The 57,671-nt window shown below is 59.8% G+C and carries 35 protein-coding genes and 1 tRNA gene (2 of these 36 cut by a window edge); 14 read left to right on the forward strand and 22 right to left on the reverse strand.

Annotation, left to right across the window (positions count from 1 at the left end; all coding sequences use genetic code 11):
• Positions 1-745, forward strand: partial view of a peptide chain release factor N(5)-glutamine methyltransferase gene (gene prmC, locus M2447_RS06935; protein WP_277557956.1) — the 3' portion only. It extends 125 nt beyond the left edge of the window; the window shows 745 of its 870 coding nt (coding positions 126-870); its start codon lies off the left edge, out of view; it ends in the stop codon at positions 743-745.
• 15 nt (positions 746-760) lie between these two features.
• Here prmC and M2447_RS06940 read toward each other — a convergent pair whose 3' ends face one another.
• The 3 genes from M2447_RS06940 to M2447_RS06950 all read right to left on the reverse strand — a co-directional run bounded on the left by M2447_RS06940 (position 761) and on the right by M2447_RS06950 (position 5,316).
• Positions 761-3,658, reverse strand: a complete 2,898-nt coding sequence (locus M2447_RS06940) for an AsmA-like C-terminal region-containing protein (protein WP_277557957.1) — start codon at positions 3,656-3,658, stop codon at positions 761-763.
• 220 nt (positions 3,659-3,878) lie between these two features.
• Complete coding sequence (locus M2447_RS06945) at positions 3,879-4,790, reverse strand: helix-turn-helix domain-containing protein (RefSeq protein ID WP_277510328.1); 912 nt, start codon at positions 4,788-4,790, stop codon at positions 3,879-3,881.
• 220 nt (positions 4,791-5,010) lie between these two features.
• A complete protein-coding gene (locus M2447_RS06950; RefSeq protein WP_277510329.1) occupies positions 5,011-5,316 on the reverse strand; it encodes an RNA-binding protein in 306 nt (101 codons plus the stop codon).
• Positions 5,317-5,653: 337 nt separating this feature from the next.
• Between M2447_RS06950 and lysS the strand changes: the two genes are divergently transcribed.
• The 4 genes from lysS (at position 5,654) to M2447_RS06970 (ending at position 10,214) form a co-directional block, all read left to right on the forward strand.
• A complete protein-coding gene (gene lysS / locus M2447_RS06955) occupies positions 5,654-7,162 on the forward strand; it encodes a lysine--tRNA ligase (RefSeq protein WP_277557958.1) in 1,509 nt (502 codons plus the stop codon).
• Positions 7,163-7,289: 127 nt separating this feature from the next.
• A complete protein-coding gene (locus tag M2447_RS06960) occupies positions 7,290-8,522 on the forward strand; it encodes an ABC transporter permease (RefSeq protein ID WP_277557959.1) in 1,233 nt (410 codons plus the stop codon).
• Positions 8,515-9,189, forward strand: a complete 675-nt coding sequence (locus tag M2447_RS06965) for an ABC transporter ATP-binding protein (protein ID WP_277510332.1) — start codon at positions 8,515-8,517, stop codon at positions 9,187-9,189. Before M2447_RS06960 ends, M2447_RS06965 begins: the two co-directional genes overlap by 8 nt.
• Positions 9,190-9,206: 17 nt before the next feature.
• The gene (locus M2447_RS06970) at positions 9,207-10,214 is read left to right on the forward strand and encodes a Gfo/Idh/MocA family oxidoreductase (RefSeq protein WP_277557960.1); all 1,008 of its coding nucleotides are present in this window, start codon (positions 9,207-9,209) and stop codon (positions 10,212-10,214) included.
• A gap of 223 nt (positions 10,215-10,437) precedes the next feature.
• Here the strand turns inward: M2447_RS06970 and M2447_RS06975 are convergent, their stop codons facing one another.
• A complete protein-coding gene (locus M2447_RS06975; protein ID WP_277557961.1) occupies positions 10,438-13,779 on the reverse strand; it encodes a S41 family peptidase in 3,342 nt (1,113 codons plus the stop codon).
• A 566-nt stretch (positions 13,780-14,345) separates the two neighbouring features.
• Here M2447_RS06975 and M2447_RS06980 point away from each other — a divergent pair.
• From M2447_RS06980 to purD, 3 genes are all read left to right on the forward strand, one after another.
• Positions 14,346-16,670 (forward strand): hypothetical protein, encoded by a 2,325-nt coding sequence (locus M2447_RS06980; RefSeq protein ID WP_277557962.1) that lies wholly within the window; start codon positions 14,346-14,348, stop codon positions 16,668-16,670.
• 128 nt (positions 16,671-16,798) lie between these two features.
• A complete protein-coding gene (locus M2447_RS06985) occupies positions 16,799-18,736 on the forward strand; it encodes an LOG family protein (protein ID WP_277557963.1) in 1,938 nt (645 codons plus the stop codon).
• Between the two features lie 88 nt (positions 18,737-18,824).
• The gene (gene purD / locus M2447_RS06990; protein ID WP_277557964.1) at positions 18,825-20,126 is read left to right on the forward strand and encodes a phosphoribosylamine--glycine ligase; all 1,302 of its coding nucleotides are present in this window, start codon (positions 18,825-18,827) and stop codon (positions 20,124-20,126) included.
• An 87-nt stretch (positions 20,127-20,213) separates the two neighbouring features.
• On the opposite strand, the gene M2447_RS06995 is transcribed toward purD, so the two are convergent.
• The 7 genes from M2447_RS06995 to M2447_RS07025 all read right to left on the reverse strand — a co-directional run bounded on the left by M2447_RS06995 (position 20,214) and on the right by M2447_RS07025 (position 27,922).
• Positions 20,214-20,648 (reverse strand): nuclear transport factor 2 family protein, encoded by a 435-nt coding sequence (locus tag M2447_RS06995; protein ID WP_277557965.1) that lies wholly within the window; start codon positions 20,646-20,648, stop codon positions 20,214-20,216.
• Between the two features lie 38 nt (positions 20,649-20,686).
• Entirely contained in the window at positions 20,687-21,667 is a 981-nt protein-coding gene (locus tag M2447_RS07000) for a hypothetical protein (RefSeq protein ID WP_277557966.1), read from the reverse strand.
• Positions 21,668-21,847: 180 nt separating this feature from the next.
• Positions 21,848-22,591 carry a GDSL-type esterase/lipase family protein gene (locus tag M2447_RS07005; protein ID WP_277557967.1) on the reverse strand — a complete coding sequence of 248 codons (744 nt, stop codon included), beginning with the start codon at positions 22,589-22,591 and terminating at the stop codon, positions 21,848-21,850.
• 72 nt (positions 22,592-22,663) lie between these two features.
• Positions 22,664-23,977: a heterodisulfide reductase-related iron-sulfur binding cluster gene (locus M2447_RS07010; RefSeq protein ID WP_277557968.1), complete on the reverse strand. Its 1,314-nt coding sequence runs from the start codon at positions 23,975-23,977 to the stop codon at positions 22,664-22,666.
• Between the two features lie 65 nt (positions 23,978-24,042).
• Positions 24,043-25,443 (reverse strand): FAD-linked oxidase C-terminal domain-containing protein, encoded by a 1,401-nt coding sequence (locus M2447_RS07015; protein ID WP_277557969.1) that lies wholly within the window; start codon positions 25,441-25,443, stop codon positions 24,043-24,045.
• A 132-nt stretch (positions 25,444-25,575) separates the two neighbouring features.
• Positions 25,576-27,390, reverse strand: coding sequence for an ATP-binding protein (locus tag M2447_RS07020; protein WP_277557970.1), 1,815 nt, complete (start codon positions 27,388-27,390; stop codon positions 25,576-25,578).
• A gap of 115 nt (positions 27,391-27,505) precedes the next feature.
• Positions 27,506-27,922, reverse strand: coding sequence for a DUF3788 family protein (locus M2447_RS07025; RefSeq protein ID WP_277557971.1), 417 nt, complete (start codon positions 27,920-27,922; stop codon positions 27,506-27,508).
• Positions 27,923-28,047: 125 nt separating this feature from the next.
• Between M2447_RS07025 and M2447_RS07030 the strand changes: the two genes are divergently transcribed.
• Together M2447_RS07030 and M2447_RS07035 are read left to right on the forward strand one after the other, a co-directional pair.
• A complete protein-coding gene (locus M2447_RS07030; protein WP_277557972.1) occupies positions 28,048-29,076 on the forward strand; it encodes a haloacid dehalogenase-like hydrolase in 1,029 nt (342 codons plus the stop codon).
• A 24-nt stretch (positions 29,077-29,100) separates the two neighbouring features.
• Entirely contained in the window at positions 29,101-29,862 is a 762-nt protein-coding gene (locus M2447_RS07035) for an exodeoxyribonuclease III (protein WP_277557973.1), read from the forward strand.
• A 122-nt stretch (positions 29,863-29,984) separates the two neighbouring features.
• On the opposite strand, the gene M2447_RS07040 is transcribed toward M2447_RS07035, so the two are convergent.
• Both M2447_RS07040 and argB read right to left on the reverse strand, forming a co-directional pair.
• Positions 29,985-31,187: an aspartate aminotransferase family protein gene (locus M2447_RS07040; RefSeq protein ID WP_277557974.1), complete on the reverse strand. Its 1,203-nt coding sequence runs from the start codon at positions 31,185-31,187 to the stop codon at positions 29,985-29,987.
• A 50-nt stretch (positions 31,188-31,237) separates the two neighbouring features.
• Positions 31,238-32,119 (reverse strand): acetylglutamate kinase, encoded by an 882-nt coding sequence (gene argB, locus M2447_RS07045; RefSeq protein ID WP_277557975.1) that lies wholly within the window; start codon positions 32,117-32,119, stop codon positions 31,238-31,240.
• A 416-nt stretch (positions 32,120-32,535) separates the two neighbouring features.
• Here argB and M2447_RS07050 point away from each other — a divergent pair, with 416 nt between their 5' ends.
• Positions 32,536-33,159 (forward strand): hypothetical protein, encoded by a 624-nt coding sequence (locus M2447_RS07050; RefSeq protein WP_277557976.1) that lies wholly within the window; start codon positions 32,536-32,538, stop codon positions 33,157-33,159.
• 42 nt (positions 33,160-33,201) lie between these two features.
• Here the strand turns inward: M2447_RS07050 and M2447_RS07055 are convergent, their stop codons facing one another.
• Complete coding sequence (locus M2447_RS07055; RefSeq protein WP_277557977.1) at positions 33,202-34,929, reverse strand: PAS domain-containing hybrid sensor histidine kinase/response regulator; 1,728 nt, start codon at positions 34,927-34,929, stop codon at positions 33,202-33,204.
• Positions 34,926-37,049 carry an ATP-binding protein gene (locus M2447_RS07060; RefSeq protein ID WP_277557978.1) on the reverse strand — a complete coding sequence of 708 codons (2,124 nt, stop codon included), beginning with the start codon at positions 37,047-37,049 and terminating at the stop codon, positions 34,926-34,928. Before M2447_RS07060 ends, M2447_RS07055 begins: the two co-directional genes overlap by 4 nt.
• 34 nt (positions 37,050-37,083) lie before the next feature.
• Here M2447_RS07060 and M2447_RS07065 point away from each other — a divergent pair, with 34 nt between their 5' ends.
• Complete coding sequence (locus M2447_RS07065) at positions 37,084-37,368, forward strand: hypothetical protein (protein WP_277511078.1); 285 nt, start codon at positions 37,084-37,086, stop codon at positions 37,366-37,368.
• 5 nt (positions 37,369-37,373) lie between these two features.
• On the opposite strand, the gene M2447_RS07070 is transcribed toward M2447_RS07065, so the two are convergent.
• Positions 37,374-37,448, reverse strand: a tRNA-Met gene (locus M2447_RS07070).
• Positions 37,449-37,560: 112 nt separating this feature from the next.
• A complete protein-coding gene (locus tag M2447_RS07075; protein ID WP_277557979.1) occupies positions 37,561-50,991 on the reverse strand; it encodes an autotransporter-associated beta strand repeat-containing protein in 13,431 nt (4,476 codons plus the stop codon).
• Between the two features lie 1,002 nt (positions 50,992-51,993).
• Between M2447_RS07075 and M2447_RS07080 the strand changes: the two genes are divergently transcribed.
• Together M2447_RS07080 and M2447_RS07085 are read left to right on the forward strand one after the other, a co-directional pair.
• On the forward strand, positions 51,994-52,761 hold the full coding sequence (locus M2447_RS07080) for a TlyA family RNA methyltransferase (protein WP_277557980.1): 768 nt from the start codon (positions 51,994-51,996) through the stop codon (positions 52,759-52,761).
• Positions 52,762-52,804: 43 nt separating this feature from the next.
• A complete protein-coding gene (locus M2447_RS07085) occupies positions 52,805-53,524 on the forward strand; it encodes a hypothetical protein (protein ID WP_277511074.1) in 720 nt (239 codons plus the stop codon).
• Positions 53,525-53,581: 57 nt separating this feature from the next.
• On the opposite strand, the gene M2447_RS07090 is transcribed toward M2447_RS07085, so the two are convergent.
• The 5 genes from M2447_RS07090 to pyrH all read right to left on the reverse strand — a co-directional run.
• Positions 53,582-53,983 (reverse strand): thioesterase family protein, encoded by a 402-nt coding sequence (locus M2447_RS07090; RefSeq protein WP_277557981.1) that lies wholly within the window; start codon positions 53,981-53,983, stop codon positions 53,582-53,584.
• Positions 53,984-54,011: 28 nt separating this feature from the next.
• Positions 54,012-55,274, reverse strand: a complete 1,263-nt coding sequence (locus M2447_RS07095) for a glycosyltransferase family 4 protein (RefSeq protein ID WP_277557982.1) — start codon at positions 55,272-55,274, stop codon at positions 54,012-54,014.
• A 169-nt stretch (positions 55,275-55,443) separates the two neighbouring features.
• A complete protein-coding gene (gene frr / locus M2447_RS07100) occupies positions 55,444-56,001 on the reverse strand; it encodes a ribosome recycling factor (RefSeq protein WP_277510456.1) in 558 nt (185 codons plus the stop codon).
• Between the two features lie 123 nt (positions 56,002-56,124).
• Positions 56,125-57,363, reverse strand: coding sequence for a serine hydrolase domain-containing protein (locus M2447_RS07105; protein ID WP_277557983.1), 1,239 nt, complete (start codon positions 57,361-57,363; stop codon positions 56,125-56,127).
• Positions 57,364-57,524: 161 nt separating this feature from the next.
• Positions 57,525-57,671, reverse strand: the end of a protein-coding gene (gene pyrH, locus M2447_RS07110; RefSeq protein WP_108824580.1) for a UMP kinase. 597 nt of this gene lie beyond the right edge of the window; the window shows 147 of its 744 coding nt (coding positions 598-744); its start codon lies beyond the right edge, outside the window; the stop codon is at positions 57,525-57,527.

The raw sequence follows: 57,671 nt of genomic DNA on the forward strand, positions 1-57,671 counted from the left end.
TTATTTGCAATTTGAGCGGCTGCTGACCGAGGCGGAGCTGGAAAAAATGCGCGCGCTTGTGCGGCGGCGCGCGGCGCGCGAGCCCTTGCAATACATCACGGGCGAAGTGGAGTGGGGCGGCATCAGGCTCAAGGTGGACGGGCGCGCGCTGATCCCGCGTCCCGAGACGGAATTACTGTTCGAAATCGCGCTCGAGGCGGCGGGTGCCGCGCGCCCGGAAACCGCGGCGACGGCGGAAAACATCCTCGATTTGGGAACAGGCACGGGCGCGCTCGCGCTCGCGCTGGCAAAGGCGCGCCCCGATGCGCGCGTGCTTGCCGCGGATGCGAGTGATGACGCGCTTGCGCTCGCGCGTGAAAACGCCGCCGCGCTCAGCCTGGACGCGCGTGTTTCATTTTTAAAATCGGACTGGTTTGGCGCGGTTCCCGCCGGCGAGAAGTTTGATTTGATTGTTTCAAACCCGCCTTATTTGACGCGGGAGGAAATCGCCGAAACGGAGCCCGAGGTGAGGCAGTTCGAGCCGCATTCCGCGCTCGTGGCGGAGGACGACGGATGCGCGGATTTGCTGAAAATCATTTCGGGTGCGCCGGCGTTTCTCAAGCCCGGCGGCGTGCTTGCGCTCGAAACGGGAATCGCCCAGCACGCCGCGCTTCTCGCCGCGTGCGCGGATGCGGGTTTTGCGCGAAGCGAATCGCGCCAGGACTTGACGAAACGCGACCGGTTTGTGATCGCGTGGTTGGGGTAGTGGTTTTTTGGGGCGTTATTCCTTGGCTGCCGGAGGCTCCGGGGTTTCGGCGGGTGTTTCCATTGACAAAGGTTGGGGCTCGGGCGTGGCGGACGGCTTTTCTTGGTCGTCGGCAGCCTTGGATTTTTTTGCGTGCTCCTGCTCGAGCGATTCGGTGTCGCCGCTCTTGCCGATGAGCGCGCGCAGGATGCTTGTCGGGCCGTAGCTGAAACGCCATTTCGGCGCGTCGAGCGAGCCGGTCAGCCGCAGCTCGGTCAGGTGCGTGACCGGCACGAGCAGAAAACCGAGCCCCTTGCCGATGATTCCCCTGCTTTCAGAAAGCGGATAAACCTTGGCGGTGAGGTTGGCGAAGCGGGTGTCGAGTGTGTATTCGCCGTTCAGTTTCACATGCGCCTTTTGCCCCGTGAGCACGGCCTCGGGAATGACGACCCGCCGTCCGTCGAGGGTGAAGTTGAACTGGCCGTCCGTGAGGTTAAGCGACGTGAAGTTGAGCACCTTGACATCGCGCAACGCCTGCGAGAGCTCGCCGAAAATGTTGATATTAACGAGTTCGGCGCCGGAAACCTCCGCGCTTCCGTTGCCCTTGAAGCTGAGGCTGTCGCTCAAAAAGCCATCGGCTGAAAAACGAAGATCCATCTGGGCGTTCGCGGGCTGGTTGTAGTGCTCGTCCGGCGGCGCGGCCACGCCGCGTTTGCGAGCCGATATTTCCTCAACCATTTGGAACGCCCGCCCGAAACTCGCGCCGTTGAGATTCATGTCGAAGCCGAGGCGTCGCGCGTTGTCCGCGCCGGAGACCTGCGCCTTGAGGGTGAGGTGTCCGCCGGCGAATTGCGTGCGCAGCCGGTCGATGGTAAGGGCGTCGTCACGGACGCGCAGGCTTGCGGAGAGGCTTGTGAGGGGAATTTGCTCGTAGCTGAACGCGCCGTCGCCCTCCACTTCCACGTCGATCAGCGTGTGCTCGCCGCGCGGCGCGGCCGGGCCGTCAATGCGCCCGGCGGCGCGCAGTCGTGCCGGCGGCTTCTCGAAACGCACCGGCGAGAGGCCGTCCACCAAGGCGGGCGAAATTGCCGGCGCCACGGCGACCGGGTCGATGTTTTCACCCTTGAAGTCGAACACGGTCAGCAGTGTGCGATCGCCGGGATCGACACTTTGGTGGGTGAATGTGCCGCGCGCGTAACCGTTGCCACGCCGCGCGAAAAGATCGAGCGCGTCGCAATAATCGGGCCTCACGAAAAGCGTGAGCAGCGCATGGTCGACCGCGACTTTTTCGTAGGTGAAGCCGGTGGCGTCCGCGAAGACAAACACGCGCGCCAGGCTCGTGTTTTTCCAATTTCCGCGCACATCCACGTCGCCGTGGGGCGGCGGGTCGTTGAAGGTGAAATCATTCCAAATGCTCGGCCACCATTTGCCAAACCAGCCGTTGATCGCGGACGGGCGCAGCCTGCCGGTCAGCAGGAAGCGGAAGTCGAGCGTCTTGAAATTCGTTTCAAAACTCCCGCGCGCAAAACTCTCCCCGACCGCCGCCGACGCGGGCGAAAAGACGATCACCCGCTTTGCGTGATCATACGCAAACGTGCCGCGCGCGCGATCCACCGCCACGTTGTCGGCATTTATCGGCCCGATGTCGAGCGCGCCGCGCGCGCCCGCGAAACGCCATCCCGCGCCAAGCCGCGCCGCGGCGTCGATTTCGATCGGGCGCGCGGGTTTCAGGATTTCGCCAAGGTCGTAATTCACCTCGCGGGAGATCGCGGCGATGTGCAGCGGCGTCGCGCGGGTGCTGATGCGCGCGTCCGCTTTCTTTTCTGCAAAATCAACCTCCGTTTCAAACGCGACCGGCTCCCCCAGCACCCGCGTCGTGATGCTTGCCCGCAGCGTTTGCGGGAGGCGCCCGTCCGCTCGCGCCGTGAACGAGCGCGCGGTGATGCCGCGGGCCGCGAGCGATTCCGCCGAGCAGGCCAGCGACAGGTTCACAACAGGCGGAACGCCCGACGCCATGGATTTCCGGCTGGCGGGGGAAAGGATGTCGGCCATCGGCATGGTGAGCCGCAGGCGCGCGTTGCGCGCGCGCATGGTGTTTCCGATCGCCGCGCTTGCGGTTGAAAGCTGGACGCTAAAATCGCGGGCTCGCGGAGTTGAAACCAGGCCGCCCACGTCCACGGTTGCGCGCGCGAGCAGCGGGCCGAGCTCGATTTTTGAGGCGGAAAAAATGGAGGCGTCCGCGTCCGCCCGTCCGATGTCGCCCGGGTGCAGGCCTCCGCACATGAGCTCGACGCGGGCGGAGGCGATTTGCTTCGCGTCGGGAGTGAATGTTATGTCGAGCACCGGGTTGTCGAGCGCGTCAAGCCGCTGCGTCCATGCGTTGAGTGCGCGCACGGTTTTGAGGTAGGAGGCGATTGCGTCCGAGAGCGCTTCCGCGGCGCCGCGTTTTTTGGCGCGCGTTTTTGGGATCACCAGCTCGCCGCGGCAGAGCACGGCCAGGTTGCCGGCGCGCGCCGACAGGTTCTTGATGGAAAGCACGGACGACTTGAGCTCCACCTCCGCGTTTATCCTGTCAACCGCGGCGGCGTTGGTGCCGTCGTTCGAGAGCATCGCGGGCACGCGAAGGCTCGCGCCGTCGATGCGCCCGGCGAGGCGGGGCGCGATGTTGTGCAGCAGCAGCGTGGGGAGGTTTATTTCGAATCGCACCGCGTTTGCCGTGAGCACCGGGTCGGGATGCAAGCTGGAGAACAGCTTCAAGTCGCGCGCCACCACATGCCCCGACGAATCGCAATGGATCGCGCCGAATGTGAGGCGCAGCCCGTGCTCCGCCAGCCGTTGCTCGACCCTGCGCAGCACCGCGTCGGGAATCGTGATTTCATCGGCGGTCGCGATGCGCGCCTGCGCAAGAAGCAGCGCCGCCAGCGCCAGCCACAACGCCCAGAGCGCAATCGTGCCAGCCCAGCGGAGGCATCCGCGGCAAATCCGCCCGGCAAAATGTGGAGGTTTCGATTTCAGAAAAAGCGCGTGTTAATGCGTTGAAGTGGGTTGAAAAAACACCGCATTGGACAATGCGAACCGGCGCGGGTTCAAGGCCAAGTTGCGGGGGTCGGGCGGCCTGTCATCCTGTGGTTTCATGGGACGTTCCGCGCTTGTTTCAACGCGCCGGAATCGTCGGGTGCAGCTGGCCGCGATAGTTTGTGGGCGAGCAGCCCTCGAGTTTGCGAAACACGCGGTTGAATTGCGAAAGCGACTGGAAGCCCGCCTCGAACGCCGCCTCGCTCACGCGTTTGTGCGGATTGAGCAGCAGGTTTTTCACCTTTTCCACGCGCACACGCGCCAGGTAGTCGGTGAACGTCATGCCCGTGGACTTCTTGAACATCTTGCAAAAATAAAACGCGCTTGTGTTCACCGAATGCGCCACTTGCGCGAGCGTGAGGTCGTCGTCCTGGTGCTCGTGGATGAAGTTGCGCGCCCGCGTGATGACGGGCGACTCGGCGTGCTCCTCCTGCACCATGAGCCGGTTGCTGATCGCGGCGAGATGCTGCGCAAAAACCGCGAGCAGCCGCAGGATTGCGTCGTATTGTTTTTTGGAGACCACGCGGCTTTGGTAATACGCGGCGGCGGCGGGTTTCGCGTCGATTTCTACGCCCCATTTTGCGAGTTGCCGCGCGACCCGGTCGAACTGCCCCGCCAGCGGTTTTTGGAAAAACACCTGCCCGGTCTGCAAAAAAGCCAGCACGTTTTCACCCGCGCGGACCGGCACCGCCGAGTCATAAAGCCCGGCGAAACATTTTAATGTGGCCGGCTCGCGCTGCGCCTGCTGCTCGACTTCGCGCTGCAGTTGCAGGCATGCCGAGCACGAGTGGTTCGATTGGGCCATGAGCGCGCAAAACGGGTTTTGCCTCGGATCGTTTGCGTGCTGCAAGTCAAACGACTCGACCGGCCGCAGGCTCAAAGGCAGCCCCGTCGCGTCGCGAAACGCTTGCGCGTAGTCCCGATAGATTTGCGACTGCTTGAACTGCGTCACAAGCATCCGGCTGCGCTTGGGATTATCGGCGGCGTCCATGTGGGAAAGAGTTTGTTGTGCGAATGAGTGACTGCGCATAAAGTGCCAACAATCTCCCGCTGGAAAGCAAAATATGCGCCATGCCTCCTTGGGCATGGCAAATCATTTGCCGCATTTTTTGTCGTGCCGCCCCAAGCGAACGCAAAAAAAGGGCGCGCTCAATGCGCGCCCTTTTTCAACCGATTCAACCGATAGACACTATCAAAAAACGGGATTGCGCCTAGCGCTGCCAGGATCGTTCGCTGCCGCCGCCGGCAAAAATGCGCTGGCGCACCTCCTTCGGGCGCGCCTCGCTGACGGAGAGCGCCCGCCCGCCCAGTTCGTGGCCGTTGAAGCGCTCGATCGCGGTGCGCGCGTCCTCGGGCGAGGCCATGTTGACAAACGCGAATCCGCGCGAGCGTCCGGTGATCTTGTCGCATATCAGATCGACAGCCGATACTGCGCCGACCTGTGAAAACAGGTCCTGCACTTCGTGCGCCATGGTGGCGAACGGAAGATTTCCTACATAGAGTTTTGTGGTGGTCATGGGTTTTTTTAGAATATGCCGCCGCCCGACCTCGCGCCTCTCCGCCCGCCGTGTTGCGAAACACCATCAAGGTTTTAAGGCCCGTTTGGTGATCCGGAGCGCGCAATATCAAACACCAGCGGGAAAAAAATTGTTTCATCACACGCAATATCAAGTGCATTAGGCAACGCGCGCGGATTTGATAAAAATGAAACAAATATTTCATACTATTTTGACAAACCGCGCCTGGCCAACGGTTCCCGGCTCGGTGTTGCGTCCGAATCATTCCGGGCGTCCGCGCCGATCAATTTCCCATTGCCCAAGCGCGCGGCGGGCGTCACCGTTTGCGTTTTCATCCATGAGCGACACTCCGACAGACATTTCCCACGACCAGGTTGCCGTGCGCCGGCAAAAACTCGCCGACTTGCGCGCGGCGGGTTTCGATCCGTTTCGCGCCAATTGCGAACAGACGCATTTTTCTGACGACGCCAAAAAATGTTACGTCGAGGGCGAGGACAACGCCGTGCGGCTTTCCGTCGCGGGCCGGCTCGTCACCTTTCGCATTCAGGGCGGCAGCGGGTTCGTCAAGATCCTCGACCAGCAGGGGCAGATTCAACTTTATGTGAAGCGCGACGTGCTCGGCGTGGACGCCTACGCCGCGTTCAAGAAACTCGACTTCGGCGATTTCATCGGCGTCACGGGCACGCTCTTCAAGACGAAGGCCGGCGAGATCACCGTGCGCGTCGAGAGCTACACGCTCGTGTCGAAGGCGCTGCGCCCGTTGCCCGAAAAATGGCACGGCCTCACAAACGACGAGCAGGTTTACCGCCAGCGTTACCTCGATTTGATCGTCAACGCCGAGTCGCGCAAACGCCTCATGCAGCGCTCGCGCATCATCTCGTATGTCCGCCGTTTTCTTGAGGACCGCAAATTCATCGAGGTCGAGACGCCGATCTTGCAGGGCGTGGCGGGCGGCGCGGCGGCGCGTCCGTTCGAGACGCACCTCAACGCGCTCAACATCGACTTCGTGCTGCGTATCTCGCTGGAGCTTTATTTGAAGCGCATGCTCGTCGGCGGCTACGACCGCGTGTTCGAGCTCGGGCGCAACTTCCGCAACGAGGGCATGGACCGCAAGCACAACCCCGAGTTCACCATGCTCGAAGTCTACCAGGCCTACAGCGACTACCGCGGCATGATGACGCTCGTGCGCGATTTGTTCCAGGGGCTTTGCCGCGACGTGATCGGCTCGGACACGATCAAGTTCACCGACAAGGACGGCAACACGCACGACATCAACTTCGCCGGCGAGTGGCGCGAGGTGCGCTACAAGGACCTCATCACGCAATTCACCGGCGACGCGAACTGGTTCGGCCGCGCGAAGGACGAAAAAATCGCCTACTGCAAAAGCATCGACCTCTTCGTCGACCCGGCGTGGGAGGACTTCGAAATCACCAACGAAATTTTCTCCAAGAAAATCGAGCACACGCTCATCCAGCCGACCTTCGTCACGCATCTGCCGAAGGAGCTTTGCCCGCTCGCGAAAATAAATCTCGAGGACCCGGGCGTGATCGACGTGTTCGAGCTGACCATCGGCGGCATGGAAGTCGCGCCCGCCTACAGCGAGCAAAACGACCCCGACGTGCAGCGCGCGATGTTCGAGGCGCAGGCCGGCGGCGAGCAGCAAAAAGTGGACAACGATTTCCTCCTCGCGCTCGAGCACGGCATGCCGCCCGCCGGCGGCATGGGCATCGGCATCGACCGCCTCTGCATCCTCCTCACCGCGGCGGACAGCATCCGCGACGTCATTCTGTTTCCGCAACTCCGCCCGAGCGCGGCGGCGGCAACTGACTCGGCGCCCGCCGCCTAATGTATAATTAAAAATGTATAATGTGGAATGAACAAGCCGAGCACGCGATTACACACATGAGTCCGCTCCCATTATACATTCTTCATTATTCATTTTTCATTAGCGGCGGCAACGCCGCCGCGTAACCATGCCCTGGTATCTCTACCTCGCCTTCAAGCAGCTTTTCCCGTCGGGGAGGTGGATGACGTTTTTCACGTGCATCTCGACACTGGGCGTGTTTCTCGGTGTGTGGATGCTCATTATCATCATCGGCGTGATGAGCGGTTTCGGCTTCAAATACGGCCGGATGATCATTGACACGGGCGGCGAGATTCAGGTGCGCGGCGCGTTCATCGAGAATCCGGAGCGGATTCAGGAAATCATCAACAAAGTGCCCGGCGTTGTCGCGAGCACGCCGACCGCCGAGGGCATCGTGATGATCGAGCACCAGGGCAGGCCGGGTTATCCGGGCATCATCGGCGTGGCCCCGGAAAGTGTTGAGAAAGTGATTCCCATTTCAAAATACCTGCGCGAAGGCTCCATGGCGGATCTCGACGACGACGCGGTGGTTTTAAGCGCGGGGCTTGCCGCCTCGATCAGCACGCGCGTCGGCTCGAAAGTCACCGTGGTAAGCCCGCTCACGCTCGAACGCCTGAGCCAGGACGCCTACATGATGCCAACCGAGCTGACGGTCGCGGGCGTTTACGAATTCGGGCACCAGCAACTCGACAAGTCGGTCGCCATCGTGACGCTCCGCCGCATGCAGGATCTCTACGGGCTCGGCGAGGGCGCATACGGCGTCAACGTGCGCATCGCGCCCGATGCCGATGTCGATGCTATCGCGGGTGAAATCAACGCCTCCTTGCCGCCGGGCAGCCGGATGCGCGCGCGCACATGGATGCAGTCGGGCGAGGCGTTTCTCTTCGCGCTCAAGATCGAGCGCCTCATGATCATCCTGATTGTGTCGATGGTGGTTTTTGTCGTGGCGTTCCTGGTGACGGCGATGCTGCTTGTCGCCGTGGCGCACAAGACGCGCGAAATCGGGCTCTACGGCGCGCTCGGCGCGTCGCCGTGGCAGTCGGCCATGTGCTTTTGTTTTCAGGGCGTGATTGTCGGCGTGATCGGCACCGCGCTCGGAGTGTCGATCGGCCTGCTCACGCTTGCCAACATCGACCCGATCGCACGGCTCATCGCGCGGCTGACCGGCAACTGGGAATTGCTCGTGGAGGTTTATGAATTCACCAAGGTGCCCGCGCACATCACCGGCGCGGACATTGCGATCATCTGCGCCTTCGCCATCGGCATGTCCACGCTCGCCGGCCTCGTCGCCGCGTGGCGCGCCGCAAAACTCAAACCCGTGGAGGCGATGCGCAGTGAGTAACACGGCACAACCCATTCTCACCGCCCGCGCCCTGCGCAAAACCTACAGGAGCGGCAACCGCGAGTTGGAGGTTTTTCACGATGTCGATTTCCATATCAACGCCGGCGAGAGCGTGAGCATTCGCGGCGAATCAGGCTCGGGGAAATCCACGCTACTCAACCTCCTCGCCGCGCTCGACACCGCCGGCGCCGGCACGCTCTCGTGGGATGGTTTTTCAAAAATCGACAACGCCGCTCGCGGAAAATTCCTCGGCATCATCTTCCAGGCGTTTTACCTGATCCCCGAGCTCAACGCGCTTGAAAACATTCTCATGGCGAGGCGAATCGCGGGCAATGTTGACGCCGCCGCGCGCGCGCGCGCCGCCGAACTGCTCGCGCGAGTGGGATTGAGGGACCGCGGACACCATTTGCCCTCGCAACTCTCCGGCGGCGAGCGCCAGCGCGTCGCCGTCGCCCGCGCGCTCATGAACTCGCCGCGTGTCGTCCTCGCCGACGAGCCGACCGGCAACCTCGACGAAAAAACCGCCGACAGCGTCATGGATCTCCTGCTCGGCATCTGCGCCGAGACAAACACCGCGCTCGTGCTCGTCACGCACAACCCGCTCTACGCGCAACGCACCGCGCGCGAATACTTTTTGCACGAAGGAACCCTGCGCTCCGTGCGCTAAAACCACGACAAAATCTCATGCTAAAACTCTTCAAGAAAACCGAAAAAATTCGCTGCGGTGTCGTCGGCACCGGCTCGCTCGGCCAGCACCACGCGCGCATTTACGCGAACATGAAGGGCGTCGAGTTCGCCGGCATCTACGAGGCCAACCCCGCGCGCGCGAAGGAAATCTCCGCGCTGCACAACTGCCGCGCGTTTGACTCGCTCGAGGAACTCGCCGGCGCGTGCGACGCCGTCTCCGTCGTCGTGCCGACCGACAAGCACGCGCAAGTCGCCCTCCCTCTCCTCGCCAAGGGCTGCCACCTGCTCATCGAAAAACCGCTCTGCGCCTCGCTCGAGGAAGCCTCGCAAGTGCTCGCCGCCGCGCAATCCAACAACAGCATCGTGCAGGTCGGTCACGTCGAGCACTTCAACCCCGTGATGAGTTTCCTGGAAAAGGAAATCAACCGCCCGCGCTACATCACGACCGAGCGCCTCGGCACCTACCAGACGCGCGGCACCGAGGTCGGCGTCGTGCTCGATCTCATGATCCACGACATCGGCATCGTGCTCGCGCTCGTGAAATCGCCCATCCTGAAAATCGACGCCATGGGCCTGAACCTGCTCTCCAAGACCGAGGACATCGCCAACGCGCGCATTGAATTTGAAAACGGCTGCGTCGCCAACCTCAACGCCAGCCGCCTGAGCCTGAAGCGCAACCGCGAGATCCGCGTCTTCCAGGAAAACGCCTACCTCTCGCTCGACTTCATGAACCAGAAGGGCCACCTCGTGAAGAAAAGCGACATCATCGCCTACGGCCTGAAAATGAAAGTCGGCCTCGCAAAACCGGGCGACGTGAGCTCGATTCCCGTCGGCGAGATCCCGATAGAAAAAGGCGAGCCGCTCGCGCTCGAGCTGGCCTCGTTTGTGAACAGCGTGCGCGAGGCAAAGCAGCCCAAAGTCGGCGCCGTGCTTGGCAAAACCGCGCTCGAAGTGGCGATAGCCATCACCGAGCAAATCCGCACCAAGGCGGAGAAGATGAAGTAAAGACGGGTCGCGCGAAAGTGCGTCTTTATACCGTTTACGAGCTAGTTTTGGTCTTTAATTGGTAGGGCGTGCTCGCCGAGCGCGCCGAGAATTACGAGAGACAACCCCGTCGGTTGGCAGACGTCGCTGGCGCTCGGTAACGGCGTTTCGAGCGATAGCGGCAATCTTCCAACCGGCCTACCTTTGATGGCGCCTAAGGAGTAAACCTTAGGCGTAAATGGGATTACTTCGCCGGTTTTACGGGCCAGGGCGGGGGAGGGGGGAGCTTGGGGTTGTTGGTTTTTAGCTCGGCGAGGATTTCCTCGATGGCGCGGTCGAGTTGCTGGTCCTCGCCTTTCATTTCGCGCGCGGGGTCGTTGTCCACCACGATGTCGGGATCGACTCCGTAGCCTTCAATGGGCCACTCCTTGCCGTCCTTTGAGTAGGATGCGTATTGCGGGATGTTCAGGGTGCCGCCGTCCATGAAGGGCAGGCTGCTCGTGATGCCCACGATGCCGCCCCAACTGCGCTTGCCGATGAGCTTGCCGAGGCCCATCTCGCGGAAGCGATAGGGGAAGATGTCGCCGTCGGAGGCGGAGTATTCGTCCATGAGCGTGACTTTGGGGCCGAGGTGCATGCCGGCGGGGTTGGTCGCGGGGGTGCCGTTGCGGGCGAGGTTGATCATGACGAGTTCGCGCCGGAGGCGCTCTATTATCATGGGCGAGACGTTGCCGCCGCCGTTGCCGCGCACGTCGATGATGAGAGCCTCCTTTTGGAGCTGCGGGTAGAAGCGGCGCACGAATTCGTTGAGGCCCTCGGGGCCCATGTCGGGGATGTGCAGGTAGCCGACGCGGTCGCCGGTTTTCTTTGCAACGTAGTCGATGTTGTTGAGAACCCAGTTAGTGTAGTAGAGCGGGGCTTCGTCGGCGATGGGAACGATGACAATGTCGCGCGCATCGTCCGCCGCGGCGTCGGGCTTGGAGGCGAGGCGCAGGGTGACTTGGTTGCCGGCGGTGCCGACGAGCGCGGCGTAGGGATTGGGCATGTCGCGCGTGGGTTTGCCGTCGATGGCGAGGAGGTAGTCGCCTTCGCGGGCGTTGACGCCGAGTTCGGTGAGCGGGGAGCGCGTGGATTTTTCCCAGTTTTCGCCGCGGAGGATTTTTGTGATTTGATAATAGCCGGTGGCGGTGTCGCGGGTGAGCTGCGCGCCGAGGAGTCCGGTTTGGATGCGATGAGCAATGGCGCGCCTGCCGCCGCCGATGTAGGCGTGGCCGGCGTGGAGTTCGGAGATCATTTCGCCGATGAGGTAGGTGAGGTCGTTGCGCGTGGCGACGTGCGGGAGGAGTTTTGCGTATTTGTCGCGCTGGGCGGGCCAGTCGATGCCGTGCATGTTGGGCGCGTAGAAACAGTCGCGCATTTGGCGCCAGCTTTCGTTGAAGATTTGCGCCCACTCGGCCCGGCGGTCGATGCGGAGCTGGAGGTTGGAGAGGTCGAGTTTGTCCTTGATGCTGATTTTATCTTTCGGGAGGTCGACGAGGGCGTAGGTGCTTTTGTCGCGGACGAGCATTTTTTTGCCGTCGGCGGTGATTTCGCAGGCGTCGTAGTTGCCGAGGATGGTTTCCTTGCGCTCTTTCAGGTTGTAGGCGGCGATGACGGTGCGTGTTTTTTGCGTGGCGCCGAATCCTTCCCCGCCGCCGTCGCCCATGACGGGGCCGCCGGGGCGGCGCTGGTAGAAGACGCGGTCGCCGACCATGCGGAGGTTGGCGTAGTTCGAGGATTCGACGGGGAGCGCGACGATGCGCGAGGCGAGACCATCGGGATCGAGTTTGGAGGAGGGCGGGGCGGAGGTTTTCTTTTTGGTGGGTTCTTTTTTATCGGGCTGGTCCGGTTTTTCGGATGCGTCGCCCTGGGGTTTTTCGGCGACTTCGTCGCTCCGGGGGGCGAGGGGGGACTTGGTTTCCTTGGAGAGGGCGATCATGTAGATGCGCTCCATGTTTTTGTAGGCGTGGTTCCACTCGGTGTCGGAATAAACGGGGTTGAAGTTGCGCGCGCTGGCGAAGAGAAGCCATTGGCCGTCGTCGCTGAAGGCGGGGGAGTTGGCGGCATACCAGCCGTCGGTGGCGTCGGTCGTGGAGCCGTCGGCTGTGTTGAAAATCTTGATGCGCGAGAGCGCGCCGCGCGTCTGGTGCGTCCACGCGATGAGGGCGGAGTCGGGCGACCAGGCGTATTGGCGAATGACGTAGTCGGGGTTGTGCGCGACGAGGGTGATGGTTTTTGTTTCGATATCGATGGTGCGGAGGCGTTGCTCGCGGTCGGTCCAGAGGAGTTTTTTCGAGTCGGGCGACCAGCGGGGCAGGGCGTAGTAGGTGGTGGCGCCGGTGGTGAGTTGCACGGGCTCGCCGGAGCCGTCCTGCGGGCGGATGTAGAGTTCGAATTCGCCGGTGGCGTCGGAGAGGTAGGCGATGTGTTTGCCGTCGGGCGACCACGAGGCGTCGCGTTCGTGGGCGGCGGGGGTTTGCGTGAGGTTGCGCACGGGACCGTCCTTGAGCGGCGCGGTGAAAACATCGCCGTGCGCGCTCACGACGACGCGCTTGCCGTCGGGCGAGGGGCGGACGGAGGAGGGTTTGACTTTTGCGAGCACGGGGCGCGCGGAGGCGAGGTCTTCGCGGATGCTGATGTCGACGGGCGCGGATTTTTCCGTGGCCAGGTTGAGGCGCCAGATTTGCCCGGCGTGCTCATAGACGAGGGATTTTTTTCCGATGGAGGGGAACTTGACGTCGTAGTCGGTGTAATCGGTGAGCTGGCGCGTTTGCTTTTTGACGGGGTCGTAAACGAAGAGGTTGGCGCGGCCGGTGCGCTCGGAGACGAAGTAGATGCGGTTGTTCGGCGCCCACATGGGGAAGAGGTCTTGCGCGGGGTTGTTGGTGATGTTTTCGAGCGCGCCGGTTTTGAGGTCGTAGATCCAGATGTCGTCGGCCATGCCGCCGCGGTAATTTTTCCATGTGCGGAATTCGCGGAAGACGCGGTTGTAGGCGATCTTGGTGTCGTCGGGCGAATAGGTGACGAAGCCGCCGCGCGGCACGGGGAGCTGCACGGGCAGGTTGCCGTCGAGGTTGACGCTCATGAGGTGGCCGATGAACGGGTCCCAACTGCGCCAGCGCGAGCGGTAGGTGATTTCGTCGGCGGTGTTGCGCCAGGTCATGACGATGTTGTCCGGGCCCATGCGGTCGGCGAGGTCGTCGCGGCCGAGCGTGGCGGAGTAGGTGAGGCGCCTGGGCGCGCCGCCGTTTGCGGGCATGACGTAAACCTCGGTGTTGCCGTCGTATTGCGCGGTGAAGGCGAGCTGTTTTCCGTCCGCCGAGTAGCGCGGGAAAACCGCGTAGCCCGGCCCGCTGGTGAGGCGTCGCGCGACGCCGCCCTTGACGCCCACGGTGTAGAGCTGGCCGGCGTAGGAGAAGGTGATGTCGGTGTCGTTTGTGGCGGGGAAGCGGAGCAGGCGCGTGTCGTTTGCGGGAGTTTGCGCGGAGGCGGCGCAATTGAGATAAAAACAACCGAGGGTAAAAATAAAAACGAAGAGGCGTTTCATAAAAAGATGAGATTTTTAACGGCCTGTGATTTCAATAGTAAACGCAGAAGTGCATGGCATATCATTTGGTTTTGGAATGAAGATTTACACTAGAACGAAAAATCCATCCAGGTAAGCGCGGGCGTAAAATGCATTGCCAATTATAAGGTTGCCGCCATTTTCTGCGACAGCTCTGAAACCCTCCCATTATTATGCCTTTTCTCCGCTCCAATTTTATTTCAATCAAAACGGGTTTACTTCGAAAATCAGCCACCATATCAATGCTTGTGGCGATGGCCGGTCTTTTGGCGGCCCAGGCATCAGCGCAATCTTTGCAAATAACCCGGCAGCCCGCCAGCATCACACGCACCGAGGGTCATGGTATTTCGCGTCTGCAGATTCTGTTCTCCGGGTCAAACGACCCTGGAGCGGTCTTTTTTTCTGTCACGGCGGCGGGCAGCGGCTCACTGACATATCAATGGCAGAAGGACGGGGTTGACATCGCATTTCCGGACAACGGGCAAATAATCGTGGGCTTCCCGCGTGTATCGGGCGCGGACACAGAGCTTCTGAATATCAGCGACTGCATGATGTCTGACGCGGGCGTGTATCGCGTGAAAATCCGCGACTCGGCGGGCGGGGAAATTATCAGTGAATCCGGCACGCTGACGGTCACGCCGCATCCGCCGCCGTCATTTATTGTTCATCCCAAAGATGTGACCGTCACCGAGGGAACGATGTCGAATTCATCCCTGAGCGCCACGATTGCGATGGGTTCCATTCTCGCGGGCAGTAATGAGGGGCCCCTCACATGCGTATGGCAGAAAGACGGCGCGGATGTGTCAATCGAGTGCGGGGTTGATCAATATGGAAAAGCGTTTCTCGAAACATATAATTTCATGGTGGCCGATTCCGGAACCTATCGTGTGGCGGTGACCAATCGCTGGGGGCGCACCAGCCATAGCAATCCGGCGACTCTCACCATTCTGCCGCCGGCGGAAGCCCCTGTTATTACCAAGCAACCGACGGTGTCGCGTAATGACGATGACGGTTATGTTAATGGAAAACCCATCGTGGTTGATTACACCAAGGGCGGCAGCATCGGATTATACATTTTCACAAGCGGGGTGGCGTCCCGTTTTCAATGGCAAAAAGACGGGGTTGATTTGGAGTATTCGGAAAAATATCGCAGTGATGATTATACAAATCCCCAAAAAGACTCCACCAAACTCCGCTCCCTATGCATACGGGATCTCCGCCCTGCTGATTCGGGAAAATACCGTGTGGTGGTTTGGAATTCCACTGGCACCACGGTCAGCCAAGAGGCCACGCTCAATATCACATACCCAACTCCCGCGCCGATAACCACGCACGCCGTGTCCGCGGGCCGTTCTGTTGCGCTCACGGCCGATATTAGCGGCAATCCGCCGCCCGCCGTGCAATGGGAAGTGTCCACCGATGGCGGAAACACATGGAGCAGGCTTGCCAACAATGCGACCTACACCGGCGTCAACACGGGGACATTGGGCATCAACGCCGCCGCCGGCAACATGAGCGGCAACCAATACCGCTGCGCGCTTGCAAGCGGGGGAATGTTGCCGGGTGGCTCCGCCATTACGCTGGACGTTGCCCCGCTCGTATTTCCCAACCCCGCCTCGCTCGTTTGCGTCAGCGGCATGCTCTACGTGACCGATGATTCGCTGCACACCGTGCAAGCCGTTGACCTCGCCACAAGCGAGGCGCGCATCCTTGCCGGTTCTCCCGGACAAACGGGGGCGACGGACGCCACGGGCACCGCCGCGAGATTCAACCAACCCAAGGGCATATCGGCGGATGCCGAGGCCAGGCTCTTTCTGGCTGACACCGGCAACGCGCTCATACGCACCATCTCGCCCGACGGGGTTGTGGCGACACTGGCGGGTTCGCCCAGTCAACGCGGACATGCCGACGGCGTGGGCGGCAACGCCACGTTCTCGGCGCCGACGGCCATATTTTTGGACACGTCTGGCTCGGGAGACTTCATTCTCGTTGCCGATGCGACGTCACACACCATTCGCAGTGTTTGTGACAGCGGCACTACGACAACTCGGGCGGGAGTCGGCGGCGTATCCGGACACAAAGACGGCGATGCCAAGGACGCCTACCTGAACCGCCCCTCTGGAATCGCAAAAAAATCGTTCTGGTCATCCGCTTATGTCGCCGCCCCTTTGCCCGCGCCCATTCAGGCTGCCATTTCGAACAACACGTCAGACCCTGTGACTGCCGCCAGCGTCACTGTAACCATGCCGAACAACGATTACCTCTATTGGAGCACCTATGTGGCCGATAGTTACAATCACGTCATTAGGGAACTCGGTTCGCCGCAAAAGTATATGGTCCCTCCCATCAGCACGCTCGCCGGCCTGCCCGGAGTGAGCGGATATGAGGACGGCGTGGGCGACGAGGCCCGTTTCAACAATCCCGGAGGCATGGCGATTGATTCAAGCGGCAACATCTATGTGGCCGACACCGGCAACTCCACCATACGCTTTGTCACTCCCGAGGGCCAAGTCCTCACCCTTGCCGGATTGCCCGGCATCACCGGCCTCAAGGATGGCGTTGGCGAGGAGGCATGGTTTAATCATCCCTCGGACGTTGCGCTCGGCGGAAGCAAACTTTACATCGCCGATACTGGAAATGCGGCTATTCGCGAACTCGATTTGTATACCGGGCAGGTTGTCACGCTCAACATCACGGCAGCCCCGGCTTCATCCGGCACAGTGCCCAATCCGCCAATCACGCCCGGCGGCGGCACAAACCCAGGCGAGTCGAGTGGCGGAGGAGGCGGCGGCATGGTGTCGTATTGGCTCATGGCTTCCGTGGCGGCATTGCTTGGCATCCGGCGCGTGTTGTCACCAAGGCGCAAGGCATAAGGCGAAGCCTGCTTTGGAAATATTAAGCGATGCACATCAGTGATGGTGTGTCCGATCGGGCGCGCGCGTCCTTTTCCAAAAGAACAAGGCTTTCAATCAATGCCGATATCGTTCAATCATTTTGTCACATGGCTATGAACAACGACCAATTCTGGACCAGCCTCGACGGACAGGTTCTCACCGTCCGCCCCAATCTCTCCGAGCACACCGTTTCGCTCACCATCGCCTTCTGGCCGCGCAACCCCGCCGAGTTCGACTTCATGAAGGCGCGCCTCGACGACCTGCACTTCACCGAGCGCAGCACGCTTGCGCGCATCGGTCTCGAAATCATGCGCGCCACGCCGCTCGCCGTCGACGGCAACCGCCTCGTGTTCGACGCCGAGACGTTTCTCTTCGATCACTCGTTCCCCAACGCGCCCTATTGGAAAAAACTCTTCCGCTCCGGCATGCCCATCGGCCGCCTCTTCTACGCGCCCGAGTCGCAAAAACTCTCCTCGACCGAAATATGGGACGCCATTTCCAACAACGCCCTCAAGCTTCCCAACACCATCAGCATCGACCGCAACGGCAGCGTGTTTCTCACGCCCCATCCCGTGCGCTACACGCTTAACCCGAAGCTCCAGCGCCCCGATTTCGAGTCGCTCGTCTCCGGCAACGCCGGACGCGCCTATCTCGACAAGGTGCAGGTGCGCCACGAGACGCCCATCCTCACCGTCGCGCCGCGCTCGGGCATCCTCACCAGTTGCTCCATGTATTTGAAGGAGCACTACGTGCTGCTCAACCGCGGCGTGGGCAACTTCGGCATCCACACCTCCGCCGTGCTGCTCGACCCGATAAAAACTTTCGGCACGAACATCATGCTCGAAATCTACAACCCCGGCGAGCAGCCCGTCGTGAATCCCGTCGTGTCCGTGGAGGTGTTCCGCGCGCCGGAGCCCGCCGACACCGATGTCAAAAACCTCGCCAAAAAACGCGCGCGCCTTCTCTCCGCCTCGAAGGAAATCTACGGCGCGCTCGACGAAACCCCGCCCAAGGACAACGGCTCCGTCGAGCCTCCCAAGCCGCGCGCGCGCGTCACCTTCAACGGGCAAAACGCCACGCAGGACAACAACAGCGTTTTCTTCAACGCCGGCCAGTTCACCGACGCCGCCGCGCTCAAGGACAAGATCAACGCCGCCGGGTCTTGCGGATTCCGCACGATCATCCAGGCGCTCGATGCCGCGCCGGAGGACGCCGACACGCTGTTGATCGACATCTTCCCAAATCTTCCCGAGCACATCGAGCTCCTCACCCGCCTGCCCAACCTCAAGCTCCGCCGCATCATCTTCCGCAAGCCCTCGCGCACGCACGGCTTCTTCCTTTCCTACAACGCGCACGGACGCCTCGAAAACTACCACGACATCGGCATCGACGTTTACTGGCACAACGCGCAACTCGACGACCTCTACCTGCACACCTACAAAAAGGACCGCGGCTTTTTCATCCGCGAGGAACTCGGCCGCCGGTTCCGGGAATCCACCATTCTCGCCATGTATGGCAGCGCCGTCGGGCTCGACCAGGCCGACACCGACCGCATCTCCTCGCTCATGGACAAGCTGACCGGCTTCATCGGCGCCAACGTCGGCGTGCTCACCGGCGGCGGCGGCGGCGTCATGCGACTCGCCACCGATCAGGCCCGCGCGAAGGGCGCGCTCACCGGCGCGTGTTTCCTGGAGCTTGAGGCTCAACCGCCCGAGATCGGCGTGGACTTCTTCAACACCTTTCAGGAGACCTCGCGCCACTTCCGGCAAAAATGGTTCGAGGTCGCGGACTTTTGCATCTTCAACGTCGGCGGCGTCGGCACGCTCGAGGAAATCGGCATCGAAATGTGCAACCTCAAACTCGGCATCCGCCCGCGCATCCCGTATATATTCTACAACGCGCAATTCTGGACGAGCCTGCGCGACCAGGTGGAGGAAATGGTCTCCAGCAAACGCGCACCCGCGTGGATGCTCGACTACATCCTCTTCAGCAACGACCCCGACGAGGTCGTGAGCTTTTATAAGAAAACGCTGCGGGTGCTGTGAGCGCGGCGTGTTTTTTGTTTCGACTTAAGTCGACTTGAATCGATTTAAGTCGATTTAAGTCGAATCCTCCTCCTTCGCAAAATTTCCCATGTCTCAAACCCTTCCTAAATCCATCCTCGTTGTCGGCTCCGGCGGACGCGAGCACGCCATCGTCAAATCGCTTCTCGCGTCGCCCTCCAAACCGCGCGTCGTTTGCGCGCCGGGCAACGCCGGCATCGCCGATGAAATCCGCTGCTTCCCCGAGGTCGCCGCCGACAACATCGCCGACCTCGTCGAACTCGCGCAGCGCGAGCAAATCGACTTCGTGGTTGTCGGCCCCGAGGTGCCGCTTTCGCTCGGACTGGTCGACGCGCTTGCCGCCGCGAACATCCCCGCCTACGGCCCGAAGGCCGACGGCGCGCGCCTCGAAGCTTCGAAAATTTACACCAAGGAAATCCTGCTCAAATACAAAATCCCCACCGCCGAGGCCGCGACCTTCGACAACGCGCCCGCTGCCGTCGAATATCTTCGCACGCACCCCGCGCCCATCGTGATCAAGGCCGACGGACTCGCCGCGGGCAAAGGTGTCGTCGTCGCGCAAACCACTGCCGAAGCCGAGACCGCTGTCCACGACCTTCTCGCGCTCAACGCCGCGACAGCTTCCGACCAATCCAAAATCCTCATTGAAGCCTGTCTCACCGGCGAGGAAACCTCGATTCTCGTGATCGTTTCCGGACGCGATTATTACATCCTCCCGACCTCGCAGGATCACAAGCGCATCGGCGACGGCGACACCGGCCCGAACACCGGCGGCATGGGCACGTATTCGCCCGCCGAGGTGGTCACGCCGGAATTGCTCGCGCGCATTGACCGCGAAATCGTGCGCCCCTCGGTCAACGCGATTGCCGACGAGGGCATTGATTTTCGCGGCACGCTTTTCATCGGCATCATGCTCACGCCGGACGGCCCGCAAGTGCTCGAATACAACACGCGCTTCGGCGACCCCGAAACGCAAGTTGTCCTCCCGCGCCTCGACACCGACCTGCTCGTGCTCCTTTGGGCCGCCGCCAAGGGCAACCTCGCCGAGGTCGCGCGCGATGTGCGCGTGCGCCCCGAAGCCGCGATTTGCGTTGTCGTGGCGTCAAAAGGTTATCCGGCAAAATTCCCGAAAGGCATCCCCATCACTCTTCCCGCCGCGTTGCCGCCGCAAACGACAATCATCCACGCCGGCACCGCGCGCGACAAGGACGGCCGACTCGTCACCGCCGGCGGTCGCGTGCTCGGCGTGACCTCGCTCGCCCCCGCGCTCGCCGAGGCCGCGAGCCGCGCCTACGCCGCGTGCGACGAAATCGAGTGCGAGACAAAATACTGCCGCCGCGACATCGGCGCGAAGCAGTTGAACCGGAAATAATGATTCCGGTCTGACTGCCGACCGGCGCCGTTGGGCGCAAAAAAAGCACAGGCATTTCCGCCTGTGCTTTTAGTTTATATCAGCAGGTCACTTTCTAAATGCCTGGCGACCGAGCAGCTTCCATTCGCCTTTTTGTTTTTGCCAGACGAGCATGATGCCGATCTTCACGTTGCCGGGCTTGCCGCTGTCATTGGTCTTGGCCGTGAAGGTGTGGCAGACGATCGCGGTGTCGCCGGTTACCTTGATTTTCTGGTCGGTAATATCAATCGTCACGAACACCGAGCGTCCGCTGACAATCGTGTCGACAAACTCGGCCTTGGTTTCGAGGCGTCCGCTGGAATGGCCGTAGAGGAGGTTGTCGGCGGCGATGGCGTTCAGGTCGGCGGCTTTGGCCGAGAGCATGGCGGCGCGCAGTTTTTCGGCGGCGGCGGCGACATCGCGCTCGTCGTTCGACGATTGCGCATTGCACGGGGCCATCAGCGCGAGAACGGGAAAAAGGCAGAGCAGGAGAAATTTTTTCATGGGTGTTGGGAGTTTGTGTTTTGTTTGCGCCTGCAAATTCACAGCGGCTCCATCACACCGTTGCGTTCGTCGTGGAGGCGCGAGGTGTCGAGGCCGTCAAGCACGAGCACTCCTTGGAGCGACGAGATCATGTCCGCCTTGCTCCACTGCCAGACGATCTTGCCGTCCTTGTCGAATTCGAGGAGTTGCACGCCGGACTTGCCGTGGTTGGAGCCGTGTCCCTGCCAGTTGGCGAGCACGGTGTGACCGTTCGGGAGGAGTTGGAATGTGGCCGCGAAATGCGGGTTCACGTTGTCGGGCACCTGGCCTTTGCCGCCCCATTTGCGGAGCACGTTGCCGTCCGCGTCGAGCTCGGCCATGAACGCGCCGTATCCGGCGGAGGCGATGATGCGGTTGTCCGGCAGGCGCATCGCCTTCCACATGTTTTTGAAACCTTCGACGGGATAAGTTTTCAGGTAGCGTCCGTCGGTGGAGGCCTCGCGGATTTCGTTGCCGCAGGCCATGAGGTAGGTGCCTTGCGCGGTCTGGCGCATGAGGCGCACGTAGTTGCCCGGATAAACCGTGGTGGTGCGGATTCTGTCGGTGGCATCAAGCACGACCACACTCACGCCCTTGCCGCCCCTGAGATCGACACCCGTCACAATCGTGCTGCCGTCGGGCTGGCGGCGCACGGAGGTCACGCCGGAGAGGGCGTCGTATTTTTTGAGCTGCGTGCCGTCGGCGAGATTGTATTCGGCGTAGCCGTTGTCATAACCAACGAGCAGGCGTCCGCCGCCGATGAGCTGCAAATCGCGCGCCTTGGGGAGTTCGGTTTTGACGAGCCAGTTTTTCGACGGATTGCGCTCGTTGATGTAGAAGAGCGTGTCCCTGCCTTCGTCGATGGCGACAAACTCGTGCTGAATGCCCCTGCCCGCTTGCGCGCCAGCGGGGCTTTTTTTGTCCGAGCAGGCGGCAAGCGCAAACAAGGCGAGCAGCGCGGGGAGGATTTTTGGAAGAATAAGTGATTTGATCGTGCGCATGAGTGTGATGGGTTGCGGATTTGTGCGGTTTAAAAAGATGCGCTTTTTGAACCATATCGCGACGCGGACAGCCATCCTTTTTTGACAGAGGCGACGGCTGTGCCGGACAACAAAAAGGGCGCCGGTGTTTGCCGGCGCCCGAAGATTAACGGGAGGAAAAATCTGGTTTGGCGACCAGGATTATTTTCCCGGATAGATTTTTTTGATTTCGGGAATGACCGCGTCGGCCCAAAGGTGGTAGCTGTCGGGCGTGAGGTGGAGGAGGTCGGGCATCACGCTTTTTTCCAGGACGCCGCCGTCCGTGAGGAACACCTTGTTGATGTCGGCGTAGTAAACCTTTTTGCCGTCGGCAAATTTCTGGATGAGTTTGTTCGCGGCCTCGTTGTTCAGCCGTTTCTCATCGTTGGCCTTGGCGCTGCGCGGGAAGATGGCGAGCACGAGAATCTTGGTGTCGGGTTTGCGCTTTTGAATTTCGTCGACGCAGGCCTTCACGCCGGCGGCGATGTCGGCGGGTTTGTCCATGCGGTGCCCGGTGTTGTTGGTGCCGATCATCATGACGACGAGTTTCGGATTCGACTCGCCGTCAAGAAGCCCCCACTGCAGGCGCCAGAGGAGGTTTTCCGTGCGGTCGCCGCCGATGCCGAAGGGTTTCGCGCCAAGCGGGGCGAGTTTTTCGTTCCAAACCTTCAATCCCCTGTTTTCCCATTGGTGAGTGATCGAGTCGCCGATGAACATGATGTCGAAACCGCCCGCCTGGGCGCGATCCACGAGCTTGGCGTGGCGCTCCCACCAGCCAACGGAAACCATGCCGGTTCGCGAGCTGATTTGCGGCTCGGGTTTGGTGGCCTCGCCGTATTTCTTTTGGGCGAAGGCGGGAACCAACAGGACAAATGCAAGGGCAATATAAGCGATGTGTTTTTTCATGACTGATTGTGTTTGGGTATTGGAAAAACAGGGACGTTGACATTCACGAAACACCAATGCGATCCCAAACAATCATGCGCGCGCCGCCGCCTCGTTTTTTTCGGCGGCGTAAGCGCGGGCTAGAAGGACGACCGGGTGCGCGACCTCGGTGACGGTGTCTTTTTCGGCGCGCAGTCCGTTTTGGATTTGCAGGTGGCAACCGGGATTTGCCGTGGTGATGATCCCCGCGTGCGCACGGCGGAGGTTGGCCATTTTGCGATCTTGCAAGCGTCCGGCGGTGACGGGTTGCGTGATATTATAAATGCCCGCCGAGCCGCAGCACCAGGCCGCCTCCGGGCATTCGCGCAGCTCCACGCCGGGAATCGCGCGCAGCACCGCGCGCGGCTGCGCGCTGACTTTCTGCCCGTGGCAAAGATGGCAGGATTCGTGATACGTCACGGTTTGCGTGACCGCGCGCGCGGCGGGTTTGCGAAAATCGATCTCGACGAGATACTCGGAAATATCCCTCAACTTTTCCGACCACTCGACGGCGCGCGCCGCGTAAGCCGGGTCGTCGCGCAACAAATGATCGTAGTGCCGCAGGTGCGAGCCGCAGCCGCCGGCGTTGCTGATGATCGCGTCGAAGTTTTCCGGCGGAATCATGTCGATGAGGCGGCGAGCGAGCGTGCGCGCGGATTCGAGGTCGCCGTTGTGCGCGTGCAGCGAGCCGCAGCACGGTTGCACGGGCGGCGTGTGAACCTCGCAGTTGTTGGCGAGAAGCACATCGACCGTGGCGCGGTTGATTTCGGGAAACGCGAGGTCCTGCACGCAACCGGTGAGCACGGCGACGCGGCGTTTTTGCTGCGCGGGTTTTTCGACCGGCTTGATCAACTGGTGCGAAAATTTCGCGCCGACGCGCGGCGCCTGCGGTTCGAGTTCGCGGAGGCGGCGCGGCAGCAAATACGTGAGCCTCAGCGCGCGCGTGAGCGCCTGCATGCCCGTGACGCGCCAGAGCCACAAGCCGCGCCCGGCGAGTCGCAGCAAGCGCGGGCGTGTGAAAAGCACCTTCACGACCGACCAGCGCCAGAAGTCGCGCTGCGTCGATTTGATCACATGACGGCGCTCGACCTCGGCGCGCGCGGTCTCGAAAAGCTCGGCGTAGTTGACGCCCGCCGGGCACGCGCTGGTGCACGCGAGGCAGCCGAGGCAGTAATACATTTCGTCGGCGAAGCCGCGCGTGATTTCGAGCTCGCCGTCGGCGATGGCGCGCATGAGCGAGATGCGTCCGCGCGGCCCGTGGCGCTCCTCTTTCGTTTCCGCGTAAGTCGGGCAGACGGGCAGGCACATGCCGCAATGCATGCATTGCTGGAGCACCGAGTAGTCGAGCGACTTGAGGAGATTTTTCATGAATGCGGAATTCGGAATGCGGAGTGCGGAATGAATAAGACAGATCGGACGGATCGGCCTGATTTTCAGTCGAAAATCTTTCCCGGGTTGAGCAGGCCGTCGGGGTCGAGCGCGCGCTTGATGTTTTTCAGCAATGCATAACTGGCGTCGCCGAGTTGCGCGGGGAGGAATTTCTTTTTCGCAAGGCCCACGCCGTGCTCGCCGGTGATCGTGCCGCCGACGCGCAGGGCCTCGTCGAAGATTTCTTGCATGGCCGCCTCGACACGGTGCATCTCGTCAGTGTCGCGCTCGTCGGTGAGGATCGTCGGGTGCAGGTTGCCGTCTCCGAAATGCCCGAAGGTCGCGATGTCGAGCGCGTGGCGCGTGGCGACGCTTTCGACAAAACGCACCATGTGCGCGAGTTCGCTGCGCGGCACGGTGGCGTCCTCAAGGATCGTGGTCGGCCTCAGGCGCGCGAGCGCGCTGAACGCGCTGCGGCGCGCGGTGGCGAGTTGCGCGGCCTCGTCGGAATCGCGCGCGCGGCGCACGCTTGTCGCGCCATGCTTGCGGGCGATTTCCTCGATTTGCGCGGCTTCGTCGGCAACGGCGGCGGCGTGGCCGTCGGACTCGATCAGGAGCACCGCCTCGGCGTCGAGCGGAAGCCCGGCGTGCGCGAAATCCTCGACGCAGCGGATTGTTTTTCGGTCGAGAAACTCAAGCGTGCAGGGAATGATTTTTGAGGCGATGATGTCGGACACGGTCGCGGCGGCGGCGTCCATTTGCGCGTAGGTGGCGAGCAGCGTCTGGCGCGCGGCGGGCTTTGGGAGGAGCTTGAGCAGCACCTTTGTGATGATGCCGAGCGTGCCCTCGCTGCCGATGAACAGGTCGCGGAGATTGTAACCGGCGACATCCTTCACGCACTTGTTGCCGAGTTGGCACACGGAGCCGTCGGCGAGCACGACTTCCATGCCCATGACGTAGTTGCGCGTGACGCCGTATTTGAGACCGCGCAGGCCGCCGGCGTTTTCGGCGACGTTGCCGCCGATGGTCGAGACGCGCATCGAGCCGGGATCGGGCGGGTAAAACAGGCCGGCCTTGTCGGCCGCGTCGTAGATTTCCTGCGTCACCGCGCCCGCCTCGGCGAGAAGCGTGAGGTTGGCCGTGTCCAATTCGAGGACGCGGTTCATCTTCGCGAGGCAGACAACGAGCGCGCCCTCGACCGGCACGCTGCCGCCGGAAAGACCCGTGCCGCTGCCGCGCGTGACGACCGGGACGCGGTGTTCGCGCGCGAGGCGCAGCACGGCGGAAACCTGCGCGGTGTCGGCGGGAAACACGACAGCAAGCGGGCGTTGCTTGATCGCAGCCGTGCCGTCGAAACCGTATGGGATGATGTCCTCGGGGGCGGTGAGGACGTTTTTCGCGCCGACGATTTTTGTGGCGCAGACTGCCACGTTGTCGGTGCTGGATGTTTTTTGGGGTTCGTTCATTGTGTTTTTCCGCCGCGCCTTGGCGCGCCAAGTTTTGAGGATGTTGGTGTGTAGTGCCTTGAGGGCCTTTGTGTCCAAACAGTTTTTCCAAAAAACAATGTCCGCGCTTGATTCGCAGCGGCGGGGCGGGCGTTACATGACCGCTTTTCCGCAAATAATATCAAACGAGAAGGTCGAGCCTTTGCCCTTTTCGCTCGCCACCGAAATACTGCCGCCCATCAGGCGCACGAGGTCATACGAGATCACCAGTCCGAGCCCGATGCCTTCGTAGTGGCGCGCCGACGACGAGTCCAGTTGCACAAATGGTTTGAAGAGGCGCGACTGGTCCTCGGGCGCGATGCCGATGCCCGTGTCACTGACGGTAAATTGCAGGCGGATTTTTTCATCTTGCGCGCAGTCGTTTTCAGCGGGCGTTGCTTCGGCGGGGGGATTGAACGGCGGCGTTGTCAGCATGCGCATGCGCACCTTCACGCCGACTTCGCCTTTTTGTGTGAACTTGACCGCGTTGCCGACCAGGTTGGTGAGCACTTGTTGCAATCGTGTGGAGTCGGTCATGATGTGCGCGGGGACGTCCGGCGACACGTCCTGCCAGACGCGCAGGTGCTTGCCTTCCATTCTGGGCATCATGCCGTCGAGCACGTTTCGCACCACGACGCGCACATCAACGGGCTCGTTTTTTATTCGCATGACACCGCGTTCGACGCGCGTGAAGTCGAGGATGTTTTCCGCGAGCCGGCCCAGCAGTTCGCTGCTGGCGCGGATTGACCGCACATAGTCGCCCTGCTCGTCCGTCAGGGCGGTGTCCTTGAGCAAGTCGGAGTAGCCCATGATGCTGTTGAGCGGCGTGCGCACTTCGTGCCCCATTGTCGCCAGGAAGATGCCCTTCGCCTTGTCCGCCGCCTCGGCCTGCTCCTTGGCCTCGCGCAGTTCGTTGGCCTGGCGCACAAACTCGCTCATGTCCGACACCACCGTGATGTATGCTATGATTTTTCCCGCGCGGTCCTGCACGGGTGTGGAGGTCATGCGCCCCAGGTATTTCCCCCCGTTTTTGTCCTCGCACTCCAAAACCTCGAACCACGATTTTCCCTTGGCGGACATCTCCGTCATCCGGTCCAGTTTTTCGCGGTCGAGATCTTCCGCGCTGTTCATCCAGTGCTGGCCGACCATTTGTTCGCGAGTGAACTTGCTCATGGCGCACAGGCTGTCGTTCACGTAACGGATGATGCCGTTCTCGTCTATGATCACCATGCCGGCGGCGCTTTGGTCCACCGCGGCGCGCAGTTGCTCGATGAAGCGGGCCTGCTTGGAATAATGTTTCACCAAAAGATACACCGCCATGGGCACGCCCAGCAGAAGCCATGCGTAGAGGGCGTGCGTGAGCGCCGCACCGGCCAGGCCGCCGCACCAGTGCCGGCGGTCCCTGTCGAAGCGCACGAAATTGCGCGCGGCGCCATCCTCGATTCGCGAATAGGCCGTGATCCAGCGGCCGTGCTCGTCGGACAACGAGCTGTTGATTGTCACAGCCCCGTCGCGCAATGTCCTTGGCATGTCCTGCGCGGTTGTTTTTCCCGGCAAAACATCACCGGGGCGCGATCCCGCCGGGGAGCCATTCTCCATCGAGTCCGCCAGGCATATCGCGTCCCCGGTTTCCGGGTTGATGCGAAAGACATAAATGTTTCCACGGCCCGGATACACGCCGCGCATTTCGCGCAGCCTGGCTTTCACGCGCTTGTAGTCATCGAGGGTCTCGTCGGCGCGCGTGCCGGTCAGCCTTGAGACTTCCGGAATCGCCATAACGAGCGCCGCTCCGCGCACGGCGCGCTTAAAATCCTGAAGCTTGCCGTTCCGTTTGCCGTAATACCCGTGCGCCCCCGCCGCCACGCCAATGACGGCCACGGCGAGCCAGGCAATTGTCACGCGGGTTTTTATTAATCGGGAGAGCGACACGATAACAAATATTTAACAAAAACCGCCGGTTCCTGAACACAAAAACCCCGGCGGGTGCTAAAGGTTGAATTATTTACAAATTATTAAAATTCGCGCCACCGGCGAACGGCTTTGCTCACCTCAAAGTCTTCTTGTATTCCGCGAGCGTCAGCACGTCGCGCACTTGTGATTTTTTGCGCACGTCCAGCCCCAGCGACACCAGCTTGCCGACGGCCTGCGCGCGGGCGAAAGTCGACTTGATGTTCGCGTCAATATCCAGTTCGGCCACGCCGCCGCGCGTCTTTTCCGTGAAGTGAAAACCGGTTTTGAAAAGTCCGTCCCGCACCGAAAGCCAGAACACGGTTTTCTTCTTGTGCGTCACCTTGCAGAGCCACGCCTTGCCGTCGTTATAGTATCGCCACGACATCTCCAGGCCCGCGCCACTCGCGCCCGCGGCCAGTGCCTCATACGCCGCATGGGAGCGGCCGAGTGTTTTTTTCAAAATCGCCGCGTCCGGGGGCAGGTTGGGGTCGTTTAACAAGGGTCTTTCCATGGCGGCGCATGATCACGCTTTTCCTAAAAACGCTTGCAAGCACAAAGCCGCCGGCCTCGGCGTCGCGCTTTGCCTTTTACTCGCGTCGCAAAATCCCCCACGCTTTGCGCATCATACATCGACCCATGGCCACCACACTCTTCACCCAAAACACCATCGCCTGCGTATGGGATTTCGACAAAACGCTCATCCCCGAATACATGCAGTCGCCGCTCTTTCGCCGTTACGAAGTCGATGAGGCGAACTTCTGGAGGGAAACCAACCACCTCGTCGAGCAATACCGCAAGCGCGGCTACCGCCTCTCCAGCGAAATCGCCTACCTCAACCACCTCCTCACCTACGTGCTCGCGGGTCGCATGCCGAAACTCAACAACAAGGTCTTTCGCGAATGCGGCGCGGAAATAAAATTCTACCCCGGCATTCCCGAATTTTTTCAACGCTCGAAAAGTTACGTCACCGAGCACGAGACTTACCGCAAACACGAAATCAACCTCGAGCACTACATCGTCAGCACCGGCATCGCCGAGATGATACGCGGCAGCGCCATCGCCCCTCACATCGACGACATATGGGCCTGCGAATTCATCGAAAATCCGCTCCAGCCCGGCTTCATCGGACAAAAGGAACTCGACATCACGGCCGACGCCGAGATTGCGCAAATCGGCACCATCATCGACAACACCACAAAGACCCGCGCGCTCTTCGAGATCAACAAGGGCAGCAACAAAAACCCCGCCATCGACGTCAACGCCAACATCGCCCTTGAGGATCGCCGCATCCCCTTCCAAAACATGATCTACATTGCCGACGGCCCGAGCGACATTCCGAGCTTCTCCGTCGTCAAGAAAAACGGCGGCACGGCCTACGGCGTTTATCATCCCGGGCGCCCCGAGGAATTTCGGCAAAACGACGCCCTGCGCCAGGCGGGGCGCATCGACCACTACGGCCCCGCCGATTACACCGAATCGAGCAGCACCGCGCAATGGCTCAAGCTCCACATCCAGGCGATCTGCGACCGCATCGTGGCCGACCGCGAGGCCGCCGTCGCGAAACGTGTTTCGCGCCCGCCCCGCCACCTCAGCAGCCAGACCCCCGAGGAGGCCGCCGCCGCCCGCGCCGCCAAGGAGCCCAAACAGGGAACCTTTTTGGAATAAACACCCCCCGCGCATCCATCGCTTATGAAGCTCATTTCCTGGAATGTGAACGGCATCCGCGCCGCGTTGAAAAAAGGCTTTCTCGATTACATGCGGGACTGCGACGCCGATGTGATTTGCCTTCAAGAAACCAAGGCCCACGCCGGCGACGTCCAGCACGTCACATGGGCCGCCGGCTACGAACCCCACTGGCACAGCGCGCTCAAAAAAGGATACAGCGGCACGGTTATCTTTACCCGCGTGAAACCCAAGTCGGTCACCTTCGGAATCGGCGTGCCCGAGCACGACAACGAAGGCCGCGTGATCACGATGGAGTTTCCGAAATTCTGGCTCGTAAACGTCTACCAGCCCAACTCGCAGCGCGGGCTCGCCCGTCTCGATTATCGCACCAAGGCATGGGACCCCGCGTTTCTCGCCCACATTAAAAAACTGGAGAAGGCGGGCAAACCGGTCGTCTTTTGCGGCGACCTCAATGTCGCGCACGAGGAAATCGACCTCGCCAACCCGAAAAGCAACCGCCGCAACGCCGGCTTCACCGACGAGGAGCGCGCCAATTTTTCCACCCTGCTTGGTAGTGGATTTGTGGATACATTCCGCGAGTTTGAAAAAGGCCCCGGCCACTACACCTGGTGGAGCAACATGATGAACTGCCGCGCGCGAAACATCGGGTGGCGCGTCGATTATTTTGTGGTGAGCGAGACGCTGCGCCCCGCGTTAAAACGCGCCTGGATCAGCCCCGAAGTCATGGGCAGCGACCACTGCCCGATTGGGCTGGAGCTGAAATAATCCGGATCGGCGATCTCCAGGTCGCCGGACACGACGAAGTCGTGCCTTTTTGTTTTTCGAATGGCTTTATTTTTTGCGAGGCGCGTTGCGCCTCGTCCGGCGGCCTAGAGACCGCCGCTCCTTTACAAGGCGTTTCGGAAGATTTCCACCGATTTCGCCAGTTCTTCCCCGCTCACATTGAGCGGCGGGAGAAAGCGGATGGTGTTGCTGCCGGCGCCGACAACAAGCAGGCCGAGTTCGCGCATTCTCGCGATCACCGGCGCGGGATCGGATGCCATTTGCACGCCGATGAGGTAACCCTGTCCGCGGACTTCGGTGATTTTTTGCGGAAGGTCTTCGGCGAGCTTTTTAAGCGCGGCAATCCACGACACGGATTGCAACGTGACTTTTTCGAGGAGGTTTTCCTTTTCGATGACGTCGAGCACGGCGAGGCCGGCGGCGCAGGCGAGCGGCGTGCCGCCGAAGGTCGAGCCGTGGTGCCCGGCGTGAAAAAGATCGGCGCGATCCTCGCGCACCCACATCGCGCCCATGGGCATGCCGCCGCCGAGGCCCTTGGCCATGCCGATTGCGTCGGGGCGGATTCCGGCGTGCTCAAAGGCGTAGAATTTTCCTGTGCGCCCGATGCCGCATTGCACCTCGTCGAGCATGAGGAGGAGGTTGTGCTTGTCGCAGAGTTCGCGCAGGCCGCGCAGAAACTCCGGAGTGCAAACGCGCACGCCGCTTTCGCCCTGAATGGTTTCGATGAAAATGGCGGCGGTGTTTTCGTCAACGAGGCCGGCGAAACTTTGCAGGTTGTTGAGCTCGGCAAAAACAAAACCGGGCACGAGCGGCGCGAAGCCTTTTTGGATTTTTTCCTGTGGCGTGGCGCTCATGCCGCCGTAGGTGCGTCCGTGAAAGGCGTTTTTAGCGCAGATGATTTTGTGGCACTTGCCCTCGGCGCCGCCGGCCTTTTGCACGCCGTGCAGGCGCGAAAGTTTGATCAGGGCCTCGTTGGCCTCGGTGCCGCTGTTGCAGAAAAAAACGCGGCCGGGCCCGGCATGGCCGACAAGGCGGCGGGCGAGCTCCGCCTGGTTGGGATTGCGAAAAAGGTTGCTGGTGTGAATGAGCTCCGCGGACTGGCGCTGCATCGCGGCGACCCAGTGTGGATGGCAATGCCCGAGCGCGCTCACGGCGATGCCGGAGGTGAAGTCGAGATAGGCGCGGCCCTCGTCGTCCCAAACCTGCGTGCCGCATCCGCGTGTGAGCGTGATCGGCGCGCGCCCGTAGTTTTTCAAAACATAGGCGTCGTAGAGGTCGGCGGCGGTGCGGACGTTGCTGGTGCTCATTGCGGTGGTTTTTTGATCGGATAGATCTGGCTGATCAGACTGGTGAAACTTTACCCGTGCACGATTTCGGTGCCGATGCCCTTGTCGGTGAAAATTTCCAGCAGGAGGCTGTGCGGCAGGCGTCCGTCGATGAAGTGCACGCGTTGCACGCCTTCCTGAAGCGCGCGAATGGCGCTGTTCACTTTCGGGCGCATGCCCTTGTCGATGACGCCTTTCTTTTTGAGGTCGTCCACTTGGGAAATTTTCAGCGTGGAGATCAGCGAGTCGGGATCGGAGGGATTCGAGAGAAGCCCGGGCACGTCGCTCATATAAACGAGGCGGCGGGCGCGCAGCGCGCTGGCGACGCGGCCGGCGGCGAGGTCGGCGTTCACATTGTAGGGCTTGCCGTCGAGGCCCTCGGCGACGGGCGAGATGATCGGTGTGAAACCGTCGGCGATTTCCTTTTTGATGATCTTGATCTTTACCTCGGTGACATCGCCGACGTAGCCGAGGTCGATGGGGTTGCCGTCGTCGTCGGCCGTGATTTTGGCGCACTCGAGCACGCTGTCGCCGGGCACGCCCTTGGGTTTTCCCTTGGCGGCGCAGACGGCGCCGCAGACGTCCCTGTTCACAACTTCATCGAGTGTTTTTTTGACGATGGCCATGGTCGCCTCGTCGGTGACGCGCATGCCCTGCACGAAATTGGCCTTCAACCCGGACTCGGCCATGGCCTTTGTGATCGCCTTGCCGCCGCCGTGGACAACGACGACATTGATGCCGACCGCTGCGAGAAACGCGATATCGTAGGCGACCCGGTTGCGGGTGATGGGATCGGGGTCGTCCATGAAACTGCCCCCGTATTTCACGACAAACGTGGAACCGTGGAAATCCTGAATGTAGGGAAGTGCTTCAAGGAGCACCCTGGCCTTGGCGGTGACTTCGGTGACGTTCATGTCGGTTCAGCACATGCCGCGCGCGGCCGTGTATGGATGATGCGAAATGATGATGAGGGTGCTCACGGTTTTATTGTGACTTGATTGCTTAGCGCACACCGTGCGGGTTTTTCGATAAAATAATTTCACGTGCAGCATTTTGCCGCCGGAAAATCCGGACCCCAGCGCGGCAGGTTTGATCGTATTCGGGAGCGTTTCCATTCCGATGACGGGGTAAAGGCACTTGTCAAAGGATGGTCGCGACGCAATCTTTCGCGGCATGAAAACCACCGTTTCCAAAAACGCACGCTCGGTTCCGACGCCCGCCGCTCCATAGGGATGGCAATCCCTTCCCGGCCCTCATGCCTAAAGGTAGACTGCTCCAAAATCTGGAGTTTGAAAAACCAACAAACATCGACTCCCCATAAATCCTATTCATGAAATACTTTGTCGCATTTTATCTTATTGCCCTTGGCGGATGCCTAACAATGAACGCCGTGAGTTTGGCGCCTCCTAAAAAGAGTTACACTAGTAAAAACGAGCATTTTGTTTTAAGGGTAATGCCAGGTGTGGAAAATCTGCCTGGAAGGGAAACTGCCATTGCGCTTGTGTTCCAATTCAATGACAAAACTTGGGGTTTCGATAAAAAGAAACAATATCGTTTGATAAATAAAGTGGCTCCCTCTTTCGCGCGCATAAGTGATTCAGGTGAAGTTGTCACATTCGATGACTATGCCAAGTTGGGCGGGGAGAACAGCGTTGTGCTATATGCACCCGATGGTAAGCTTAAGGCGCAATACAGCCTAAAGGAGTTGATGCCGTCTTATGCGATTGAAAAATTAAAAACGGAATCAGTTAAAGAAATGACAGATGCATTCGGATTATTTTGGTATAAAGATTCTTATTTCTATGATTCAGACATAATTATATATACAAATGTTGGTGGTGTGATCGCAATTTCAAATAGTGGCTCTGTAGAGTATACTGATAGTAAAAACAACAAATCCATAAAAATGCAGTCGGCGGGGAAATTGAAACCTCCGCCGTCTGCGGCTAACTAATGGTTCGTGGCTTTGCGCCATGCTTTTTCACGAAGCGCGCGTTTAGCAGCGCTCGCACTGTATTGAAAAAACGAATACAGAGCCCGTCTTGTCGCTGTTTTCGGCGATGATTTCGCCATTCATCAGCTGTATGAGATGCCGGGAGATTGTCATCGCCAGCGAGGACACTTTCGCGGACGGGGCGGGGGAGGGCGCCGCGCCGGTCGAAACGCCACGGATGGAAAAACGCAATGTCACCATGCCGTCGTTGTTGTCCGTGACGGACGCGGCCAGTTCGATTTTTCCGGCGGAGATGGCCCCGGCCGCGTTGAGCGTGTAATTGGCCAGTATCTGGCGCAGCCGCATCGAATCCACCATGATTTCGACCGGCACCGCGGCGTCCGCGCGCGCCGCGTATTCCAATGGTGCTTTCGCCGTGGTTTCCCTGACGGAGTTGACGACGTCATCGATCAGCGAGCGCAGGTTGCAGCAGTCGAGATGGAGTTGGGCGCTGCCGGATTCGATTCGTGAAAGATCGAGAATGTCGGCGCTCAGGCGCGCGAGCATTTCGCCGTTTTTGCGAATATCCTCCACGCATTCGCGCTGCCGGCCGTCCAGCTCGGTGTCCGCCAGCAGGCTCGAAAAGCCAAGGACGCCATTGAGCGGCGTGCGCACTTCGTGGCTCATCATGGCCAGGAACGCGCCCTTGGCGCGACTGGCGTTTTCCGCGCTGTGCCTGGCTTGCTGGAGCTGTTGGTTGCGCCGGGTGCGCTCGGTCAGGTCGGTGATGATAAAAATGCAGCTAAACACATCCCCCCTGCCGTTTTTGCGGCGCACCGCCGTGGAAACCACGTTCGCGGGGTAGGGCTCGCCGTTTTTACGGCGCAACATCACTTCCGAATCCGGCGGGAATCCCTTGTTCCAGGAGTCCATCCAGAGTCTTTCGGACACGTCCTCGGCGGCGAGGTCGGGCGCCCGCATCGCGAGCAGTTCATCGCGCGAGTAGCCGGTTTGCCGCGCGAGGCCGCCGTTGGCGTATATCACGCCCGCGTCGAGTCCCGCGATCATGATTGCGTTTTCGCACTGGTCCGCGGCCATGCGCAATCCCTCGATCATGCGCTCCCTGCCCGTGCTGCGGCGCGCGATGCCGTAAGCGGCGAATGGCATTCCCATGAGTATGAGGCACACCAGCAATCCCCGCCCGCCATCGGCCGCGCATTCGGAGAACCATGTTTTTCCATCGAGGTTGTAGCGCACTATGTCTGCCGCCGGCTGCGCGCGCAAGGGGGTGACGGACGGCGCCACGAACGCATGGGCTTCGACAATAAACCCGCCGGCCGGTCCGAGTATGTGCAAATGGACGACCGGTTCGTTTTTGTTCACAAGCCTTTGGATTAACTCCGGCTTCACAAACGCGGTGCATCTTTCACCCGCGGGCGGGGTTTCCGGCGTGTCCGGCGGGCTTGAATGCACGAGGCACGTCGCCTCGCCCGTTCGTGTGTCGCACCGCAAAAGCTCCATTGTTTTCACGGAGGGGGCGGCGTCGCGCACATTGTCCATGCGCTTTTCCAATTCCGCGCGGACCTTTGCGCGCAGGGCGGGCGAATCATTGGTCAGGTCCGCCAGGTCCTCGTCGGAAAATGAGAGCGCCAGCATCTTCAATCCCGCCGCCGCGTTCTGTCTGTGAAACGCGCTCCGGTGCATGCAGCGGGCGACGCCGGCGCAGACGCTCACCGTCAGGATGAGTGCAAAGACAATCACCGCCTTTTGCCTGCCCGACAAGGCCTTCATGCGCGCCTCCCTTCCAAGGCCGTCCGGGTCGCGTTTGCGAGCGCGCGGACCAGTTCGTCATAGTGGGCCGGCTTTGGGAGCAGCGCGCAAAACGCGCCGCCCGTGCGGAGCCTCGCCATGGCGTCCGCGCCCGTGTCCATCAGGCCAATTATGGGAATGGTGCGCAGCGTGATTTTTTCCACAAACCCGCGCCATGCGCCGCCATCGCGCGCCGCGCCGCAATCAACCACAACCGCGTCCCAGGTGTCGCAATCCAGCCCGTCAAAATCATCGGGCGAAATCGCGGCGGTCGACGCGCCGCGCGCGGAAATCTCGCGTCTCAACTCGGAGGCGAGCCCCGGGCAATCCGAAACGACAAGAATCCGCGCGCGCTCGAGCTCGGGCATGGTTTCCGGCGGCGCCGCGTCGGGAGGCAGTTCGCATGTCACGGAAAAATGAAACACGGAGCCCTTCCCCGGTTCGCTTTCCACGCAAATATCCCCCCCGAGCATGTGGATGAGATGGCGGGAAATCGCCAGCCCGAGGCCCGCGCCGCCGTAGCGGCGCACATTCGTCGAATCGGCCTGCCAGAAGGGGATGAAAAGTTTTTCCTGGTCCTCGCGCGCGATGCCTATGCCCGTGTCGCGCACCGAAAACAGCAGCGACATGCGGTTCCTGTTCGCGGGGTCATTGCCGCCCGCATTACCCGAGGAAATCACCTTCAGCCGTATTTCCACTTCGCCGTTTTTAGTGAACTTGATCGCGTTGCCGGCCAGATTGAGCAGCACCTGGCGCAGGCGCGTTCCGTCAATGATGATCGCGCGCGGCACGTCGCGCATGATGTTGCGGAGCAGAACTATGTTTTTCTGCGCCGCCTGGGGCGCCACGATGTCGAGCGTTTCCTCAATCAGCACGCGGGGTTCCGCGAACACGGGCGATATTTTCACCTGCCCCGCCGTGATGTGCGAGAAGTCGAGGATGTCGTCCGTGAGCCGCACAAGCGTGCCGGTGCTTTTTTGGATGATTTCGGCGTATCCCTCCTGCTCACTGTTAAGAGGCATGGCCCGCAACGAACCCGAAAGCGCGACCAGATTGCGGAGCGGCACGCCCACCTCCTCGCTCATCGCATGCAAAAAAACACTTTTGGCGCGGTCCATTTGCTCGGCTTGTTCCTTCTCCAGGAGCAGCGCGGCGTCCCGTTTTTTTTGCCCGGTGATGTCGACGATAACGAGGATCATCGTGTCCACGCTGCCGGACTCGTTGCGCACCGGCGTCAATGTGGTGCGCACGGGATAGGTCCGCCCGTCCTTTCTGCGAAACTCCCATTCGACCTCCACCGGCGCGCCCGTCCTCAGTATTTCCAACCGCCGCTCGATCTCCCTCGGCTCGGGCTCCGCGCAACGCCAAATGCGCCATTTCAAGCCCATTAGCTCGTTTTTTTCATACCCGATTTGCGCGCAAAAGGCGGGGTTCACATAATTGATCACGCTGTCGAAACTGGAAATGACGATCGCGGTTTTTGTCTGCTCGATTGCCTCGCCGAATTCGCGCAGCCGGACACTCTGCCGGTTGCGAAAACGCCCCAGCGTGTAGGCGGCGAAAGGCAGGCCGAGCGCCACCCACACGGTGAACACGCGCCAGAGCACGCTTTCGGAGATGTGCCTTATCCAGTAACTCGCGTCCACATCGTAGCGCAGCACATTCATCAAGGGCTTCCCGTTGACAGGCTCCTGCGGCTCGCCGGCGCGCGCATACGCGCTCACCCAACGCTTGTCCAGCCAGTCGCGGTGAAACAAACGCACGGTGGTTTTCGCGCCGCCCGCCAGTTCGAGCACGGGGCGCGCATCCGGCGTGCCGTCAAGCGAATCGCCCGCGCGCGGCACACGCGCCGCCTCCTCGCCCGGCCCGGTGGCCGCGAGGCAAACGATGCGCCCGCTTCGCCTGTCGAGCCGGATGAGCTCCATGAAGGCAAGCGCCGGGTGGCTGTCCAGGAGCTCCGCCTGCCGCTCGCTGATCTCATCATATAATTTTGAGTCAGCATCGCCGAGCAGCCCCGTCAGCTGCGAAACCTCGTCGATGGGAAACGCGAGCGCATAATGCAGCACGCCGGCCTCCAGTTTCCCGCGCTGGTTTTTATACATGCGGAAGCACTCCAAGCCTCCTCCAAGGAGTCCAATGGCAAAAATCGCAATGCAGACAATGATTGTTGTCCTTTTCGAAAGCATGCCGGTTTTACGGAAAAAATTCGGGAAAAGCGTGGCACAATCAAAAGCCATCATTCAACGGCAAGGACGGCATCGCCTGATATTGCATGTCTTTTTTACAATATGCGCGGGGCGAAAACGCCGTGTCAAAACTCCCGCGCCGAGTTTCTGGCTTGCTGAAAACGCGCATTGTAAGCGCGCCATGGAGGCCCTGGCCGGGTTCCCGCGCAACGCCGGAGGTGTTTTTCCGGGCTGAAAAAGTGGTGCCAGAGGGCAGGATTGAACTGCCGACCAAGGGCTTATGAGTCCCCTGCTCTACCACTGAGCTACTCTGGCAAAAAAACGGGACTGCTTACCGAACCCAAAAACGGCGGAGTCTCAAGACAAAACTTCAGCGCCGCCAAATAGCGCGTATGATTGGCGCGTGAAGTCAGTCGATCCAGCCGGCTCACCAAAGCCTGCGATAGCCGAGGTTTAGCGCCCACGGACGCTCGTAGTCTTTTGCGCGACCGTATTCATAATCAAAATACAACTGACTGCCGCTGTTGATGCGATAACCGACACCGGCACCGGCTTCCATGCGCCAACCGTCGAAATTCACCGTCAGGTCGCGGCCATGGGCGTGAATTTCGCCATCGTTGGTGTCGGTTTTCACCACGCCGAATTTTCCGTAGAAAGACCACCTCGTGTCCTTGAGCTGGCGGCCAAAGCGCACCATGCCGCGATATTGCGCGGAGGTCGCGTCGTCCACTTTCACGTCGATGGCCGCGTTTGAGGGCGTGGTGCGATAGCTCGCGCCTTCCAATCTCGCCACGGCCGCTTGCACGCTGGGTTCCATCCACCAGCCGCCGGCGTGTTCAATGCGACGGCCGATTTCCAGCGACCCGCCCCAAGCATTGCTGTTGTAGCGCCCGTGCACCGGCCGGCCTGAAATGGTGCTCACGTCAAAGCGGTGCTTGTAGCGATCCGCCTTGAGAACGAGGTCGGCATACCAGCCGTTGTTTTTGATCATCGTCCCGTAAAGCCCGAAGGAGGCATTGGTGGTTTTGCCATCACTGTTCCGGCCAAAGTCGCGGGTGATGCGGCCCATGTCCACAAAGGCTCCGAAAAGATTCACACCCGTCCCGGTGCCAAAGGCTTTGTCGCCGCCGACGGTCACGCCGTAGGAGTGTTGTTTGACTCTGCGTCCGGAGAGGGGGTTGGTTGCGTTCAATTGGTGTCCGCGTGCGCGCGTCCAGATGGAGCCGGCTGCCGCGGGAATGCCTTCGCCGCGAATATCGCCCATGCGCAGATACAGGGCGTCGAGCGAGTAGTGCCAATCCTTGCCGATCAACGACGCCGTGTCGATGATCGCGTCCGCGGCCTGCGAGAGGCCGGTGCTGTAAAGATACCATGTGCCGGGATCGAGCGAGAGGGTGCTTTCGGATGAGGCGCCGTTGGCAAACTTGAACTCCGTCAGACCGAATTCCAATTTCCCCGACTCCAGTTGGTAGAACGCCGTGCCCGCTGTATCGGTGATGAGCGGGATCGCCGTTTCGTCATTGCTTGGCAGGTTTCCAAGCGCGGTGATGCGCACGGTGAAAACACCCGCGCTGCCACCGGTCACGGTCAGATGGTTGGCAACCTCGCCGGATTGTTTGAGGCCGGAAATACCCGTGAAATCGACATTGAAGCCAAGCGTGCCGCTCGCGCCGGCAAGGCCGGCGACCGTGGCGCGATGGAACGCGGGCGCATTGTGGACAAAACCAAGCGTTGCCTCGGCGAGCGTGACATGGCCGAGGCGCGCGCCGTCGAGAGCGACGAGGATTGTCGAGTCCGCGCCGGCGAGCACGCTGGCGGAGTCGAGGCCGAGCGCATGCGTGGCGCTGAGCCAAACAGTCGCGCCTTCGAGAAGGCTGTTAGCGATGACGTTGTCGTGCTCGATTGAAAGCGCACTGTTCGCAATCCGCATCGTGCCTGAACCGCTGACATTGTTGGCGAGCGTGCCGCTCACATTGTGATAGCCAAGAGCCGCATCGGCGCTCACTTCGATCGGAGCCCCGGCGAGCGCCGCAAGATTCATGAGAACCAGGCCGCCGCCTTCCACAAACCCGGAGCCGGTGAAGTCAGGATTTGCATTCGGGATTGTGACAGTGCCTGTGCTGGCTTTCACAAAATCCCCCGCTCCGAGCAGGGAGAGGTTGAACGGTTGCGCGGTTGACGACTGCACATCGAGCACGAGCGCGCCGCCAACAAAGACCGAGCCGGCGTCGCCGAGAGCGGAGGCGTGGTTGAGCGTGGCGGTGGCGCTTGCGGCGATGTTGGTGGTGATGGCGAGCGCGGTGTTTGCATCGGTGACGAGCAGGTTGCCGCCGTCGAGATTCAGCGCGCCGGTGCCGCTCATGGCACCCGTGCTCGCGCCGCCGTTCGCCACGGTGAGCGTGCCGCCGTTGAAGAGCAGCGCGCCGGCGTTGTCGAGCGCGCCGACGGTCTGCGCGGTGTGGTTCAGGTCGGCGGAGGCGGTTGAGGAAATGGACAGCATGCTGGTGTTGCCAAACGCGCCGCTGTTGCCCGCGACGAGTGTGCCGCTTGTGACTGAGGTCGTGCCGGAGTAGGTGTTGCCGCCGTTGTTGAGCGTGATGGCACCGGTCGCGCTGATTTGCAGGTTACCGGAGCCGCTGACGAGCGCGTGCAGTTCGTCGGCGCCGAGAGGCGTGTTTTTTTCGCCATCGAGAACCGCCGTCTTGTCCGCGAGCAATTCGAGATGCGTGAGAGTGTAGGAGAGTTGCAGGCCGTCGTTGTCAGCCGTGACCGCAAAGTCATAGGTGCCGCTCGCGATGGTGCCGCCGGATTGCGCGATGTCGCGTTGCGACGCGCCGGTAAGCTCGTTGCCATTCTTGTCAACAAGGTTGCTGCCGCTGACGATCGTCTTGCTGCCTTGGGCGAGCGTGGTGCTTGTGACGAGCTGGATATCGAGACCTTCGTCTTGTTGCAACAGTGTCAGCGCATCGACATCCATGCCGGATGTGTCGACCATGACGACGGAGTTGCCGACGGCCAGCGTGCCGGTGTTGACGATGCCGGCGGCGGTGCCGCTCGCGTCCATAGTAAAGGCGATTGTGCCGCTGGAGAGTTCAAGGTTGCCGATGTTTTGCGCTCCGCCGCCGACATCGGTGCGGTTGTTTTTATCGACAACCAACGTGGCGTTTGTGAGCGCGAGAGTGTTTTCGGCGGTCAAATCGAGGCGGTTGTTTTGCAGCACCACGCGTCCGGCGAAGTTTGTGCCGGTCGTGCTGCCAAAGGCGATGGTGCCCGAGTTGTTGACAAGCAGCGCGCCACCGCCGGTGAGCTGGTGGTCGAACTTGTAATCGCCGCCCATGCCGACAAGCGCGAGGCTGCCGCCGCCGACGATGTTGACTTGCGCCGCGCCACTCACGCCGAGGTTTTCGGGCGCGGTCATCGTGCCGCTGCCGGTCACGTTCCACGTGCCGGTGTAGGCCGCGTTTGCGCCGGCGATATTCACGCCGTTGGCGGCGATGGTAGTCGCGCCGGCACCGGTGAGGGCGTTTGCGAATGTGCCGCTTGCGCCGAGGCGCAAGGATGCGGAGTTGCCAACAGTGCCGGTGCCGAGTGCGCCGAGATGAGCGAGGTTGAGCCCGCCCGCATTGATGAATGTGTTTCCGGTGTAGGCGTTGCTGTGGCTGATGGTCACCGTGCTGGCGTCTTCCTTCACGAGTGTTCCCGCGCCTGTGATGAAGTTGGAAAGGTGGAGGGTGAACGGCGAAGTGCCGCCGAGGACCAATGTGCCGGTGTTGGCAACCCCGCCGGCGCCAAGGCTGTTTTCGCCAACGGATTTGAAGGCGCCGCCGGCGGCGATTTGCCATGTGCCGCTGAAGGAGGCGTTGTTGCCATTGAGGATGATGTTCGCGGCATTCGTCGCGGAAACCAGACCCGTGCCGCTGATGCTGTTGGCGTTTGCGCCGGTGGCGGCATCGAAGACGAGTTGCCCGTCGGCGGTGATCGCACCAGTGCCGAGTCCCTGGGCGTGGGTTAGAACAACTGTGGCTGTGTTGTTGATCGAAGTGTTTGCGGCAAACGCGGTGTTCGCGCCGTTCACGGTGAGCGTGTTGCCTTGCACGACGAGCGCCCCCGCGCCGGTTAACGCGCCGTTGCTCACGCTGTTGGTGGCGAGGCCGGCGGCGTCAGTTCCGCTGATGATGAGTGTGCCGCTGTTGAAGTTAAGCGCGCTGTTTGCGCTGCCGCTGAACGCGCCGACCGCCTGGGTGTTGCCGTTGAGATCAACGCCGGTGTTGGCTGCGATGTCGAGGCGCGCGGTGTTGCCAAAGGCGTTGTCGGTATGGAGCGCCACGGTGCCGCTTGTGACGAGCGTCGTGCCGGTGTAGCTGCTCTCCGCGCTGCCGATGTAATACACACCGGTGCCGCCCATGACAAATCCGCCTTCGCCGGTGAGCTTGGCGTTAAGCGTGCTGGTGGCGTCCTGCGTGCCGATGTTGTTGAGGGTGACGCTGGTGCCGCTGTTGGCCGACAACTCGCGCAGCATGTAGGCGAGATAGATGCCTTTGTTGTTGCCGTCATCCACCACCTCCGCGCCGTAGTCGTAAATGGCGGTGCCGCTTACGCCGCCGTTTTCGTAGATTTGTTTCAGCGTGGCATCCGTGATGAGCGCGCCGTCGAAATCGTGGAGATCGAGCTGGGCGCCAACGTCGTTGACGTTGCCGGTGACATTGACGATTTGCTCAAAAAGCGTGCCGCTATCCTGATAGAAAAAGTCGGTGCCGTCGGGCGTGGTGCCGCTGACTTTGTGCCAGTTGTCCAGCGCGAGTTTTCCACTCGTGGCATCGGTCAGGTCGCCGACCGTCAGTTTGCCCTTGGGGGTTGTGGCGTGGTCCATTTCAACCTTCAGAGTGCCACCCTCGAAAGCCAGCCCGCCGAGATAATAACTGCCGCTGCTGAGCAGGGTGGCGGCGTTTGCGCCGAGAACGAGCGTGGCGTCGCGCAAGACGCCGGTGCCCGAGGCCGGGCTTGCTCCAACACCGGCGCTGATGCCGTCGAGTTGGAAGAAGCCGTTCCGCATGTCCACGGTTCCGGAGAAGCGGCCCGAGGGACTGAAGGCTGAGGAGCTGAAGGAAAAGACGGTGCCGGATGTATCCACTTTCAGGATACCGGATCCGGTGAGCGCGTTTGCGTAGCTCCATGCGGAGGAGGAGGCGATGGAGAGCTCGCCGTCGATATGTGTCGCGCCGGAGCCGAGATTTTGCTGTTCGGCGACCCGGGCGGTGCCGGTGATGTTCCATGCGGCGATATTGTTGGCGCCGGTGATGGCGACATTGCCGCTTACTTGCGCGGTGCCGCTGCCGTTGATTGTGTTGGCGAAGGAGCCTGTCAGCGCGAGATCGAGCACGCTGGCCGCGTTTATCGTGCTGCTGCCGGCGGCGTTTTCCGAGACGAGGCGCAACGTGCCGCCGGTGACGAGCGTGGTGCCGGTGTAGGTGTTGCTCGCGCTGAGCGTGAGGGTGCCGCCGGTGGTTTTTTCGAGGACCGTGTTCGCACCGGCGAGCAGGCCGTCGTAAGAGCCGCTTTGGATGACGAGCGTGCCACCGCCAAACAGGATTGTGCCGCTGCCGGTGAGTTTTTGCACGGTTTGCGCGAAGGAGTTGGTGTCGAAAACGGCGTCGTTCACAAGGTGCGTGCTGGATGCGACGATGTTGGCCGCGCCGGCCTTCAATGTGCCGCCGCCTGTCATGGTGGTGCCGGTGTGGGTTGCGGCTGTGTTAAGCGTGATGGTGTTGATGGCGTTTATCAGCAGATTGCCGCTGCCGCTAATGAGCGCGTGGAGTTCATCGCCGCCCGCCGGGGTCGCGATGTCGCCGGTGAGCGTGAGCGTTTTGCCCGCCTGAAGCTGAAGTTCCTTGAGTTGATACGCGACGCCAAGCGTGCCACCGGCGGCGGTAAGGGTGTTGCTGTAAACACCGAGCGCCTCGGTGCCGGTGCCAATGGCGAGTGTCGAGCTGGCGCCGATTCGGGTGCCGTCGGCGAGGACGAGGTGGAGGTTTGAAGCATCACCATCCCAGTTTTGCGCAATGACGTAGGCGCGTCCGCCGCCTTCATCCTGCTGCAGCAAGGGCATTGCCTGCGCGACGGATTGGTCAAAGAGGATATTGCTGCTGCCGGTAATGGCAAAATCCGCAACACGCGCGGTGCCAGTGAAAGCGGCGGTGCCGCCGTTCATCACAAAACTGTTTGCTGTTTGCACGCCGGGCGTCACGTCGAGCAAGCCGCCGGTTAACGCGAGCGTCGCGGTGTTGAGCACGGAGCTGGAGTTTGCGTTCCAGACAAAATGGCCGGAGGCCGCTTCCGCCTTGCCGGTAAATCCGGTGCCCGCGCCCGCGCCAAAACCTTGGGTGCCGCCGCTGGCAAAGGTAACCGTGCCGCTGCCGGTGAGCGAATTGTTAAGGGTAAAGTTGTTTGCGCCCTCAACGAGGAGCGCGCCCTCGAGAACAACATTGCCGGTGCCGAGGTGAATGGTGTCGCTAATCGCAACACGGCTGCTCTCCCGCGCATGCCATGCGCCCGCGAACGATGAGTTGGTGCCGGAGAGCGCAATGCTGGCGCTGGTGACAAGCACGGTGCCGCTGCCGGTGATGTTATTGGCGACAGTGCCAGTGAAGGAGTCGAAGTTCAGCGTGGCGGGGGCGGCGACATTCGCAACGGCTTCGCCAAGGGAGCCGGCGTTCGTGGCGCGAAGAGTGCCGGCGTTGATACGGGCGGTGCCTGTGAAGCTGTTGCTCGCGCTCAACGTCAGGGTGCCGGCGCTGATTTTGGTCAGGACGCCGGTGCCGCTGATTTCACCGGAGAGCGTGCCGGTGTGGGCGGCATCGACAACCAGTGGCGCGTTTGAAAGCGTGATGCCATTATCGAGAGTTATAGGAGCGGAGAGGCTGAGGGTTGCGCTGGACAGGACTTCAACCGAGCTCGTGCCGAGGGATCGATCATTGGTGGCGACGAGAACACCGCCGGCGAGTTCCGTCGTGCCGGAGTAGGCGTTGCCCGCGTTGAGGACGAGCGTGCCGGAGTTAATGCCCAGCCCGAAAACATGATCCACGCCGAGCACGCTGTTTATTTCCAGCAGGCCGCCTCCGCTTTTGGTGAGCTTCGCGCTTGTGGCGCTGTCAGCCAGCGCGACTTCCAGTGTGTTATTCGCATCAATCACAAGCGTGGCACCGTTGTTCACAGTGATGGTGGTGTCGGCGCCCAAGGCACTTTTTACGCTGTTTAGGGTGGAGTCGTATGCCAGCGCAAGTGTGTTGCTGCCGACGACAGAGAAGTCGCCGCCGATCACAATGCGATTACTAAGCGTGCGGTTCTGCCCGTATGCCTCGATTGATCCTCCGTTGATGGTGAAGGCGCCGGTGCCGATCGCCCCCGAATTAACGTGGCCGTCGAGCAAAGTTTCACCGGCGTTGATGCGCAGCAGGCCGTCCACGAGCACCATGCCGGCCTTGAAGCTGTTGAAGCCGTTGGAGAGGGTGAGCATGCCGCTGCCGGTCTTGGTCACTTTGCGGCCCGTGCCAAAGTCATCGAATATGGTTCCGGCGAGCTCAATGTCGGCGCCGCTCACATTGTCGATTTGCAGGTTCACGCGCAGGTCGATGGGCGCGGATATATAAGCGTCGGAGTTGTTGCGCATCAGGATGAGCGCCGTGACGTTGGGGTCGTTTTTGATGTCGCCGGGAAAGTCGAAAATAATCGCGGGGCTTCCGTTGCTGGTGATGTTGAAGCGCTGGTTTCGGGCGCCGCTAAAAATCAACGAGCCGAGCGTCTTGTTTTCGTTGAGCAGGATGTTTGAGCCGGTGACCGAGATTGCGGCCTTGTCATCAAAAGTCGCGCTGGCGCCGACGCCATTTGGCGACTGGAAACTGCTCCAGTTGGGCTCGGCGGTCCAGTCGGAGCTGCTCGCGCCGGTCCAGTTGAAGGATTGGGCGTAGGGAACCAGTTCCTTGGTGCCGCCCGTTTTGTCCAGCAGGATCGCGCCGGGGGCGTAGCCTTGGAACCAGACATTGGGAACGTATTCCATGGCGCCGGTGTAATTGCCTATGATGATTTGTGTGTTGCCGCCGCCAACCGATTGCACGCCGTCCCAGTTGAGCACTTGCAATATGTGGTTGGTGTTCCATATGCCGAGGTCGGCCACGGTGAATGTTTTCGGCAGGCTGTTGACGCCGATATCGAGCAGGGATGCGCCGGTCAGGGAAAGGTTGCCGCCGAGCGTCTGGCTCAGGCCGTTTAATAATAAACTGCCGCCGGCCATGTTCAGGTTGCTCACATTATTGAGGAGATTGGTCGTGGCCAGGGACAGCGCGCCGCCGCGGATGGTGATCGGCGCGATGATGCTCGTGTTCAAAGTGGAGACCGTGCCCTCGCCCTCTTTGAACAACGCGCCGCCGTCGCCGATTGAAATATTTCCGTTGCCGGTGGCGCTTATCGTTTGGTTGGAATTGAGGTGGAGATTGCCGCCTCCCACGATTTGAAGCATGCCGCCGTTGCTGACGGTGAGGTTGCCGTTCAAGTAAACATTACCCATCGTGCCGCTTTCGCTCCACGTTTCGATGCGGGCGACGGCGGTCGAGCCGTTGATACTGAGAACGCCGGTGCCGAAGTAGCTGTCCTGCGTGGCATTGGCGGCGCCCTGAAGCACCATGTCGCGACCCTCGAGAAGAACGGTGGACACGGTGCCGGCCGAAACAGTCAGGTTTCGGAATGTCGATTTCGGGGCGAGCAATTGCAGCTCGCCCGCGCCCTGCTTGGTGATCGAGGCGCTGGAACCGACGAGGTTGTGGGACGTGCCAAAGGTGACGGTCATGCCGTTGGCTACATTCCAGTTTTTATTACCGGATGTAACGGTGCTGTTTCCCGAACCGCTAAAGAGCATGTTCTGCGCGCCGGCGGTGGCGGTAAAATAGGTGGTGTAGGTTCCGTTGTTAAAATAAAGCAGATTGCCTATGTTTCGATCCGCCCCGTGGGCTTGGAGGGTTATATAATAACCGGAGAGGGTCAGCGTGCCGGTGCCAAGCGCCGCGTCATTGGCAATCGACAGTGTGGTTTGATAGGATGTGCTGCTGCCATAATTGCTGTTTATCGTAAGACCCCCGGTAAAACTGTTGCTGCCGGACAAGCGCAGAAATGCGGGAGAACTGGTATATTGCGTAAGATAAAATGTTCCACTGCCAGAATCCGGATTGGTAATGGAGTTTTTAAACTCCACCATCGCGCCCATAAGATAAAAGTTATTCTGCCCCGGCCTTAGTTTGAGGTCCTCAATGGAATCAAAGGTCAGTGAGCCGGCCTGCAGGCTCGATGGTGCGTAGTAACCCAGATAAACATTGCCGTTTGCGCCAAGACTCAAGGGATTGTGGATTACGTGGTGCTGGGTCGTGTTTTCCAAATAAGTCGCGCCATTGCTGAATGTATAAGTGCCGGTTCCCAGGGGGCCGGAAACCACAAGGCCGTCCGCCACTTGGCTGCTGGCGCCGATTTTTATTCCTCCGTTGTTCAACGTGACGCCGCCGGAGAAGGTGTTTTGTCCGCGCATTATCAATTGATAAGAGTTACTTGCGAAGGATGCGCTCTGGATGTGCAAACCCGCCGATCCGGTAAGAATGTAATCGCTGTCAAAAATCAGCCCGCTGGAATTATAAGTATAGATACTCTTGGTTCCTCCGGTGATCAGCCCGGTGTTGTTTTTGAATGTAATCATCGATCCCTGGGAGGAGAGCCCGCCGTCGAGTTCCAACGCATTTGTCAGAACGCGATTGCCATTTGCATATATCGTGGCCGTGCCTGTGACCGTATAGGTTCCGCTACCCAGGGCGTTATCATTGTTTATGTAGAGCATGCCGCCTTGCTGCTCAATGCCGCCGCTGAAGTTGTTATTGCCTGAAAGTGTCAGGCGGTAGTCCTGATTGTATGAATTTCCAAGAGCCGCGGGATCAACCGTGAAACGAATGCTCTCTGTTCCCGATATGGCGCCCGACAATGTCAAGTTCTTGCCCTTGGCGCGATGATCCACCAATAAAGAGTCTTCCAGTATCAGATTGGCGCTTATGGTGGGCGAGGACACGCCCGACATATAAATCACCGCATGGCTGCCGCTGTTCGAAAGCGTGAGACTGTCGGCGGTGGAGGTGGGGGCGATGGTGAAGCTCGCGTCGCTTGTTGCCTCAAAAAATATTTTCCCCAAGGTGCGGCTGCCGTTGAGCTTGATCGTCTTGCCGTTCAGCCGGTCGTCCGCATCGCGGAAGATGGCGATGGCGCCGGCGCCATCGGGCGCCGCGTTTCCATACCAGTTTGCGCCTGCGTCCCAGTTGGTGTTGGAAAGGCCGCCGCCCGACCACTCGTAACCTTTTTCACCCGCGGTTACCAACTCGTATTTCCCATTGTTATATACAATACCCGCGCCGCGCGTGTAGCCAGTGAACGCGATATTAGCCAGGCGGACGTCGCCGGCGGAGAAAGGATTCGCGGCAAACCACACATGCTCGCCTCCAAGCGTCTGATCGGCGACCGTGTTCCATTCGCCGCTGTCATTCTGGATATTGAGCAGGGGAATCACGCCGCTTGTGCTCCACGAGCCCAGGCTGTTGAACGACAATTCGCCGCCGCCGCCCAGTTCCATGGTGGAATCCCCGTATATGTATAGATTTCCAAAGGTGTTTTTGACCCCGTCGGAATTTATGATGCCAGTCGAATGGAGATGCAGGTTGGCCGTTCCGGCAGCTTGATGATCCCTCGTAAATTGAAGGCGGCCCGAGTTAATATAAAACTCCGAAGCCCCCAGCTGGCTGATGGATGAATCTATGGTCGTTGTCGTGAGCGATATGCTTCGCGTGAATCGTCCCAGCCCCGTGAGCGCCGTGGTGCCCGATTGCGCCATCACCCTGGTGCTTCCCGACATGGTGACATTTGGCTTCTGGCTCACGGCGACATTTCCGACAACCAAGTTCTTGCCCACTGTTATGTTGCCCCCCGACGTGGTGTTTGCCCCAATCAAATTCACGCTCGATAAAATCAAATCACTATTGCTTGTTGTGAAATTACCGTTGCTGAAAAGTTTCAGCGTCGAATTATCCAGAAAATACACAGGCGCCGTGTAGACTGTGAAGGTGCCGTTGGTCGCGGTCACTGTGATGCCATTGCGAAACTCAACCGTGTTGCCCGCGGATTTGGGGGTGACCTGAATATTGCCCCCGGCCAGCGTAATGTCGCCAATGCCCAGATAATTTTTGCCGGCGGCCAGTTCGCCAAACACCAGGGAACCGTCGGCGGTCGAGGAATTGGCATACACTTGCATCGTGCTGCCCCGTTGAGTGTAGCCTCCGCTGAAATTACTGTCCGCGGCATATGCGTAAAGACGGTCCCAGCTGCCCGCGAACGTCAGCCCGCCCGCGCCCTGAAAGTTTCTGCCTTCATGAATATAGAGATATGAATAATTGCCCCAGGCCAGAGTGCTGGCGCCGCCCCATTTTCCTGTTATGGTAATATCAGAGTTCAGCCAGATTGTGTCGTTGGCCGCGTTTCCAGTGGCGTATAATCTTGTATAATAACCGCTGGGATTGCTGATGACAAAGTTCGCGTTTATATTGATCTTGTTATAAATATCGGCGCCCCACAGCACGCCGCCGTTTATAGTGAGCTCGCCCTTGCCCAGCGAGTTGTTGCTTCCGCTGGAAACAATGCGCAACATGCCGTCGGGGTTCAATGTGACGCCTCCGCTGAAGGTGTTGTTGATATTGCTCAAATACCATGCGCCGCCGTTGATGGTGATGGAGCTTGGGCCATTGACGCCGTCTGAGATCAGACCGCTCAAATCGCGGTAATAACCGCCTGATGGCAGGCTGGTGTCGGTGCGGTCCAGCAATAAATTACTATCCAATCGAATGGCGGAACTAATGCGCCCGCTGCCGGAGCCGCCATCATACAACGACTTTTTTATCTGCGCCGCAACGCCCAATGTCCCGCTGTTCATGATCAATGTGCCGCTGCTGATCGTGGCGGCATTATATGAAGAGGTGGTTCTGGCGAACAAGAGGGTGCCGATCGTCAATGTGCCGGGAAGCGCCAGGTTTGGATTATAAGAGGTGTATTTATTGCCGAACACCATGGTGGAACCGGCGCCAAAGGTCGGAATGCGGTTGATGTCCCAATTGCCCGGCGCATTCCACATGTTGGTGCCAATGACACCGGAGCTATAGGAGGCCGCCCCCGTCCATTCATAGGTGTCGGGTGCCGCGGACGTGCCCGCGGTCGGGATTAGTTCATATTTGCCGGCGTTATCGACAACCTGCACGCCCATGGTCCAGTTGTAGCCGTCGAATCTGATATTGCCGCGCCAGAACGCGGATGAAATGTCATCCGCGAAAAGGAGGTGATTCGAGCCCTCCAGCCAGTTTTGTATATACACCAATCCGGAGCCGCCCGTGCTGCCGGTGCCAAAATCGAGCGTGTTTGCGCTGTTGGCCATGAAATCGATGATTCGCGTGCCAGTGCTGGTCCAGCTCAGCCCCCCGGAAAACGTGGCGGAAAATCCATTGGCCCGCAGTGCGGTCGCGGCATCCATATGCAATGCCGTGCCCGCCTGAATCTGGTCGTTCGCACCCAGCGCCAAAACACCACGTTCCATGCGAATCTGCGACGCGCCGATATTCTTGGCGGAAGCGCCCAGCGCGATGGTGCCCGTGTTGTTTAAAATCATATGGTTCAAACCCGCGCCCATGCCCGTGCCGCCAATGGTAATCAGTCCCGTGGTTGTAAAATAAAGGTCGGGCGAGTTGACAAAGTTCGCATCATCAAAAGTCGTGTCGCCCCGGAAAATAAATTTATTGCCGAGGTTGTTGGCTCCATAGCCCAGCACCGCGCCATCAAGCACAATGGAACCGTTGGTTACGTCCAGAATCGCGCCGTAATCCAGCGTGATGCCGCCTCGCATGTTCACAGTGCGCCCGGCGCCGGGGTTCAGGCTGAGCGTGAAGCCTTCGCCGTTGACCGCAACGGCGCCCGTGCCGATGTAGTTGTGCCCGGAATCGAGGGCGCCGAGTGTGATGTTGGTCGTTCCGTTGCCGATGGTGGCCTGCCTGAGCCATTGCACATAACCGCCGCTGAACGTATTGTTGCCGTTGAGAAAACTCACCTCGGACAAACTGCCGCCGCTCACTTGAAGGCCGCCGGTGCCGGCAAGCACGAAGTCCCGCCCGAAAACAACCTTGGTTAAGTCACTGATGTTCAGTTGGCGAATGCCGTTGTCGAGCTGCACGATGCCGTTGTAGTCGAACGTGATGGATTTTTGCGTGAGTGTGACGCCATTGGCGATGGTCAAGTCGTTGTTCCAATAGATCTGGTTTGAGAGCACAAGGGACGGCGTGAGCAATTCGATCGTCATCAGGTTTGACGGCGTCACGCCATTTCCGATTTCGAGCGCGCCGGAGCCGAGCGCGGTGTTGCCGCCAATGCGCAAGGTGCCATCATGCAATTGCACTCCGCCGCCAAACGTATTGTCGCCGTAAAGCTCCAATTTGCCCGCGCCGGTCTTTCTAATGCCGCCCGTGGTGCCGGCAATAGTGGAGCGGACTTGAACCTCGGCGCTGCCGATCACCGTGTTGATCAGCAAATTATGGCTCGCGATGTCGATCGTTTTGCCCGCGTTGAATATCATCCTGCTTTGATAACTATCCAGCTTCGCGGAGGCATCGAGGAACACATTGGTGTCCACCGTCAGGAATGCGTTGCCGGACAAATTGATGGCGGCGTCAGTCCCGCCAAGACGGATACCCCGTCCCATCCCGCCGCCGTCGGTCAATGTCAGGGTTTGGTTCCAACTGGTAAGCACATCGAGCTTGTTGAGATTAAAGAGGCCATCAACTGTAATAGTGCGTGCACCATTTTCCGCAATATTGTCATTGTTAAATGTTGATATATCGTGATTTGAGCCAGACCCGGGCGCAGTGGCTGACGACCAGTTGGTTGCTTCGCTCCACAACGAGCCTGTGCCCACAAAAGTGCCGGACACTTGTTGCGCGGAAAGTTGCGCACTGAGCAAGAAACCATGTCCGCAAATTAGCATATAAATGAAATGCAACCATTTACATCTGAATTTAATTGTGGGATTTTTAACTTGAGAAATCATTAATCTGTAGATGATTTTTGTTATAAATAATTACATAAGTAATTTATACTTAATAGAATATGATGTAATTGGGGTGAATTATCACTGATCCACCCATGGCAACAAATTGAGAGTTTTTCGTTATCCAAATCATACTGTTTCAACAATCAATTTGTGTAATTGTTATGATAACATTTATTAATTTTCGTAATGTTATTAATTGTGTGTTTTTCTAAGTCGTGATACATTTTATCTTATTAATAATAAAACAATTACAGAAAAACAAATAGAAGATTGTATCTGTAAATTTAATTTTTTGGATAGAGCAATATGCAAATCATTAATAAAATCAAATATTATCATGCAAATTCCTTAAAATTTCTGCCCTTCACCGAAAAACAAAGGCCCTGAAAAACTGCCACGAAATTTCTTTTTATCGTGGTCTTCAACATATTATGCCATTTCGATCGCACCCCAGAATCGCTACTGGAGTTGGGTGAAATTTCCGGATGAACCAGTTTTTGATTGTCGTATCACAGGAGGATACGACTGAAGGCATCGACCTGTGTGTTTGCGCTTATGGGTGTTGGGGATGTCCGGGACCACCGCGCTCCAGCTCGTCAGATTTGTCCGCATTCGAGAATACTTTATGCCGGACGGCCCCGGCGTTTCCGGTGGAAAAGTGTTGCAGCGCGCGGTTTCGCATCTCGAATCGGGCTGTCCACAATGAAACAACGCCTTGATGAAATCCTCGTTGCCCGCGGCCTTGCCGAAACCCGTTCGCAAGCCAAGGCGCTCATCATGAGCGGTCGCGTGCTGCGTGGCACGGAGCGTCTCGACAAGGCGGGCAAGGAATACCCCGGCGACATCGAGCTCACCGTCGAGCAGCCGCCGCGTTTTGTGAGCCGCGGCGGGGAAAAACTGGCCGGGTTTCTGGAAAAATTCTCCATCGACCTGAATGGCGCGCATGTGCTGGACGTGGGCGCATCGACAGGCGGCTTCACGGACTGCGCGCTTCAAGCAGGCGCGGCGGACGCGGTGTGCGTGGACGTGGGGCGCGCGCAACTGCACGCGAAGCTGCGAGCCGACCCGCGCGTCACGAATTTCGAAAAGGTGAACGCGCGCCACCTTGCGCCGGGGGATTTGCCGCGCGCGGATTTCGACGCGGTGGTGATGGATTTGTCATTTATCTCGCTCAAGGCCGTGCTGCCCGCCGTGTGGCCGTTCGTGCGCGCGGATGGCGGAGTCCTGATCGCACTAGTGAAACCCCAATTTGAGGCGGGCAAGGCCGAGGTGGACAAGGGACGCGGCGTGATTCGCGACCCCGGGTTGCAGAACGCAATCCTGGCGGACATCACAGAATTCGCACTGCGTGAATTACCCGGCCCGGCACTGATCGGCAGCATGGACTCGCCCATCACGGGCGCTGACGGAAACCGTGAGTTTCTGCTGGGCCTGCGGAAGGGGTGTTTGCCGTTGCCGAATGGAGATTAACGGTATCTATAAAAGCGGTTCCCCCGCCCCCTTTGGATTTCCCATGAAAAGAAAACTACTAATTTTATTATTGGGTGTTTTTATTATAGTTATATTTAAACTCTTATTCTTTGGGGGAAAGTTTCCCAATGCTGGCGTAAGCGGTTCGCCGGGGGGTGAAGAATCCAAACTATCATCGGGCGATGCTCAAAATGAAAAATTCGCCGGGCTGCCAAGAAAAGAAAAAATACATTACAAAATATCGGAGTATATCATAGAAAAATTTCAGTTGAAGGAGTCGGATATTCCCGGCATGGAGCAATTGTTTATGAAACTCAAGTTTGAGGCCCTTAATGCAGTAGCTCAATATGCCACATGTGAGTATTCCTCAAATGATACTGTTGGATTGGCAATTGGAATGCCTCAGGATGCAATTGATTCGGTATATGAAAGGACATTTCAGTCGATTAAAAATTACATTGGGGAATCCCATTGCAATGAAACAATGACCGATGAATTGGAGAATGCAATTGCTGATGAGCTATTATATTATGTGCGGTGCAAGGGAACCTTCATAATTAACATACAAGGGGAATCTATAAATAATATAAAAACAATCACAATGGGTCGTTCTTTATTGAGATCAAATGGACGTGTGGTAAGGGACGCAATCGGCTTTACGCAGGATGCCGGCAACCAATTTATGGATGCATTTGGATCTGTTGCCAAATGCGCGTTGGAAAACTGGCAAAAAACCAAAGAAAATTCCAAGGGGTCGAACTAATTTTTTTCATATTCGAGTTACATTGGCAGGTGCGTCCCCGCGGGATGGATCAGGCTATTATTTAAAAACCTCGTTCATTTTCTCCGCCACGTAGGGGGGCGGGCGGACGGGGCGGCCTTCGTGGTCGATGAAGGCGTGCATGGTCGTGCCGGTGACGAGGAGGGTGTCGCCACGGTGGACTTCGTATTGCACCTTTATCCGCAGGACGGGCTTTTCGGCCAGCCTAGCGGTGACGACGAGGTCGTCGTCGTAGAGCGCGGGCCGGTGGTATTTGAGCGACACTTCGAGGACGGGCAGGTGGTAGCCGTCGGCCTCGATTTTTTTGTAGGGCAGGCCCACGTCCTTGAACATTTGCGTGCGCGCGACTTCGAACCAGGCCAGATAATTGCCGTGGTAAACGACGCCCATTTGATCGGTTTCCGCATAGCGGACGTTTATTGGCACCTTTGCTTGAATCATAAGGAAAGGCGCGAGTATGGCACAAAAATCAGGCCTTATCCAATGCGAGAAATGGCGCGAAGAGTTTTTTTGCGGAATCGGTCCAATTATTGTTCCGGGCGTGGCGGCGTCCGGCCTCGCCCATTCGCCGACGGAGCGGTTCATCGGCGAGGAGTTTTTCAAAGGCGGCGGTGAGCGCGGGCGCCGGGGCGTCGAGGTTGGGCTCGGGATCAACGAGGAGGCCGGTTTCGCCGTCGATGACGGCCTCCTGCACGCCGCCGACTTTGTGGGCGACGACGGGCAGGCCGTGCGCCGAGGCCTCGAGGTAGACGAGGCCGAAGCCCTCGACGCTTTGGCGGTAGTTGATGCTGGTCATCGCAAAAATATCGGCGCGTGAATAAACGTCGCCCAGTTTGTTGTCGGGAAGTCCGCCGAGGAAGCGCACGGTGAGGCCGAGGCCGGCGGCGGTTTCGGCTTCGCGCACGAGGATTTTTTCGTAGGACGAGCCGTTTATCTTTCCGACAATCCAGTATTCGGTGGTCTCGCGCCGGGCGAGGGGAAGGTTTTTGAGGGCGCGGAGGGTGCGGACCTGGCCTTTGCGCGGGTGGATGCGGCCGACGGTGAGCACGACGTTCTTGCCGGGCGCGGCAACGGGAAGCTCGTCCCGGTCCAGGGAGGAGGTGGCCAGATTGTCGATATTGGCGAGCAGGTCGCTGCGGATGGCGCCGGGGGTGATGATGGTTTTGCCTTTTGCCTCGGGGAAGCGGTTGCAGAGGAGGTCGCGGGTGAATTCGGTGAGCGTGCTGATGCGCGTGGCGCGGCGGATGAGGCGGCGCATGAGCAAGCGGTGCGCGGGGTTGGCGTGCATGCGCAGGATTTCCGAGCCGTGAAAGGTGAGGATGAGCTCCTTGGGGCGCATGCTTTTGTTGAATTGCAAAACCATCAGCGCGAGCATGGGGCCCGGTTCGGGAATATAAACGGTGGCGTTGCGCAGTTCGCGCCGGCGTTTGGCGATGACCATCATTGATTTCGCGAGGCAAGTGAGGTTGAGCGTGCCTTTGATGGGAAGGCGATGCACCTCAAACGGCCATTGTTTTTCGTCCGTCGGCGCGGCGGCCTGCGCCCAAACCTCGACTTTGCGTCCGAGGGCGGCTGCTGCGCGCGCGATTTCCTCGGCAAACGTGGCGATGCCCCCGTGCTTGGGATAAAATTCGTGCGTGATCAGGTAGATCGGCCGCGGTTGTTTCCCGGCGTGCGTGCGCGCGGGTGTCGAGTCCGATGGCGCGGTTTGCTGAGAGGCTGCGGGCGTCATTTGGAGAGAGATGGATGAGCGTGCGACGGTGCGGCGTCACAAACGAGTTTGTGCAAAAATTGCATGTGCCGGTTGGAATCAGGAAAGGAAAAACGGAAACCGGGGGGATTCCAGTTTTATAGCCGGAACAGCTCCCGATTAACGATTTTTTACCAACAGGCAGACCGTCTTACAGCGTCGTGAGTTCCTTTTCCTTATTTTCGAGGTGCTCGCCGATGTCCTTGATGGTTTGGTCGGTGGCGGTCTGCACTTCTTTTTCGAAGCGCTTTAATTCATCCTCGGAAATATTGCCGTCTTTCTCGGCTTTTTTGAGCGCGTCCATCGCATCCCGGCGGACAATGCGCACTTGCACGCGTCCTTCCTCGGCCATGCCGTTGGCGCGCTTGACCATTTCCTGGCGGCGTTCGCGGCTCAGCTCGGGAAGGGGCACGCGGACGTTGGCGCCGTCAACAAGCGGGTTGAAGCCGAGGTTGGCGATTTGGATGCCCTTGACGATGGATTGCGTGATGCCCTTGTCCCAGGGCTGGATCAAAATCATACGCGCGTCGGGTGTGGAGATGGCGGCGCACTCCTTGAGGCGCATCGTTGAGCCGTAGGCCTCGACCATCACGGTTTCGACCATCGTGGGCGAGGCTTTGCCGGTGTGGATTTGGCTGAATTCATGCAGGGTGTGCTCGAGGGCTTTTTTCATTTTAGCCTGCATATCGGTGAGGATCGGGTGGGACATGATGATGGATGATTATGAATGTTGCTCAACACGGGGAGCAATGGTGATGGCTTGGATTGTTGATTTTCTAGGTTGTCACAGAAGGGCGGCGGGGATGCAAAGGATTTTTAATTCAGGAAAACGTCACTGCGCGGAGTGGGTTTTGAGGGCGAGTTTTTCAAGCGCGGGCCTCAGTTTTTTGCCATCGGGGGTTCCCCACTTGGAGATTCTTTGGACCATGAAAACAGTCACGAGTTTTTCTTTGGGCCAGACGGCGAAGTTGGTGCCGTGGGCGCCGCTGTGCCCGAACCGGCCGCCTTCGCCAAGGCTGAGTGTGAGGCCGCTGCTTTTGGTCGCGGCCTGGCGGCGGGTCATTTCGTTGATGGAGGCTTCGCTGATGAGGCGCTTGCCGTTGAACACGCCCTTGTTGAGGAGGAGCTGGCCGAAGCGGGCGACATCGTGCGCGGTGGAAAACAGGCCGCCGCCGGGCGTGGGATGGCGGCGAACGCGGTCGTCGAGCGGATACTGGCGGTTGCCGATTTTTCCCGCGGTGAGCGTTTTTTTGGAGGGGTTGCCGCGGTAGCTGGTGGCGAGGCGTTCGAGCTGGGCCTTGGTCGGCCAGAAGGTGGTGTCGGTCATGCCGAGCGGATCGAGGAGGCGTTTCTGCAGAAAGGTTTCGTAAGGGATTCCGCTGGCGACTTCGACGATGCGCCCGAGGACTCCAATGCCGATGCTGGAGTAGCTGTAACTGGTGCCCGGCTCGAAGAGAAGGTTGAGGCGGGCGTAGGTGGGCACGGCTTTCGCGAGCGGGCGGGTGTCGATGTAAGGCGTTTCATCCGGGTCGACCCTCGGCAGGCCGGAGGTGTGGCAGAGGAGGTGGCGGAGGGTGATCGGGGTTTTGCGAAGGGTGTTTTTGGGCGCGGTTTGCCGCGGGGCGCTGTCGGCAACCCTCACACCCTCCTCGTTGACCGTGGTGGCGCTTTTTTTTGGGACGATTTTTTGCGGAGCGTCAAATTCGGGAATGTATTTTGAGACCGGGTCGTCGAGGGAAATCTTGCCCTCGTCAACAAGCATCATGATGCATGCGCCGGTCATGGGCTTGGTCATGGAGGCGATCCAGAAAAGAGTGTCGTTGCGCATGGGTTTGGCGCTGGCGATGTCGGCAAATCCGACGGCCTCGCAGTCGAGCGTTTTTGTGTCGTCGGCGACGAGAAACACAACACCCGCCGTGGCGCCATCCTCAACAAACCGGCGGGCGGTGTCGGCGATTGGCCCGGCAAAAAGTCCCGCAGCGGAAGCGAGGAAAACGAGAAGGATGGCGAGGGGCGAAGGCGCGGCGGGGCAGGGGGAGGGGGATGAGAAGGGGGGAGGTTTTGTTTTCATTGGGGAAGCAAGGGGAGGGGAATTTTCGATTTTCGATTCTCGATTTGGCAGACTGTCTGCCTTCGGCCTCGAAACGATTGGGAGCTTCCGCTCCGTTTTGAATTTCCAACCCGCGCGGTAGCGCGCAATCGAAAATCGAGAATCGAGAATCGAAAATTTCTTCAGCCATGAACAAGCGTGCCAACCTTTTCGCCGCGAACGGCGCGGAGGATGGCGTGCTCGGCTTTCAGGTCGAACACGAGGATGGGCACGTTGTTGTCGAGGCAGAGGGAAAACGCGGTCGAGTCCATGACGTTGAGGCGCTGCTT

The organism is Ereboglobus sp. PH5-10, assembly GCF_029504735.1.
Classification (GTDB): Bacteria; Verrucomicrobiota; Verrucomicrobiia; order Opitutales; family Opitutaceae; genus Ereboglobus.

Coding starts and splice junctions, on each gene's coding strand:
- frr (WP_277510456.1), bottom strand. CDS start 56,001: ATGTCCCACCCGATCCTCACCGATATGCAGGCTAAAATGAAAAAAGCC.
- M2447_RS07015 (WP_277557969.1), bottom strand. CDS start 25,443: ATGAACGAACCCCAAAAAACATCCAGCACCGACAACGTGGCAGTCTGC.
- purD (WP_277557964.1), top strand. CDS start 18,825: ATGTCTCAAACCCTTCCTAAATCCATCCTCGTTGTCGGCTCCGGCGGA.
- M2447_RS06985 (WP_277557963.1), top strand. CDS start 16,799: ATGGCTATGAACAACGACCAATTCTGGACCAGCCTCGACGGACAGGTT.
- M2447_RS06950 (WP_277510329.1), bottom strand. CDS start 5,316: ATGACCACCACAAAACTCTATGTAGGAAATCTTCCGTTCGCCACCATG.
- M2447_RS07055 (WP_277557977.1), bottom strand. CDS start 34,929: ATGAAGGCCTTGTCGGGCAGGCAAAAGGCGGTGATTGTCTTTGCACTC.
- M2447_RS07010 (WP_277557968.1), bottom strand. CDS start 23,977: ATGAAAAATCTCCTCAAGTCGCTCGACTACTCGGTGCTCCAGCAATGC.
- M2447_RS07030 (WP_277557972.1), top strand. CDS start 28,048: ATGGCCACCACACTCTTCACCCAAAACACCATCGCCTGCGTATGGGAT.
- M2447_RS06970 (WP_277557960.1), top strand. CDS start 9,207: ATGCTAAAACTCTTCAAGAAAACCGAAAAAATTCGCTGCGGTGTCGTC.
- M2447_RS06980 (WP_277557962.1), top strand. CDS start 14,346: ATGATGTCTGACGCGGGCGTGTATCGCGTGAAAATCCGCGACTCGGCG.
- M2447_RS06960 (WP_277557959.1), top strand. CDS start 7,290: ATGCCCTGGTATCTCTACCTCGCCTTCAAGCAGCTTTTCCCGTCGGGG.
- M2447_RS07035 (WP_277557973.1), top strand. CDS start 29,101: ATGAAGCTCATTTCCTGGAATGTGAACGGCATCCGCGCCGCGTTGAAA.
- lysS (WP_277557958.1), top strand. CDS start 5,654: ATGAGCGACACTCCGACAGACATTTCCCACGACCAGGTTGCCGTGCGC.
- M2447_RS07060 (WP_277557978.1), bottom strand. CDS start 37,049: ATGTATAAAAACCAGCGCGGGAAACTGGAGGCCGGCGTGCTGCATTAT.
- M2447_RS06995 (WP_277557965.1), bottom strand. CDS start 20,648: ATGAAAAAATTTCTCCTGCTCTGCCTTTTTCCCGTTCTCGCGCTGATG.
- M2447_RS07040 (WP_277557974.1), bottom strand. CDS start 31,187: ATGAGCACCAGCAACGTCCGCACCGCCGCCGACCTCTACGACGCCTAT.
- M2447_RS07050 (WP_277557976.1), top strand. CDS start 32,536: ATGAAATACTTTGTCGCATTTTATCTTATTGCCCTTGGCGGATGCCTA.
- M2447_RS06945 (WP_277510328.1), bottom strand. CDS start 4,790: ATGGACGCCGCCGATAATCCCAAGCGCAGCCGGATGCTTGTGACGCAG.
- M2447_RS07025 (WP_277557971.1), bottom strand. CDS start 27,922: ATGGAAAGACCCTTGTTAAACGACCCCAACCTGCCCCCGGACGCGGCG.
- M2447_RS07085 (WP_277511074.1), top strand. CDS start 52,805: ATGAAAAGAAAACTACTAATTTTATTATTGGGTGTTTTTATTATAGTT.
- argB (WP_277557975.1), bottom strand. CDS start 32,119: ATGAACGTCACCGAAGTCACCGCCAAGGCCAGGGTGCTCCTTGAAGCA.
- M2447_RS07000 (WP_277557966.1), bottom strand. CDS start 21,667: ATGCGCACGATCAAATCACTTATTCTTCCAAAAATCCTCCCCGCGCTG.
- M2447_RS07105 (WP_277557983.1), bottom strand. CDS start 57,363: ATGAAAACAAAACCTCCCCCCTTCTCATCCCCCTCCCCCTGCCCCGCC.
- M2447_RS07080 (WP_277557980.1), top strand. CDS start 51,994: ATGAAACAACGCCTTGATGAAATCCTCGTTGCCCGCGGCCTTGCCGAA.
- M2447_RS06975 (WP_277557961.1), bottom strand. CDS start 13,779: ATGAAACGCCTCTTCGTTTTTATTTTTACCCTCGGTTGTTTTTATCTC.
- M2447_RS07095 (WP_277557982.1), bottom strand. CDS start 55,274: ATGACGCCCGCAGCCTCTCAGCAAACCGCGCCATCGGACTCGACACCC.
- M2447_RS07065 (WP_277511078.1), top strand. CDS start 37,084: ATGGCAAAAATCGCAATGCAGACAATGATTGTTGTCCTTTTCGAAAGC.
- M2447_RS07090 (WP_277557981.1), bottom strand. CDS start 53,983: ATGATTCAAGCAAAGGTGCCAATAAACGTCCGCTATGCGGAAACCGAT.
- M2447_RS07005 (WP_277557967.1), bottom strand. CDS start 22,591: ATGAAAAAACACATCGCTTATATTGCCCTTGCATTTGTCCTGTTGGTT.